We start from the raw sequence: 55,683 nt of genomic DNA on the forward strand, positions 1-55,683 counted from the left end.
GCCAGTCCGGCCAGCGGGCCGCTGGCGATCGCCACGCCGTAGTCGTTGAGGAACTGGCGACCGCGCATCAGCGACAGGTTGGTCACCTTGTCCAGTCCCTCGGCGCCGCAGAAGCGCGCCTGCGCGAACGGCAGGTCGGCCGAGATGCACAGCACCACGGTATTGTCGAGCTTGCCGGCCAGCTCGTTGAAGCGGCGCACCGAGGCGGCGCACACGCCGGTGTCGACGCTGGGGAAGATGTTCAGCACCTTGCGCTTGCCGGCGTAGCCGGACAGCGCCACGTCGGACAGGTCGCCGCCGACCAGGCTGAATGCCGGCGCGGTCGAACCTACCGCGGGAAACTGGCCGTCGACGCTGACCGGCTGGCCCTTGAACGTGACATGGGACATCGTGCACCTCGTGTGTGGATGGATGGCTACAAGTAGAACATGGTCTTGGCCAGGAAGACGATGCCCACCATCAGGCCCAGCACGACGCGATGGGTATGCCGGAACCGGCAGACGTCCATCTTGCCGCTGCGCATCGCCCACATCGCGTTGACGAACACGCCGAGCACGCCGAACGCCAACAGCGCCTTCAGCAGCAGCCAGTTGCCGAAGCGGCTGCCCACGCAGGCCAGGCCATCACAGCGGAGGTCGAACAGCACGAAGCCGCTGGCGAACAGCAGCACCACGATCACCGGCATGAACCGGCGCACCCGCGCCATGATCGCCTGCTCGATGCGCTGCATGACCGCCGCGTCGAAATGCCGGTGCAGCGACTCGACCACCAGCACCTCGAACGTCACCGCACCGACGAACACGATGGCGCAGGCCAGGTGCACCAGCACGATCCACGGATACCAGGCCGCCATGCGGAATCTCCCGAAGCTCTCGCGCAAGTCTGCGCGCGACCGCCACGGGCCGCGCTGACCTGGATCAGGCCGCGGAAGGCGGTCGCCTCAGCCGTGCGGCTGCGCAACCAGCTTGCGGATCGCCTCCACGAACTCGGGATCGAGCTTGCCGATCCGCGCGGTACGCGCGGCGATGCGGCCGTCGGCGTCGAGCAGGATCAGCTCGCTGGAGTGGTTGAACTCGCCGTCGGGCAGTTGCCGGTACTGCAGGCCGAGCACGCCGGACAGCTGGCGCACCTGTGCCGGCTCGGCCCGTGCCAGGGTCCAGATGCGCGGATCCAGCTTGCGCCTCTCCGCATAGCTCTTCAGCGTGGCCACGTCGTCCCTGGCCGGGTCCATGCTCACCGCAAGCAGGTCGATCTGCGCGCGGGTGGCCGGATCCAACGCATTGCGGGTCAGCCGCAGGCTGTCGATGATCATCGGGCAGACCATCTGGCACGAGGTGTAGAACATGGTCACCAGCTGCGGACGGCCGCGCCGATCGGCCAGCGTCTGCTGGCGGCCGTCCTGATCGGTGAGCTGCACCTTGAGGTTGTAGACGGAGTCGCCGGGCAGCGGCGTGGCCGCCCGGGCGCTGCCGAGCAGCAGGAGCATCGCGAACAGGGACAGCAGGCGCTTCATGACGCGTTCCTCATTCGGGCTTCGCGCAACGGAAGCCCATGTTGTTGGTGGTGTCGGCGGCCTTCAGCGCGGAGAGCATGGCGATGCGCATCAGCACCGCGTAGTTCTCCTTCTCCTGCAGGCTGACCGCGCCGGCGCCGCAGAACTTCAGCACGTCGGGATCGTTCTGGTCGCGGCTGTCGCTGGCCACCAGCAGCGCGTTGAAGTCGTCCACCCACTCCCACACCGGCTGGGTGATGTCACGCACTCCATAGGCGTTGGGCGCGCCGCCGACGTCGGGCAGCGGCGCATTGGACGGCCGCGAGTACCAGGCCAGCAGGTTCTCGCGCCAGGCCGGATCGCTGCGCGCGTCGCGGCGGGTGGCATCGGCCGCCGCCGCGTACTCCCACTCGTACCAGCTGGGCAGGCGGGCGCCTTCGCTCTCGCAGTAGGCCTGGGCGGCAAACCAGCTGACCCGGGTCACCGGCTGGCGCGGCAACGCCTCGCTGCCCAGCGTCTCGGCGTCGGCCCAGTGGCTGAGGTAACGCTGGTCGGCGAGGATGCGGGCGACGCGGTCGCGCCGCCATTCGGGGTGAGTCTTCACGAATGCGAGGAACTCGGCATTGGTGACCGGCTCGGTGCGCAGGCGAAACGGCGCGACCTGCGCTGCAGCTGCCTTGCCGTCGGCCGGCAGCACGCTGGTGAAACTGCCTCCCGGCAGGGCGGCGTAGTCCGCCGCCGCTGCCGGCAGTGCCAGCATCAGGCCGAACATGACCAGTGCCAGACCTGCGCGCATGTCAGTGCCCCTGCGACGCCGTGGTCGGTGCCGGTGCAGCGCGCACCTTGGCGGCCTCTTCCTTGCTGATCTGGCCACCCGGGTTGCCCCAGCTGTTCAGCACGTAGGTCAGGATGTTCGCTACCTCGTCGTCGGTCAGCTGGTTCATGGGCGGCATGATCGAGTCGTACTCGTGGCCGTTCACCTTGATCTTGCCCTGCAGGCCATGCAGCACTACCTCGATCGCCCGCTTCGGGTCGGCCGCCAGGTAGTCCGACTTGGCCAGCGGCGGGAACACGTTCGGCAGGCCTTCGCCGTTCGCCTGGTGGCACACCGAGCAGGTGCCGGTGAACAACTGCTTGCCCGCCGCGATCTGCTCGTCCTTGGTCAGCGTGCCGGCCGCATGCGCCTTCGCCGCCGTGCTCACCGCCTGCAGGTTCGGCTCCGAACGGTCGCCCAGGTAGACGTAGTCGACTTCCTTGCCCGAGTAGATCGTCTTGTCCTCCGGACCGTCCACCTTCAGGATGCCCAGCGCGCCCTTGTTGAATGCGCGGAAGATCGAGTGGTCGACCAGCACGTAGCTGCCCGGCACATCGGTGTGGAACTCCACGGTCGCCGCGCCGCCGGCCGGGATCAGCGTGGTCTGCACGTTGTGCTGCGCCACCGTGCCGCCTTCGGGCTGCACCTTGTCGAAGATCTCGCCGATCACGTGGAAGCTCGACACCAGGTTCGGGCCGCCGTTGCCCACGAACAGCCGCACCGTCTCGTTGGTCTTGGCGGTCAGCGCGTTGTCGCCGGTCAGCGCGCCTTCCTTGCCGTTGAACAGCACGTAGGTCGGGTTCTCGTCGATCGCCTTCTCCATGTCGAACGGCTGCAGACCCTTCTGCCGGTACTTGCCGGTGGTGTAGAAGTCGCCCTGCATCACGTAGTACTCGTGATCGACCTTCGGCAACCCCTCCGGCGGCTCGACCAGGATCAGCCCGTACATGCCGTTGGCGATGTGCATGCCCACCGGCGCGGTGGCGCAGTGGTACACGTAGATGCCCTGGTTCAGCGCCTTGAAGGTGAATTGCGAGGCATGGCCCGGCGCGGTGAAGCTGGACGCCGCGCCGCCGCCCGGCCCGGTCACCCCGTGCAGGTCGATGTTGTGCGGCATCTTGCTGTCCGGCGCGTTCTTCAGGTGGAACTCCACCGTGTCGCCCTGGCGCACCCGGATGAAGCTGCCCGGCACGGTACCGCCGAAGGTCCAGAACGTGTAGCTGACGCCTTCGGAGATCGGCATCTCCTTCTCGATCACTTCCAGCTCCACGATCACTTTCGCCGGGTAGTTGCGGTTGACCGGCGGCGGCACGTGCGGCGGGCTGGTCAGCACCGCGTGGATCGGCTCGCCCTGCGGCGGACCGAAGTCGCCGCGGGTGACGTGTTCGGCCGGGGCGTTGGCGGCCGGGGTGGCATCCGTCTTGGCCGCGGCCTGCGGCTTGCCGGAGCAGGCCGCCAGCGTCAGCAACGCAGCGGCAGCGACGACGAGGAGCGGTGAGCGTGACATGGGGCGGTCTCCGTGAGTTCTTGCGCCTCCTAGCCTAGGCGATCGCCCCGCCGCCCTACTGACCTGAGTCAATTTGAAAGACTTTGCCGCCGCGCTGCGTCACCCTGCCGCGGCCGCGCCCTGCCCGCTCAACCGGGCTTGCCGTCCGCCCGCGGAGTCAGGTAGATCCACGCCGAGCGCAGCACCCACGGCAGGAACGCCAGCAGCCAGCCGTAGGCGGCGATCACCAGCCACAGGTAGACGTCGCCGCCCAGCTCGGCACGGATGCGCAGCAAGGCCACTACCTGCAGCAGGGCGAAGCACAGCCAGGCCACCTTGCCCATCTGCAGCGGCCGGCCGGAATGGCCCTGGGTCACCCGGGTCACCATCGCCACCAGCATCGAGCCGAAGAAGCCGATCGCCAGCGCATGCAACGGCGCGCGGCCGAGGACGAGATGCCCGCTGCTCGCGTACACCACGTCCTGTACCGCGTACAGCACGAACGCCACCGGCAGCCACGCGAACGCCAGGTGCAGCACGGCGAGCAGGCCCGGCCGCATCGCCTTCCACGGTTGCCAGGTCAACGCATGCCAGGCGAACACCAGCGCCAGCGGCACGTCCGCCAGCCACAGCCAGCCCAGCGCACCGCGCCATTCCAGCAACAGGTGCGCCAGCAGCAGCACCCACACCACCGGCATGCTCCAGTCCGGTCGGATCACCTCGTAGCCTTTCACCATGTTGCCGGTGAAAAACGGCAGCATGCGGTGCATCACCGAGAAATAGATCGGCAGCAGCAGGCCGTACGTGCCCAGCTTGATCGCCAGTAGCGCGCAATCCGCCGGCGCGCCGAACAGGTAGGCCAGGAACACCACCAACCCCAGACAACCCAGGCTCAATGCTGCCAGGCAGGAACGCGCATGACCCTTGCGTTCGGCCACCGACGCACGCAGTACCCCAGCCAGCGTCCACACGCCGACCAGGTAGCCGGCCAGCATCACGGCCACCCCAAGCTTCAGCACCCATGGCAGGTCGAGCAGGCCCGCGTTCGCCAGCACGTAGCCGCCGAACACGCAGCCGGCCACCGGCAGGTAGCGCGTCTTGGGCAGGTCCGGCCGCCCCAGCCAGCGCGGGAACGTGGTCATCAGGAAGCCGAACATGAACAGCGGGAACAGGCCGTACTGGATCAGCATCGCGTGCGCCCAGCCCGGCGGAACCGACGGCTGCGGCCAGCCGGCCAGCCCGAAGCGCATCCAGGTCAGCTCTACCGCCCACCACGCCATGCTGAGCAGCACCGCAATGGTGCCGGCCAGGAACAGCGGTCGATGCGGCGCGGCGGCGAGCAAACGGGGAAGCCCGGCGAAAGCCGAAGGCACGGGGCCGGTGAATTGCGGTTCGGACATGATGTCGGCAGCCGGAACGAGAACGATTCGCCATGCTGCCACGCCATCGCCGGCGGCAGCCATGACCTGCATCAAACGGGCCACCGGTGCGCTGTCGCCATCCGAATCGGACGCCGGCGCCGGCAGATTCGCGGGCCGCTTCGTGAGCGTATGCTCGCTAGGCTTTGCCGGGTCACGAAGCGCCCAGGGGATACCCATGACCCACATCGTGGGGGCAACCGCCCCGAGGGGAGTCATCATGAAACGCATGAGTGTGTGGCTGGCGCCGGCCGTCGCGGCGCTTTGCCTGGGCAGCGCCCAGGCGGCGGCAAAGGACCAGGCGAACGTCGTCCGTGATTACACCGACACCGTGGCCCCGGCCGACCAGCAGGCCTATGAGGCGGGCATCAAGAGCTACAACCAGTGCCTGGCCCAGCACGGCTTCAAGTATGCGTGGACCAGCTGGGTGCACGAAACCGGCGACGTCTACAGTTATTCCTACGTCACCGAGCCGATGACCTGGGCCAGCTTCGACGCCATGCACGACGCCGGCAAGGCCTGCGACGCCACGTTCAGGACGCAGGTGAATCCGCATCTCAAGGGCGAGACCAGCGTCTTCATGCAGGGCAACCCCGAACTCAGCCACCTGCAGACAGACACGCTCGGCACGCCCGCCCTGATCGAGGTCACCTACTTCAAGCTGAAAGCGGGCCAGCGTCAGGCCTTCATGGATGCGGCCAAGAAGATCTACGCCGCCGCGAAAAAGACCAAATGGGCGGGCTACTCGATGTTGAACGAAGTCGTCGACGGCGGCGAAGGCGCACCGGATTTCCTGCTGGTGAGCCCCGCCAGGAACTGGGCCGATCTCGGCAAGGAGCTGGATCCGACGTTGTGGAAGATGCTCGAAAACGTCTACGGCAAAGCGGATGCGGATGCGCTACGCAAGACGCTGCGCGAAGCCATCCAGGAAAGCCCGTCGCACGTCGACAGCTACAACACGGAGTTGAGCTACCGGCCCGCAGGCAAGTAGGGCCGCGATGAACCTACCGGGCGGCCCGTGGTGCGGGCCGCCCGATGCCGGCGGATCACCGGCCTCACTCCGTCAGCAGTGCCTGCCCGATCTCGCGCAGCTTCTTCGGGTTCAGCAGCTCCAGTTCGCGCCCTTCGATCTCGATCAGCTGTTGGCTGCGGAAACGGCTGAGCACGCGGCTGACGGTTTCCGCGGCCAGGCGCAGATAGTTCGCGATGTCGCCGCGCGACATGCTGAGGTGGAAGCGCGTGCCGGAAAAGCCGCGCACGGCGTAGCGGCCGGCCAGGTCGAGCAGGAATGCGGCGACGCGTTCGTCGGCGCTGTGGTCGCCGGCGAGCAGGCTGGCGGTGCCCAGCTCCTTGCTCAGCATGCGGAACAGGTGCTGCTGCACGGCGGGAATACGCGAGGCGAGCGCACTCATTGCCGGAAACGAGAAGCGGCAGAAGTAGGCGGTATCCAGCGCCACGGCGTCGCAGGGGAAATGCTCCGGGTAGATCGCGTTGAGACCGATCACTTCGCCGGGCAGGTAGAAACCCAGCACCTGCTCGCGGCCTTCCTTGTCGACCATGCGGGTCTTCACGGTGCCCGCGCGCACGGCAAAGATCGCGCGGAACGGATCGCCGGTGCGGAAGATGTGCTCGCCGGCGCGGAACGGCCCCACGTGCTCGACCAGGCATTGCAGCTCGGCCAGCTCCGGCTTGTCGTAGCCGGCGGCGATGCAGGCGCTGGAGAACGCGCAGGTGCCGCAGAAACGGCTCTCGTCGCCGTCGTCGGCAATCGGGCTGGGCGGCTCGGGCAGACGGCCTGCCAGGGGCTTTGAATGCATGATGGTGATGGGCTGCCGGGTCGGGGCTGCGTTGATCAGATCACGCGAGAGTAGCGTGGGGCCTGTGCCGCGTCGTCCAGATAGGCGTCGAAGCACATGGCGATGATACGCAACAGCAACCGCCCCCGCGAGGTGACCTGGATCTCGCGTGGGCTTTCCAGCACCAGTCCGTCCTCGATCAGCGGCTGCAGGCGCTGCCGCTCGCGCGCGAAGTACTCGTCGAACAGCAGCCGGTGGCGCGCGCCGAATGCCTGCTTGTCCACGTTGCCGTGGCACATCAGCTCGTTGATCAGTTCGCGCCGGATCAGGTCGTCCTCGTCCAGCTGCAGGCCACGCATCAGCGGCAGGCGGCCGGCGTCCAGCGCCGCGTAGTAGCCGATCAGGTCGCGCGCGTTCTGGCTGTAACTGTCGCCGATGCGGCCGATCGCGCTGACGCCGAGGCCGACGATGTCGCAATCGCCATGGGTCGAGTAGCCCTGGAAGTTGCGCTGCAGCGTGCCGGCGCGCTGCGCCAGCACCAGCTCGTCGCTGGCCTTGGCGAAATGGTCCATGCCGATGTAGACGTAGCCGGCGGCCGAGAGATGCTCCAGCGCGCGACCGAACAGCGCCAGCCGGGTGGTCGCGTCGGGCAGGTCGGCGGCGTCGATCTGCCGCTGCGCCTTGAACATCTCCGGCAGGTGCGCATAGCCGTACACCGCCACCCGATCCGGGTTCAGCGCCACCACCTGGTCCAGCGTGCGGCTGAAGCCGTCGACGCTCTGGAACGGCAGGCCGTAGATCAGGTCGACGCTGGCCGAGCGGAAACCCGAAGCACGCGCCGCCTCGATCACCTCGCGGGTCTGCTCGAAGCTCTGGATCCGGTTCACCGCCTTCTGCACCGCCGGGTCGAAATCCTGGATGCCCACCGAGATGCGGTTGAAGCCCAGCTCGCCCAGGTTGCGGATGTAGGCGCCGTCGGCGAAGCGCGGATCGATCTCGATGCCGTACTCGCGATCCGTCGCGTGGCTGAAGCTGAAATGCCGCGCCAGCGATTCCAGCAGCTCGCCCATGTGCGCGGTGTCGAGGAAGTTCGGCGTGCCGCCGCCGAAGTGCAGCTGGCGCACCGGCCGGTCGCGGTCGAACAGCGGCGCGATCAGCTCGATCTCGCGGTACAGCCGTTCCAGGTAGCGGTCGGCCTGGGTCACGTCGCGGGTGATCACCCGGTTGCAGCCGCAGTAGAAGCACGGGCTCATGCAGAACGGCACATGCACGTACAGCGACAGCGGACGCGGGATCGGTTCCTCGTTGGAGGCGCGGATCACCCCGCGCAGCGCCACCTCGTCGAAATCGGCCTTGAACTGCGGCGCGGTCGGATAACTGGTGTAGCGCGGTCCGGCCACATCGTAGCGGGCGACCAGCGCAGGATCGAATTCGGGAGGAGTGATGGGAATGGCCATGCTGCCGAGTCTGTCGGCAGACCCGCCGGCGCGCCTTGACCAGGGTCAATTCGCACGCCGGGCGCGGCGACCTGCCGCAGCCGCTCCCGCACCGTTCAGGCTGATCGCAACGCCGCAGGCGCGCAGCCGAAGCCGCGCGCGGTCCGGGCAAGCCTCAGCGCTTCAGCGGCTCGATCTGCTGCTCGATGGCACCGAAGATCGAGGCACCGGCGGCGTCGGTGACGTCGATCTTCAGGCGGTCGCCGAATTTCAGGAACGGCGTGCTCGGCTGGCCGTCGCGCAGGGTTTCCACCGTGCGCTGTTCGGCCAGGCAGGAGGCGCCCTTGCCGGTGTCCTGGTTGGCGATGGTGCCGGAGCCGACGATGGTGCCGGCGGTGAGCGGCCGGGTCTTCGCCACGTGCGCCACCAGCTCGGCGAAGCTGAACTGCATGTCGACGCCGCACTCGGCCTCGCCGAACCACTTGCCGTTGAGCCAGGTGCGCATCGGCAGGTGCAGCTTGTCGCCGGCCCAGGCCGCGCCCAGCTCGTCCGGCGTCACCAGCACCGGCGACAGCGCCGAGCGCGGCTTGGACTGCAGGAAGCCGAAGCCCTTGGCCAGCTCGGCCGGGATCAGGGCTCGCAGACTGACGTCGTTGACCAGGCCGACCAGTTGGATGTGCTGCGAGGCTTGCGCCGGCGTCACCGCCATCGGCACGTCGTCGGTGACCACCACCACCTCGGCCTCCAGGTCGATGCCGTAGTCCTCGCTGGGCACCACCACCGGGTCGCGTGGCCCGAGGAAGCCGGCGCTGGTCGCCTGGTACATCAGCGGGTCGGTATAGAACGAGGCCGGCACCTCGGCGCCGCGCGCCTTGCGCACGCGCTCGACGTGCGGCAGGTAGGCCGAACCGTCGACGAACTCGTAGGCGCGCGGCAGCGGCGAGGCCAGCGCGTGGACGTCCAGCGCAAAGGCACCGACGGCGTGGCCGGCGTTCAACTCATCGGACAGCGCGTTGAGCCGCGGCGCGATATTCGACCAGTCGTCCAGCGCCGCCTGCAGCGTCGACGCGATGCCGGCCGCCTTCACCGCGCGGGAGAGGTCGCGGCTGACCACCACCAGGGTGCCGTCGCGGCCGCCTTCCTTGAGAGATCCGAGTTTCATCGTGCTGCCTTGTGTGAGCTGCGTGGCTTCGCCGTCATGGCGCGAAGTGCTTGCGGATATCCTGCCAGCATCGGTAATAGTCGCGCTGCAGTTGCGGCGCCTCCAGCGCCTGCCGTGTGGGGCGGATCACCTTGCGCGTCTCGAACATGAAGGCCATGGTGCCGTCGATCACGTCCGGCTTCGACAGGTCCGCGGCCGAGGCCTTCTCGAACGTGGCCGCATCCGGCCCGTGCCCGCTCATGCAGTTGTGCAGCGACGCGCCGCCGGGCAGGAAGCCTTCGGCCTTGGCATCGTATACGCCGGTGACCAGGCCCATGAACTCGCTGGCCACGTTGCGGTGGAACCACGGCGGGCGGAAGGTGTGCTCGGCCACCAGCCAGCGCGGCGGGAAGATGGCGAAATCCACGTTCGCCGTGCCGGGCGTGTCGCTGGCCGAGGTCAGCACCGTGAAGATCGACGGGTCGGGGTGGTCGACGCTGATCGAGCCGATGGCGTTGAAGCGGCGCAGGTCGTACTTGTACGGCGCGTAGTTGCCGTGCCAGGCCACCACGTCCAGCGGCGAGTGGCCGATCTTCGCCGTCCACAGGCTGCCCTGGAACTTCGCCACCAGCTCGAAGGCGCCCTCGACGTCCTCGTACGCCGCGTGCGGGGTGAGGAAGTCGCGCGCGTTCGCCAGGCAGTTCGAGCCGATCGGGCCGAGCTCAGGCAGGCGCAGCAGCGCGCCGAAGTTCTCGCACACGTAGCCGCGCGCCTCGCCGTCGGGCAGGTCGACGCGGAAGCGCACGCCACGCGGGATCACCGCGATCTCCTGCGGTTCGATCTCGATCACGCCCAGTTCGGTGGCCAGCCGCAGCCGGCCCTGCTGCGGCACGATCAAGAGCTCGCCGTCGGCGTCGTAGAAGAAGCGCCGCTGCATCGGGCGGTTCGCTGCATAGACGTGGATGCCGATGCCGCCCTGCTCCGCCGGACCGCCGTTGCCGGCCAAGGTGACCAGGCCGTCGAGGAAATCGGTCGGCGTTTCCGGCAGCGGCCACGGATCCCAGCGCAGCTGGTTCGGCGTGGCCGGCGCCTCGTCGAAGCGGTTGTGGAAGCGCGCGTGCGCCAGCGGCGCGAACGGCTCGTGCACCGCCGCCGGGCGGATGCGGTACAGCCAGCTGCGCCGGTTCTGGTGGCGCGGCGCGGTGAACGCGGTGCCCGACAGCTGCTCCGCGTAGAGCCCGTGCGCCACGCGCTGGGGCGAGTTCTGTCCGACCGGCAGCACGCCGGGGATGGCCTCGCTGGCGAATTCGTTGCCGAAGCCGGACTGGTAGCCCTTGCCCACGATCGTTGCCATGCACCGCTCCTTCAGAGGAACCCGCGCTTCATCTGGTCGCGCTCGATCGACTCGAACAGCGCCTGGAAATTGCCCTCGCCGAAGCCCTCGTTGCCCTTGCGCTGGATGATCTCGAAGAAGATCGGGCCGATCGCGTTCTGGGTGAAGATCTGCAGCAGCAGGCGCTTCTTCGTTTCCATGTCGGCGTCGATCAGGATCTTGTTCCTGGCCAGCCGCGGCACGTCCTCGCCATGGTTGGGGATGCGCTGGTCGATCACCTCGAAATAGGTGTCCGGCGTGTCGAGGAATTCCACCCCGGCCGCGCGCATCGCCTCCACCGTGGCGTAGATGTCGTCGGTGAAGCAGGCGATGTGCTGAATGCCTTCGCCGTGGTAGGCGTCGAGGTACTCGTTGATCTGGCTCTTCGGATCGCTCGACTCGTTCAGCGGAATGCGCACGATGCCGTCCGGTGCGGTCATCGCCTTGGAGACCAGCCCGGTCTTGGCGCCCTTGATGTCGAAGTAGCGGATCTCGCGGAAGTTGAACAGCTTCTCGTAGTAGTCCGACCACTTCTGCATGTTGCCGAAGTGCAGGTTGTGGGTGAGGTGGTCGATGAAGGTGAGGCCGAAACCCTTCGGGTTCGGCTCGGCACCCGGGATCGGCGCGTAGTCGGCGGCGTAGGCGTCGCCCTCGCGCGGCACCAGATACAGCATGCAGTCGCCGATGCCCTTGACTACCGGCACCTCCACCGCGCGGCTGGCGGCCTTGTGCGTCACCGCCTCGCCACCGTTGGCCAGTACCGTCGCCGCCACCTCGGCCACCGGCTTGCGGAAGCGGATGGCGAAGCCGCAGGCGCAGGGGCCGTGCTTCGCGGCGAAGTCGGCGGCGAACGAATCCGGGTCCTCGTTGACCAGGAAGTTCACCCCGTTCTGGCGGTACACCGTGATCGGCCGGTGCTTGTGCTTCAGCACCGCGCTGAAACCCATCCGCTTGAACAGCGCGTGCAGCTCGTGCGCGCGGCCGGCCGGGGCGGCGAATTCGACGAACTCGAAGCCGTCGATGCCCATCGGGTTCTCGAAGGTGGTGACCTGCATGCCGAGGTTCGGTTGGGCGTTCATGGCGCTCTCCTCTGAGTCAGTGCACGATGGCCACACGCAAGCGTGCCACCCGCAGATTGGCCCTGCGTTATAGTTTCATTTGAAACCATTTGCAAGGACCACCGCCGCAATGCCCGCCAAGCACAAGCCCGCCGCCGAGCACGCCCCGCTGCAGCTGGAGCACTTCCTGCCGTACCGGCTGTCGATCGTCTCCAACACGGTCAGTCAGGCGATCGCCGACGACTACCAGAGCCGCTTCGACCTCTCGGTGACCGAATGGCGGGTGATGGCGGTGCTGGCGCGCTACCCGGGCCTGTCCGCGCGCGAGGTGGCCGAGCGCACCGCGATGGACAAGGTGGCGGTAAGCCGCGCGCTGGCGCGGCTGGTCGAGGCCGGCCGGGTCGACCGGGCCACCCACGACGACGACAAGCGGCGCTCGGTGCTCCGCCTGACCGAGGCCGGCTGGGCGATCCACGACCAGGTGGCGCCGATGGCACGCAGGCGCGAGCGCGAGCTGCTGGCGAAGCTGGATGCGGAGGAGTGCGGCTGGCTCACGCGCATCCTGGACAAGCTGATGGGGCCGGCCGACGCCGGCCGGTAGCCATCACGAGCCAGAACCGTTGCCCATGTCGCCGGGCTCCTGCCCGGCGGCCACGCATGGACCGTCACTTGACCCCGTGCATCAACCGGTTGATCAATGGCGCGATCAGGAACAACAGCACGCCGGCGCCCAGCAGCGACCAGAAGCCGAAGGTGTAGCCGTCCAGCGCCGAGCCCACGGTCATGCCGCTCTCGCCGCTGACGTGACCGGCGAAGATGCCCGACAGGTTGTTGCCGATGCCGGTGGAGAGGAACCAGCCGCCCATGCCGAAGCCGACCAGCCGCACCGGCGCCAGCTTGGTCACCATCGACAGGCCGATCGGCGACAGGCACAGCTCGCCCACCGACTGGATCACGTAGACCATGAACAGGGTCCAGAACGGGATCTTGCCGGCGTCGTTGACGAGGCTGGACAGGGCGAACATCAAGAGCAGGAAGGCCAGCCCGTTGAAGATCAGGCCCAGGCCGAACTTGCGCGGGATCGACGGGTTGCGGTTCTTCATCGCTACCCAGATCCACGCGATCAGCGGCGCCAGGAAGATGATCGCCAGCGAGTTCACCGACTGGAACCACGCGACGGGGAAGATGAAGCTGCCGAGCTGGCGGTTGACGATCTGGTCGGCGAGGAAGGTGAACGAGCTGCCGGCCTGCTCGAAGAACATCCAGAACAGCACGTTGAACGCGAAGATGATCAGCATGGCGATCACCCGGTCGCGCTGCACCCGGCCCTCGCGGATGCCCTCCACCATCAGCAGCACGGCCAGCGCCACGAACAGGATGCTCAGCACCCACTGCAGGAAGCCCGCGCCCGCGGCGAGCAGCAGGTACACGACGGGGATGCACAGCAGCATGCCCAGCAGCACCCAGCCCGTGCGCGCCAGGCTCTCGCCGCCGGCGGGCGCCTGGCCCACGCCCTGCAGGCCGCGGCGGCCGATCCAGAACCACACCAGGCTGATCAGCATGCCGATGCCCGAGGCGATGAACACGTACTTGTAGCTCGGCATCGTCGCGGTGCCGAACACCGCCTTGGCCAGGTGCTCGGTGATGATCGGCGAGATCAGCGCACCGGCGTTGATGCCCATGTAGAAGATGGTGAAGCCGCTGTCGCGGCGTTCGTCACCGGTCTTGTAGAGACGGCCCACCATGGTGGAGATGTTCGGCTTGAACAGGCCGTTGCCCACGATGATGGTGGCCAGGCCCAGCTCGAACACCTGCTGGCTCGGCACGGCGATCATGAACAGGCCCGCCGCCATCACCGCCGCGCCCACCAGGATCGAGCGCTGGTAGCCCAGCACGCGGTCGGCCACGTAGCCGCCGAAGATCGCCGCGGCGTACACCAGCGCCAGGTAGGCGCCGTAGGTGCGGCTGGCCGGCTGCTGGCCGGCGCCCTCGCCGTCGAAGAACTGCGCCACGATGTACAGCACCAGCGCCCAGCGAATGCCGTAGAACGCGAAGCGCTCCCAGAACTCGGTCATGAACAGCATCCACAGCGGGCGCGGGTGGCCGAGTTGCTGCGGATAGTCGGGCACGACGCGCGGCGTCGTATCGGTGGCGTGGCTCATGGATACTCCCGGGTGATGGCCGGCGCCTCACGCGCGGACCGCAAAATCTTTCGGAAGATGTACATGCTGGGCGCCAGCGGCGTCAAATGCGCCGCAGCACGCGCCACGCGGACGGCTCAGCGCACCCCGTGCATCAGCCGGTTGATCAGCGGCGCCAGCAACAACAGCAGTACGCCTGCACCGAGCAGCACCCCGAAGCTGAAAGTGAAGCCGGACAGCGCCGAGGCCACCGTCATGCCGTGCTCGCCGCTGATCGAGCGCGCCACCAGCCCGGAGAAATCGCCGCCGGCAGCCAGCGACAGGAACCAGCCGCCCATCGCCAGGCCGACGAAGCGCGGCGGCGCCAGCTTGGTCACCATCGACAGGCCGATCGGCGACAGGCACAGCTCGCCCAGTGTCTGCATCACGTAGCACAGCACCAGCGGCCAGAACGGGATCAGCCCGGTGGGCCCCAGCAGTTCCTTCAGCGCATACACCAGCACCACGAAGCCCAGCCCGTTGAAGATCAGCCCGAAGCCGAACTTGCGCGGGATCGACGGCTCCGCATGGCGCCTGGACAATGCGGCCCACACCAGCGCGACCAGCGGCGCGAACAGCAAAATCGCCAGTGGCGTCACCGACTGAAACCAGCCCACCGGGAAAATCCAGCCGCCGGGCATCTGCCGGTCCACCCAGTTCTCGGCGAGGAAGTTGAGCGAGGTGCCGAACTGGAAGTAGAAGGTCCAGAACAGCACGCTGAAGCCGAACACGATCAGCATCGCGATCACGCGTTGCAGCTGCACGCGGTCATGCCGCCGCGCCTCCACGATCAGCACCGCCGCCACGCCGATGAACAGCACGCCCAGCAGCCACTGCAGGCCGTCGGCGCCCACATAGGCCAGCAGTGCCCAGATCAGCGGTACCGCCAGCGCCGCGCCGAGCAATACCCACAGCACGCGCACGCGACCTTCCATGCCCGGCAGTGGCCGACCCACGCCCTTGAGGCCGCGCCGGCCGAACCAGAACCACAGCAGGCTGAGCAGCATGCCCACGCCGGCGGCGGCGAACACCACGCGGTAGTTCTGCTGCATCGGCGTGTCGGTGAAGGTGGCGGCCATCCAGCCGGTGAGCAGCGGCGCGACGAAGGCGCCGGCGTTGATGCCCATGTAGAACAGGGTGAAGCCACGGTCGCGGCGCGGGTCGTCGCGGCCGTAGAGCTGGCCCACCATGGTGGAGATGTTCGGCTTGAACAGACCGTCGCCGGCGATCACCAGCGCCAGGCCCAGCAGCATCAGCGGCTTGCTCGGCACCAGCAGGGTGAACAGGCCGACGGACATCACCGCCGCACCGAGCAGGATCGAGCGCTGGTAGCCGATCACCCGGTCGGCCACGTAACCACCGAAGATGCAGGCGGCATAGATCAGCGCGGTATAGGCGCCGTAGATGCCGGCCGCCCAGCCCTGCCCCGCCGGGTCACCGTGGAAGAACTGCGCCACGATGTACAGCACCAGCGCCCAGCTCACGCTGTAGTAGGCGAAGCGCTCCCAGAACTCGGTCATGAACAGCATCCACAGCGGACGCGGATGGCCGAGCAGCTGCGGATAGGCGGGCGTGGCGCCGGCGTCGGCCCCGGTGATCTGGCTCATGCGTTTCCCTTTCTGGTGGCTGCCGCGACACGCGCAACGCAGCGGATGGTAACGCCAACGTCCCCGTCAGCTGCCCAGCACCGTGCGCACGTCCAGCAGTTCGGGGAAGAACTCCAGGTCCAACGCCTTCTTCAGGAAGCTCACCCCGGACGAGCCGCCGGTGCCGCGGCGGTGGCCGATGATGCGCTCCACCGTCTTCATGTGGCGGAAGCGCCACAGCTGGAAGCTCTCCTCCACGTCCACCAGTTGCTCGCACATGTGGTACTCGGGCCAGAACCGCGCGCGCTGCTCGTAGATGCGCTTCAGCGCCGGCAGCAGCGCCTCGTTGCGGCGGTAGGCCTGGGTCCAGTCGCGCTGCAGCAGCTCCGCCGGCACCGCATGCCCGTGGCGCGCCAGGTAGCGCAGGAATTCGTCGTACAGGCTGGGGGCTTCCAGCACCGCGCGCAGTTCGGCCTGCGCGGCCGGATCGTGCGCGAACACCTTCAGCATGCCGGCGTTCTTGTTGCCCAGCATGAATTCGATGGTGCGGTACTGCAGCGACTGGAAGCCCGACGACGGCCCCAGCACGCCGCGGAACTCCAGGTATTCCGACGGGGTGAGCGTCTCCAGCACCGCCCACTGCTCGAACAGCTGGCGCTGCACCTGCTTCACTCGCGCCAGGATCTTCAGGCAGGCATCGACGTCGTCGCGCTTGAGGTGCGCCAGCGCGGCCTTCAGTTCGTGGATCAGCAGCTTCATCCACAGCTCGGACACATGGTGCTGCACGATGAACAGCATTTCGTCGTGATGCTGCGGATGGCTCAGCGGACGCTGCGCGGACAGCAGGGTGTCCAGGTGCAGGTAGCCGCCGTAGGTCATCTGCCCGTTGAGGTCGGTCCGGATGCCCGCTTCGATATCGCGCTGGTTGTCGCTCATGGTGCTCCGTCACGTCTACCGTAAAAAAACCATGGTAACGGTTGCGGCAACGATCGCACCTGATCCAGGACAGGGCACAGCCTCGATCCCGCGCTCAGGATCGGGTCCCGGGCCACCCTTCCGTACGCCCACGCATGCTGCACCGTACCTTGCAGCGCAACATCCCCGCCTGCTATCAAGCGCGGTCTTGTGCGGTCGTTTTTGTGCCCCGTACGCCGCAGGCACGCCACCGCCAGCCTTCTTCTCACACCCCCGGAGCGAGTCGTGACTGTCGCCGCCAAGTTTGAAATCGAATACCTGCAATACCTCGACGCCGAGGGCAAGCAGGTCCGTGATGACCTGCCCGAGTTCGCCAAGGACCTCGGCCACATGGTCGAGCTGTACAAGCTGATGCTGTCCACCCGCGTGTTCGACGCCAAGTCGATCGCGCTGCAGCGTACCGGCAAGCTCGGCACCTACGCCAGCTGCCTCGGCCACGAGGCAGCCCACGTCGGCATCGGCAGCGCGATGAAGCCGGAAGACGTGCTGGCGCCGAGCTACCGCGAATACGGTGCGCAGCTGTACCGCGGCGTGCAGCCGCGCGAGGTGTACATGTACTGGGGCGGCGACGAGCGCGGCAATGACTACCAGAAGGAACCGGCGCGCCACGACTTCGCCTGGAGCGTGCCGATCGCCACGCAGTGCCTGCACGCGGCCGGCAGTGCGCTGGCGTTCAAGATCCGCGGCGAGAAACGCGTGGCGGTGTGCACCATCGGCGATGGCGGCTCGTCCAAGGGCGACTTCTACGGCGCCATCAACATCGCCGGCGCGCAGAAGCTGCCGCTGGTGGCGGTGATCGTCAACAACCAGTGGGCGATCTCGGTGCCGCGCAAGATCCAGTCCGGCGCCAAGACGCTGGCGCAGAAGGGCATCGCCGCCGGCCTGTACTGCATCCAGGTGGACGGCAACGACATCATCGCCGTGCGCAAGGCAATGGAGGATGCGCTGGAGCGCGCGCGCAGCGGCCAGGGCGGCAGCGTGATCGAGGCGGTCACCTACCGCCTCGGCGACCACACCACCGCCGACGACGCGCGCCGCTACCGCGGCGAGCAGGAAGTGAAGGACGGCTGGCACAAGGAGCCGATGAAGCGCCTGCGCAACTGGCTGGTCGCCAAGGGCGTGTGGGACGACGCGAAGGAGGAAGCCTGGAAGGCCGAGTGCGACGACTGGATGGACAACGAGGTGAACGCCTACCTCGAGACCAGGACCCAGCCGGTCACGGCGATGTTCGACTACACCTTCGCCGAACTCCCTGCCGATCTCGCGAAACAGCGCGACTACGTCCTCTCGCTTGAAAACAAGGCCCACTGAGTCATGGCACAGATCACTCTCATCGAAGCAGTCACCCAGGCGCTCGCCTACGAAATGAAGCACGACGACTCGGTCGTGGTGCTGGGTGAGGACGTGGGCGTCAACGGCGGCGTGTTCCGCGCCACCCAGGGCCTGCAGGAAAAATTCGGCGAGCTGCGCGTGCTCGACACGCCGCTGGACGAGACCACCATCGCCGGCGTCACCGTCGGCCTCGCCGTGCAGGGCATGAAGCCGGTGGCCGAGGCGCAGTTCGAGGGCTTCATCTATCCGATGATGGAGCACATCGCCTGCCACGCCGCACGCATGCGCAACCGCACCCGCGGCCGCCTCACCGTGCCGGCCGTGTGGCGCGCGCCGTGGGGCGGCGGCATCCGCGCGCCGGAACATCATTCCGAGGCGAACGAACACCTGTTCACCAACATCCCCGGCCTGCGCGTGGTGCTGCCTTCCTCGCCCGCGCGTGCCTACGGCCTGCTGCTGGCGGCGATCCGCGATCCGGACCCGGTGATCTTCCTCGAACCCAAGCGCATCTACCGCCAGTACAAGGAAGAGGTGCCGGACGACGGCGAGGCGCTACCGTTGGACGTGTGCTTCGTACTGCGCGACGGCAGCGACGTGACCCTGGTGACCTGGGGCGCGCAGGTGAAGGAAACGCTGGAAGCCGCCGATGCGCTCGCCGCCGAAGGCATCAGCGCCGAGGTCATCGACGTGGCCACGCTGACCCCGTTGGACTTCGACACCATCGCCGAGTCGGTGGCCAAGACCGGCCGCTGCGTGATCGTGCACGAAGCGCCGAAGACCGCCGGCTTCGGCGCCGAGATCGCCGCGCGGGTGGCCGAGGAGTGCCTGTACGACCTGCTCGCCCCGGTCGAGCGCGTCACCGGCCCGGACACGCACATCCCGCTGTTCCGCCTGGAAATGAAATACCTGCCGAGCGTGGAGCGCGTCGTCGACGCGGCCAAGCGCACGCTGGCGGTCAGCTGACGCCCTTGCTCCTCCCCCTGCCTGCAGGGGGAGGCCGGGAGGGGGTCAAGCTCTTGATCTGAAGTCCGAAGCAAAGAGCACCCCACCCAACCCTCCCCCGCCCTGCAGGGGAGGGAGCAAACCGGAAAACTCATACCTGGAAATCTGCTCATGGCCGATATCAAGACATTCCTCCTCCCCGACCTCGGCGAAGGCCTGCCCGACGCGACCGTAGTCGAGTGGCACGTGAAGGAAGGCGACACCATCAAGCTCGACGCCCCGCTGGTGTCGATGGAAACCGCCAAAGCGGTGGTCGACGTGCCCTCGCCCTACACCGGCAAGGTGGTCAAGCTGCACGGTGCCGCCGGCGACGTGATCGAGACCGGCGCCGCGCTGGCCGAGTTCGAGCCCGACCCGAACGCAAAGCAGCGTGCCGAGGCCGAGGCCACCGGCCACCACCACGGCCCGAAAAAGGCGGAAGCTGCTCCTGCTCCTGCTCCTGCTCCTGCGCCGGCAGCCGCCAAGGCCGAGCGCGAGGACGAAGGCACCGTGGTCGGCGCGATGGTCAGCGGCAATACCGTACACGTCGAGCAGGCCGCCAGCATCGGCGGCGTGAAGGCGGTGCCCGCCGTGCGCGCGCTGGCCAGGAAGCTCAAGGTCGACCTGGCCCGCGTGCGCCCCAGCGGCGCCGACGGCGTGGTGACCATGCAGGACGTGAAGGATGCCGCCGCCAACGGCAGCGCCGCACTCGGTGCGGCACCGGCGCGTGCGGTACCCGCCTCGGCCGGCCGCCACCTTGCGCCCGAACTGCCGCAACCGGAGCCGCAGCGCGGCCCGGTCTCGCTGGCCGGCAAGCCGGTACGCACCGCGCCGCCATCGGTTACGGCCAGCGGCCAACCGGAGCAACTGAAAGGCGTGCGCCGCAACATGGCCCGCGTGATGGCCGATGCGCACGCGCAAGTCGTGCCGACCACCCTGGTCGATGACGCCGACCTGCACGCATGGATCGGCAAGCAGGACATCACCGCGCGCCTGATCCGCGCCATCGTCGCCGCCTGCAAGGCGGTGCCGGCGCTGAATGCCTGGTTCGACGGCAAGAGCCTCACCCGCACGCTGCACCCGCAGGTGGACATCGGCATCGCGGTGGACACCGACGACGGCCTGTTCGTGCCGGCCCTGCGCAACGCCGACGTGCTCGATGCGGCCGGCATCCGCGCCGCCATCAAGCGCCTGCGCGCGCAGGTGGAAGACCGCACGATCCCGGCCTCCGAGCTGTCCGGCTACACCATCAGCCTGTCCAACTTCGGCATGTTCGCCGGCCGCTACGCGACGCCGGTGGTGGTGCCGCCGACCGTCGCCATCGTCGGCGCCGGCAAGCTCAGCCACGACGTGGTGGCGGTGATCGGCGGCATCGAAGTGCACCGGCGCATGCCGATCAGCCTGACCTTCGACCACCGCGCCGCCACCGGCGGCGAAGCGGCGAGGTTCCTCAAGGCGCTGCTGGACGACCTGGCGTTGCCGAACTGATCGTATCCACGATCATGCGTTGAACGAACGGGCGCCCAGGCGCCCGTTCGCTTTTCCCGCCCTCGCAGGAGCCCGCTCGCGGGCGATGCTTTTATCGAAACTCGCAAAGGCATCGCCCGCGATGCGGGCTCCTGCAAGACGTCGATCAATAGTCGCGCACATCCAGCAGCAGGAAGCAGCGCGCGACGTAGTCGCCACCGCGCGGCCACGGCACGGCGGTCAGCGCCAGCGTGCCGGCGGTCCACGGCTCGTTGTCGAGCAATGCCTCGCAGCGCGAATCGCCCGCCGCGGCATGGCTGTGCACCAGCCGCAGCCAGTGCAGCTCGGGGCTCAGCGCCTCGTGCTTCAGCGCCGCCTCGATCGACGCCAACGCTTCGGCCGGCATGTCCGAGGGAGCCGCGCCGCGCACGCTGAACGGACCGATGAAGACGTCCCAGCGGCGCACGCCGATGTCCCACGTGGCAATCCGCATGCGGCGCTCGTCGGTGACGTACCAGCACGCCGCCAGCAGCACATGGAACGCGTTCTGCTCGAACGTGCGCAGCGCGTCGCGGCAACCGGCCTCGCCACCGCCGCTGCCGGCGAAACTCTCCTCGATGTAGCGCTCCTCGCTCAGCACCACGTCGAGGTCGAGCCGGCCGGGCTCGCCAGCCGGCCCTTCCTGCCAGCTGGCGCGCACCGCCGGGAAATCGCCATCGGTGACCAGCCAGCCGTCCTCGTCCACCTCCAGCTCGACATCGTGGCGCTCGAACAGCCGCAGCAGGTACCTCTGCAGCGCGGCGCCGTCCATCGTCAGGCCTGCACGCCGGCGACGCCGGTTGCGGGCAACTCGCGCCAGGTCAGATACACGCGCAGGTCGAACTCCCGCTGGTGGTAATCCGGCAGCATGTGCGTGCACAGCTGGTAGAACGCCTTGTTGTGCTCGCTTTCCTTCAGGTGCGCCAGCTCGTGCACCACGATCATCTGCAGGAACTCCGGCGCGGCGGCCTTGAACAGGCTGGCCACGCGGATCTCCTTCTTTGCCCTGAGTCGGCCGCCCTGCACGCGCGAGATCGCCGTGTGCAGGCCCAGCGCACGCTGCACCACATCGAGTTTGCTGTCGTACAGCACCTTGTCGATGTTCGGCGCGTTCTTCAGGTACTGCTGCCTCAGCGACGCCACGTAGGCATACAGCGCCTTGTCGCTCTGCACCTCATGGCGACCCGGATAACGCTGCGCCAGATGCTCGCCCAGGCGCTGCTGCGCGATCAGCTCGCGCACCTTGTCCTGCAAGGCGGCGGGGTAGGCCTGGAGGTACCTGAGCGGAATCATGCGGGTATTCTCGCACTGCATCGCTGCACGCGTATCGACCTGCCGACGGAGGCGTCCCATGCATCACAGCCGACTGTGCACCATCGTCATCGACTGCCGCGTCGACGAGCTCGCGCCCGTCGCCGATTTCTGGAGCCAGGCGCTGGGCAAGCCGGTCGCCAGCCTGGACCAGGACGGCGACGGCAAGTACGCGGAGCTGCAGACCGCCGCAGACGAACCGATCATCCTGCTGCAGAAGGTGGACCACGCCAGCCGCGTGCACCTGGACATCGAGACCGACGACCTCGACGCCGAGGTGGCGCGACTGGAACGCCTCGGCGCGCGCCGCATCGCGTTCGTGCGCGAACGCTGGTGGGTGCTGGAGGCGCCCAGCGGGCATCGCTTCTGCGTGGTGCGGCCGCAGCGCAAGGCGTTCGGACCGCACCTCAACCGCTGGGATTGACGCTCCATCGCCAGCACCGCGGCACGCAGCGGACGAATCAACCAAGCCACCAGCCCAGCCAGGTGGCCGCCAGCACCAGGGCCAGGCCCAGCAGCACCGGTCGCGCATAGTCGCGATCGCCGTTCGTTCGGGCGATCACCGCCTTGGACAGGCTGTTGCTGCTCAGCGCGACCAGGATCGGCAGCGCCGTGGCCGCGGGCTCGATCCTGCCCGCGGCAGCCAGCGCCGCCACCGATATCGCCGCCGCATGGGTGTCGGCAAAGCCGGCGATGCCGGTGGCGATAGCCAGCCCGCGGTCGCCCAGCCAGGCCCGCATCGCGGCGGAGACCAGCAGCACCATGGCGATCATCAAGCCCAGCCACAGCGACGCCCTGACGCTGAAAACGACGCTGCCCTGCACCGGATCGGGCGTGTTCAGGCGCAGGCCTTTCCACGTCCACAACGCGCCATACCCTGCTGCAGCCAGCCCGCCGCAGGCCAGCGGTACGGCAAGCGCGCGCAGCGTCGCCAGGTCGGTGACGGCGAGCACCGCCGCCATCTGCACGAAGGTGGCCACGGTCGACAGTACCGCTGCCGCGATCGCTGGCCGTCGCCGCGCCGGCTGCTCGCGGGCCTGCGCAGCCATCACGCCGATGGTGGCCACGCTGGACACGAAGCCGGAGAGCAGCCCGGCCAGCGGCAGGCCGACGCGGCTGCCCACCAGCCGCAGCAGCGCATGGGCGGCCGCGCCGATCGACATGATCAGGATCACGACCAGCCACAGCGCACGCGGATTGATCGCGTCGAACGGGCCGAGTGGCCGGTCCGGCACCAGCGGCAGCACCAGCAGCGTGGCCGCGGCCAGCACCAGCAGGTTGTTCAGTTCCTCGGCGGTCAGCACGCCGCGCACGAAGTGATGCATCGGCTCGCGCGCCGCCAGCAGGATCGTCACCGCCACCGCCAGAGCGGCGGCCAGCGGCGCCTGGTGGATGGCCATCGCGCCCAGCAGCAGGCACAGCAGCAGGCTGGCCTCGGTGGTCAGGCCGCGGTCGCTGTCGGTGTCGCGCGCATAGGCGATCGCCAGCAGTGCCGCCACCGCGGCCAGCGCCAGCAGCAGCACGATGACGCCGAAGCTCGCGCCGACCGCGCCCAGCAGCGCCACCACGGCGAACGTGCGGATCCCGGCGACCGCCTGGCCGTCGCCGCCCTTGCGCCGCTCGCGCTCGGCGCCGATGAGCAGGCCGATACCCAGCGCGACCACGAAACCGACCCAGGAAAAGGCGACATCCATGAAACCGCACCCGCCACACGCCACGACCGCATTCCGGCCACGGCGCGATCATGCCGGAGCATTCACGGAAAGTCGCGCCGGCGCGACCGCCGGCCTGAACGCGCGGCAGCCTGCCGTCAGATGTCGAAGCGGTAGCTCAGCTTGACCAGCAGCTGCTCGTCGTCGCGCAGCGCGAAACTGCGGTCGAAGACGTCGCTGGTGCGGCGCGCATGGCCATCCATCGCGTAGCCGCCGCGGCCGTAGACCACGTACAGGTACGACAGCGGCGCCAGTTCGTAGCGGTAGCGGATCTGCAGGCCGAGGTTGCGCACGCTGAAGTCGTCGAGCGGTTCGTCGCTGGCGACGGCGCGGCCGTTGACGCCGACGCGGTAGCCGCCGCGCAGGCGCGCATCCAGCCCGATCGCCTGCAGCTTCACGCGCAATTCCTGGCGGCTGTCGATGGCCCAGTCGAAACCGGCGTCGAGTTGCAGCGTGTGTTCATCGTAGCGACCGAACAGGTTGTCGCGCTGCCACACCAGCCAGTCCGGCAGGTGCTCGTAGTACGGGCCGGCATAGACGCTGAAGGCATCGTTGACGAAATAGGTCGGGATGAACTTGACGTCGTAGCCGAGCTGCCGGTTGCCGCCGAGCCCGCCGCTGATGACCTCCGCGTCCAGCTTGAACGCCCAGTCGCCATGGCGCGGACTGATCCGTTCGTAGACCAGGTCCAGCGACGGCGGCAGGAACAGCGCGCCGTTGCCGCGGGTGAGCAGATCGTCCCAGCCGGCACTATTGAGGTTGAGCTGCGCCACTTCGGTGGCGCCGTTGCGCAGGTTGCTGTTGCGGCTGATGCGCAGCTGGCGGCGCAGGCGCAGGCCATGATCGTTGTCCACCCCGTCGATGCGGAAACGCCACTCGTGCGAGCTGTAGGCCGAGTCGGCCGGCAGTACGGTGTTGCGCTTGCGCACTTCCCAGTGACCGTAGTTCAAGTCGTTGCGCTCCAGGTAGCCGAAGTCGTTGACCTGCAACCGGTCGCCGAAGTGCATGCCCAGCCACTGCTGGCGCCAGCCGTTGCCCATCTCCAGGTCGGCGATAAGCGTGCCGCCGCTGTCGCGCGTGTGCGTGCCCGACTGCCGGATATCGCTGCCGACCACGTTGGTGGCGATGGTCAGCTGCGGCGTGGGCCGCCAGTGGTGATCGACGCCGAGCACGCTGGCCTCGCGATCCAGCCACGGGCGATCGACCCGGGTCAGCAGCATGCCCAGGCTCTGCTCGCCGAAATCGTGGGTCACCCGCGCGGCGCCGAAGAAGCGTCCCGCCTCGCCGCCCTCGTCGGCGGCCAGCACGCCGTAGCTGGTGGTGCCGAAGCTGCCGTTGAGCTTCACCGCCGCGTCGATGTCGGCCGCGCCGTGGCCGTCGTCGGACGGCCCGCCGACTCGCCGCGTATAGACCAGCTGGCTGTTGTCGTCGAGCAGGCTGAAGTCGAAGATGCCCTGGTTCTCGGTGAAGAACGGCCGCTTGTCGCTGACGTAGGTCTCGGTAGCGCTGAAATTCACCACCAGGTCGTCGCTTTCGACCTGGCCGAAATCCGGGTTCAGCGCCGCGGTCAGCTGGAACTGGCCGCTCGGCTTCCAGAGGATGTCGGCGCCCTGCTGGAAATGGCTGCGGCCGCGCACGTTGTCGTACAGGCCGGACGCGTACGGTGTCACCGCCAGCAACGACTGGCTGTATGACGGCACCTCGATCGGGCTGAAGTCGGACAGGAAGCGCGGACGCGTGAAGCTGGCGACCGGCCACGACGCGCGCTCGCCGGTCGAGCCGGTCACGCGGTCGAGATAGACGCCGAGCGTGCGCTTGCCGTCGCGCGCCGTGTGCATCGGCGCGATGTACCAGGGAATCAGGATCTCGACCGTCCAGCCTTCGGCGTCCTCGCTCACCGCATGCCGCCAGCTGCCGTCCCAGTCCTTGTTGAACTGGTTCTCGTTGGTGAGCACGGCGTCGTTGACGCCGCCGGTCGAGCTGACCACGAAGTCATAGCCGGTACGCCCGTCGCCGTTGAAATCGACCATCACGTTGACCCGGTCGACCTGGTCCTCGAAATCGCGTTGCACGCGCTGGCGCGTGCGCGGCACGCCAGGCGGCTGCACACAGCGGAACGCCACCGCCAGGCCTTTCGGCGTAGCCAGGATCCAGGCCTCGGTGGGCAGCGAGCCCGGCTTGCCGGTGAGCGGCTGGGTCTGACGGAAATCGGTGACGTGCCGCGCATCTTTCCACTCATCGGCACCGAGGTGGCCGTCGATGTCGACGGCCAGCGCCGGTGCCGACAGCGCGGCGAAAGTCAGCAACAGCAGGCATGCCAGGCGCATGTTGAAAAATTTCCACGGAGAGGCGGCGCGGGGTTGCGCCGCAGAGGCGACGGATTCACCACGTCGGATCAGATGCGCAGTTTGCCGCTTGCGTTTAGCCGTCTCGACCGCCACAAGTCATGCAGTGACTCGTGGCAGGCAATCGCCGCGGCCGGTCAAGAGCGCCGACGGCGTCCCCACAGCGCATGCCGCAGCAGCATCGCCAGCACCAGCACCGCGGCGAACGCACCATAGCCGTACAGCGCCGGCAGCACCTGCTGCCAGATCGCGCCGCTGGCGCGACCGAAACCGTCGACCGTGGGCAATTCGACCGTGTCGAAGCCGAGCAGCGCGCACTGTGCCGCGGCGATCAACGCCAGCAGCAGCGCGGCAACATCGAAGATGCGCCGGCCGGACGTGCGCGGCAGGCTCTTCGGGTACGCCCAGTAGCCCCAGCACAGGATCAGCAGCAGGGGTGCGAGCAGCAGGATGGCGAGGTAACGCATCGATCGATCACCCGGAAAGTCTGCCGCCGCGCATCAATCCTGCGCGGCGAGTTGGTCCAGCGCTGCACGCAGCTGCGCCAGCGCTTCGTCACGAGCCGGCCCGTCGCGGTAGTCGGGCGTGCTGGCGACCTCCTCGCCATCCAGTTCCAGGCCCACGCTCAGCGGCCGGACCTGCAGCGCGACCGCCGCAGCGCCCGATGTTCCGAGCCGCTTCTGCAACGCGCCAGCCAACTTCGGCTCGGCAAACGGCTTCGACAGCAGCAGCTCCTGGCCATCGGCGGAAAACAGCCGGAAGCGGAAGCGGCCATCGGTATCGCGAAAGCTGGCGAAGCGCGGCAGTTTGCCCGGCTTCGGCGCGACCTTCGGCCCCCCGGCGCGGGCCGGCGCAGTGGTCATCGCACGCAGGCCGAGCACTTCGCGCAGCGCGGCGACCTTCGGCGTGGCGATCGCGCGCGCCTTCTGCGCGCCCTGCCGCAGGATCGCCTCGATCGCGGCCGGGTCGGCGATCAAGGCCTCATAGCGTTCGCGCATCGGCGCCACCTCGGCTTCGATGCGCTCGTACAGCGCCTGCTTCGCCTCGCCCCAGCCCAGGCCTTCGAGCAAGGCCTGGCGGAACGCCGCGGTCTCGGCCTCGCCGGCGAACGCGCGAAAGATGGTGAACAGCGCGCTGTCGTCCGGATCCTTCGGCTCGCCGGGCGCGCGCGAGTCGGTGACGATGCGCAGGATCGCCTCGCGCAGCTGCTTCGCGCCGCCGGCGAACAGCGGGATGGTATTGTCATAGCTCTTCGACATCTTGCGGCCGTCGAGCCCCGGCAGAGTGGCCACCTGCTCCTCGATCAGCGCCTCCGGCAGCACGAAGAATTCATTGCCGTGCAGATGGTTGAAGCGCTGGCCCAGGTCGCGCGCCATCTCGATGTGCTGGATCTGGTCGCGCCCCACCGGCACCTGGTGCGCGTCGAACGCCAGGATGTCGGCCGCCATCAGCACCGGGTACATGTACAGGCCGGCGCTGACGCCGGCGTCCGGGTCCTCGCCTGCCGCGATGTTCTTGTCCACCGCCGCCTTGTACGCGTGCGCGCGGTTGAGCATGCCCTTGGAGGCGATGCAAGTGAGGAACCAGGTCAGCTCGGGAATCTCCGGGATGTCCGACTGGCGGTAGAAGGTGACCCGCTGCGGGTCCAAGCCGGCGGCCAGCCAGGTGGCGGCGATCTCCAGCCGCGAGCGCTCGATGCGCGCCGCATCGTCGCTCTTGATCAGCGCGTGGTAGTCGGCGAGGAAGAAGAACGCATCCACGTCGCCGCGCCGGCTGGCCGCGACGGCCGGGCGGATCGCGCCGACGTAATTGCCCAGGTGCGGGGTACCGGTGGTGGTGATGCCGGTGAGGACTCGGGTATTCATGCTGCGTGGCGCAAGGAAAACGCCAGTCTACGACATCCGGCCAAACGGCTCGACCGGCGACCGCCGTCGCCACGGGAATCATGCGGGCCAGTCGAGGTTCTGCCGACCCCGACCGCGGCAAGGAGATCAGGCTGACGAGCGGCAAGTTCACCGTTTCCACCGGCAAGAACGGCAAAACTTGTTTCAGCCCCAACGCCGTCATCGCCTCGATGATGGCGCAGGCGCCGAACGCCAAGCCGGTCAGGGAATGAGCGATCCTCCGGCGGAGCGCGCCGGAGCCCTGTCGGACCGCTTCAGCGGATCAGCGTGGACTTGCCGAACAGCGACTCGACCAGGTCCACCGCCAGCTTCGCGGTCTGGTTGCGCTTGTCGAAGGCCGGGTTCAGCTCGACGATGTCCAGCGACGCCAGGTGCCCGGTGTCGGCGATCATTTCCATGCACAGCTGCGCCTCGCGGTAGTCCGGCCCGCCGCGCACGGTGGTGCCTACGCCCGGCGCGATGCTGGGGTCGAGGAAGTCGACGTCGAAGCTGACGTGCAGGTGGGTGTTGCCGTCGATGCCGGCCAACGCCTCTTCCATCACGCGCTTCATGCCGATCTCGTCGATGTGGCGCATGTCGTGCACCTGCATGTTCACCTCGCGCACCAGCCGCTTCTCGCCCTCATCGACCGAACGGATGCCGACGTAGCGGAACGCCTCGGGCGCGACCGCCGGCACCTCGCCGGCCAGGCCGGTGAGCGCGGCCGGGCCGTTGCCGCACAGGCAGGCCACCGGCATGCCATGGATATTGCCGCTGGGTGTGATTTGCGCCGTGTTGAAGTCGGTGTGCGCATCCAGCCACAGCACGCGCAACCGCCTGCCGGTGTCACGGCAGTGGCTGGCCACCGCCGAGATCGAGCCGATCGCCAGACAGTGATCACCGCCGAGCATGATCGGCAGGCGGCCGGCCTGCAGCTCCTGATGGACCGCCGCATAGACGGCCGTATTCCAGGCCACCACCTCGTCCAGGTGGCGGTAGCCCTGCTCGGGCGGCAGCCATGGGTTGAGCGGCCCCTGCAGGTTGCCGCGGTCGATCACGCGCAGCCCGCGGCGCTCCAGTTTCGCAGCCAGGCCGGCCACCCGCAGCGCCTCCGGGCCCATCGAGGCACCACGATGGCCGGCACCGATATCGGTCGGCACGCCGATCAATGAAACGGTCTGTTTGTCCATAATCCGTATCTGTCAGGAACGCGTGGCGGCGATTGCCTGCCCGGCCCGTAGCCCGTCGCTGCGGCGAGCCGACGGCGGCTGCGCACTGCCGCGAATCACCCGGAGTTTACCGGAACGCCCCGCCCACGCCGAGGCGCGCACCGCGGGAGCGGCGCGGCGCGGCGCGAATTGTCTCCGCCTCACATGCAAGCGCATGCGGCACCGGCGCGACAGGCCGCCGCGACTCGCATCGCCGCGGTCGCGCCAGCCACACGCGGGAGAAACCGGTTCTTAAGGCGTGTCGGCCCCGGTCAGCCGACTTCGCGCCAACTCGTCCTCCCGGCGCGAATGCGCGCCCGGCAGCCACGACACCAGTTCGGTGCCACGGACGATTTCGCCGGATTTCGCGCCTTGCGCAGATTTTCTGTAAAGCATCCCTGCAAACAGCAACACTCCACGCCAGAAGGCGGAATGCGCGAGCAACGTTTGCATGTAGATCACCCCGAGCTGCCCCCGTGCAGCCACGATGTCGATCCTAGCAAGCTTTCACGCCACGTGCACATATTGCCGATGATCCGGCGCGGCCTGCTTGCCGGTGAACTGGCCAGGGCAACTCCCCGGCGGAAACCTCAGGCCGCGACGCAGCGCGACGGAGCCGTTCCGGCGTGCTGCACGAGGGTGATGGTGAACTCCGCGCAGGTCATCTGGACGCTGCAGGCGCGCCCCGAGCTGTCATGCTCTTCGCGCGCCAGCCCGCGGGCCAGGCGGATCGCGTGCGCAAAGCGCAGCCCGTCATACAGCACCGCCTCTCCGCTGCAGATGCACCACAGACCGTGCCTGCTTTCCCTGATCATCAAGACAACGCGCATGCTCGTGCTCCCGGACAAGGACAACGCCTGGGACATCCATCGCGCCTCCCCTAGGACGGATGACTGCGTACCCGGCGTTCGCCAAGTGTGCCGAGCGACCATGGGCTCGTATGTCGGTGCCTGCCTACAACAGTTGTGCGCCGCCACCGCCACGCCGGGGCGTCGCAAGCGGCCGTGCCGAGCCGTCAGTGCATCCGCAGGCTCTGCTGCTCCGGATGCGGCACGTGACCGTAGCTGGCGAGGATGACCGGCTCCGAGTACTCGCCGCGATCGACGTCCGCCGCCTGGGCGTAGATCAGTACGCCATCGAGCCGGTCGGCCAGCAGTTGGCCGCGCGTCAGCGCCAATTGTTCCCAGCCGTGCAGGATCGGCTTCTCGGCGACCATGTCGCCGTCTTTCTCACGAAAGCCCTGCACCACGTACAGCATGCCCATCGGACGAATCCTCCGCCCCCCGCGGATGCCAGCCTGCGGAGGCGGGAGTCGAGGAATCGCGATGGTCGCGTTAAGAGTCTGCGGATTTGTTCAGCGGCAAACGCGGCCGGACAGCAGCTTCCCGGTGCCCGCACCCGACCACGCGTCCGGCGCCATGGCCTGCGAATGGCCGGTTCCCGCAGTTTCCTGGTGCCGGCAGCAGGAATCGAACCCGCGACCTACTGATTACAAATCAGTTGCTCTACCAACTGAGCTATGCCGGCGAAGGCGAGGGATTCTAGCAGGCCGCCTCGTGACGCGTGTTCAGAAGCAACCAGTGCCGTGCGAACCGATGCCCGCGGCACGCACGCGGCTGCGCCAGTCGAAGCTGCCGCCGTCGGCGACCATCAGGTCCAGCCAGTACTCGGGCACGCTCTCGCTGCGCTCGGTCATGCGGGCAGGGAAGCCCGCCGCGACGACCTCGTCGCGGCGCTTGCGCGCATTCGCCGGATCCTTGAACAGGCCCAGCGAAATGGTATTGGGCTGGTCGCCGGAGCTGACCACGAAGTAGTCGTCGATGCCGCGCGCCGCCAGCTGGCGCGCCACCGCCAGCGCCTGCGTGCGACTGCCGGCGGCCGGCAGGTAGACCCACCAGCCGCTGGTCTGGCTGGCCTGCTCCTGGCGCGAGCGCATCCGCGTGGCCTGGGCAGACAGCGCCTGGCGCGCGTTGCGCAGGTCCTGCGGTGTGGCGAACGGACCGAGCGCAAGGCAGCTGTAGCTGAGGTTGCGCGGCGGCGTCACCGCTGCAGGCGCGGGCACGGTCGCCGCCGGGCCGGGGGCCGGCAATTCCGACAGCAGGCGCAGCTCCGCCACGCCGGGATCGCTGGGCGTGCCGCCGCGGGCATACGGCTGGCCCAGCAGCAGCCAGGCGCCTACCGCGATATTCAGCGCGGTCAACAGCACGAACAGCAGACGCAGAAACATCGAACCCCCATCAAGCGGCGGCAGCGGCCGTCATTCTAACGGGCGGCACCGGCGTCACTGCGCATCGGCCCACACGGCGAGGCCGCGCAGCACGCCGTCCTGGCCCAGCCGCGCCGGCAGCGACAGCAGCGGCAACAGCGAGACGGCGTCACCGCCGCCGAGGATCAATTGCGGCGTCGCGCCGAGCGGCGCCGCCGCATGCGTGGCGAAGCGCTCGACCAGCGCGGCGGCTGCATGCCAGCAGCCGGAAGCCACCGCGTCGGCTGTGTTGTCGGCCAGCTCCACGATCGCGCCGGGCCGCTCCGGCCGCACCCGCACCGTGGCGCCCAGCAGCGACTGCTGCATCAGCTGCGGGCCCGGCGCGATCAGGCCGCCCAGGTGCCGGCCATCGGCCGCCAGGGCATCCAGCGTGAGCGCGGTGCCGACGCCGGCGAGCACGCATGGCGCGTGACCGTCGGCACGTGCCGCCACCATTGCCAAGAACCGGTCCACGCCGAGTCGCTGCGGTTCGGCATACGCGTTGCGCACGCCGCAGGCATGCGCCGGCGTGCGCAGCCAGGTCGGCGCTTGAGCGAACAGGCGCTGTGCCACGGCCGCCACCTGTGCCTCGCGCGCGGGGTCGACGACCGACGCCGCGATCACCTGCGCCGGTTGCGGCAAACCCGCCCAGGCCGATGCCAGCGCGGTCGCCGCATCCTGCCGCCAGTCCACCGCGCCGCGCGCCAGCCAACCGGCCGGCTGCGCCTGCAGCGCCCATTTCAGCCGCGTGTTGCCGAGGTCGAGCAAGAGCCTGCTCATGCGCGGCGCACCGTGACGTCCGCGCTGTCGACCCGGCGCACGCTGCCGTCGGCCATGCGCACCTGCAGCGCGCCGTGCGCATCCACCCCGGCACCGACGCCGTCGAACACGCCCAGCGCCCCGTTCAGCTGCAGCGGTCGGCCGCGCAGCAGGTCGTGGCGCGCGTAGTCGGCGCTGAACGCGGCGAAGCCGGCGCGCTCGAACTGCTGCAAACCCTCGACCAGCGCCGCGATCAGCGCCGCCGCCGCGCGGTTGCGGTCCGGCGGCACGCCACCGGTCAGACCGGCCAGGTCGCAGGCCGGCTGGCCGGCCTGCTTGCGCAGCGCCGGGGTCAGTCGCAGGTTGAGGCCGATGCCGATGATCGCCGCGCACGGCCCCTGGTATTCGCCGCTCAGCTCGACCAGGATGCCGCCCAGCTTGCCGTCGGCTCGGCCGTCACCGATGGCGAGCACGTCGTTCGGCCACTTCAGCGCGGCTCCGGCGATGCCCAGGCTCTCCAGCGCGCGCAGCACGATCACGCCGACCGCCAGCGACAGTCCGCTCAGCGCGGCGAACCCCGACTCGAAACGCTTGAGGCAGGACAGGTACAGGTTGAGCCCCGGCGGCGACAGCCACGCGCGGCCGCGCCGGCCGCGGCCGGCGTGCTGGGTCTCGGCCAGCACGATGCTGAAGTCCTTCGCGGCCGAGCCGCGGCGCTGCAGTTCGCTGGAAGTGGAATCGAGTTCCCAATGCACCTCCAGCGCCCCCAGCGAGCGCGCCAGCGCCGCCGGCAGGGCGGCACGGATCTGCTTGGCATCCAGCATCTGCAGCGGCCACGGCAGGCGGTAGCCGGCCGCGCCGCGCGCTTCGACCGGCACGCCGCGGGCGCGCAGCGCCTCGATCTGCTTCCAGATCGCCGCACGGGTCACCCCGGTCCGCGCGGCAAGACCGGCGCCGGACAGCGGTTCGCCTTCGGCCAGCAGGGCCAGCAATTGCGCCAGCTCCATCAGCAGACTCCGGAGGCGCCGGCGGGCCGGCGGCGGCAAAGCGGGAAATGGCGAGGCAGATCGGGCATCGGCGGATTCTAGCCCGGCCGGCCAGCCCCGCGGCCGCCCGTCGCGGCACGGCAGCACTGGTACGGCGCCGGTGTTTCTGCGACGATCAAGGTCTTCGCTTGCGGGTCAGGGAGTTCGATTGCCATGCGTGTCACCCATTGGCTTATCGGTTGCGCCTTGTGCCTTGCCGGAGTCGGCGGTGCCGCGGCGGCAAGCCTCGACGCCACCCAGGACCTGGACAGCTCCTCGCATGCCGCCCTCGATGGCGCCGGTTCCCGTGACGGCAACAGCAACAGCGGCGGTGACGCGCTGGGGCTGAACCGCGACTGCCCAGCGGCCGACAGCAGCGACGGTTCCGGCAGCAGTTCCGGTAATGGCAGCAGTCGCTCCGGCGGCGCTTCCTCCGCTCCGGCGCCGTCCCGCCGGCCGCATCTGGGCTGGCAATCGCTGCTGCCTGGTTCGATCCAGTAAGCGCTCGGCGTCATGCCGGGTCCATGGTGGCAATCGCTGCGGGCGCGTTTCGAACCGGCGCCGATCGCCGACCCGCTGTGGCGACGCGCGCTGGCCGGTTGTCCGCTGGCGCGCCGGCTCGACCCCGAGCGACAACAGCAGCTGCGTCGGCTGTCCGCCCTGTTCCTGGCCCGCAAGCGCTTCCATGCGTTGGCCGGTGCCGTGCTGGACGACTACTGGCGTCTGCTGATCGCCATGCAGGCCTGCCTGCCGGCGCTGCGGCAAGGAGCGGCCAGCCTGCGCGGCTGGCGCGAGGTGCTGATCTACCCGGGCGAGTTCAAGGTGCGCCGCAGCCACCACGACGACCGCACCGGGGTGGTCACCGAGGGCGATGAGATCCGCATCGGCGAGGCATGGGAACGCGGCCCGCTGGTGCTGTCCCTGGCCGACGTGCAACTGGACCTGGAACAGCCGTGGGACGGCTACAACGTGGTCGTGCACGAAATGGCGCACAAGCTGGACATGCTCGACGGCCCGCCCGACGGCGTGCCGCCGCTGGTGGACATTCCGCGGCGGCGCTGGATCCAGCAGTTCCAGCAGGCCTACGACCGCCTGGTCGCGATGCCGCCGGACAGCTGCGACAGCCCGATCGACCCTTACGCCACCGAAAGCGCCGCCGAGTACTTCGCCGTGGTCAGCGAGCTGCACTACTCGCAGCCGGCGCTTCTGCGCGAGGCCGAGCCGGCGATCGCCGAGCTGCTGGAGGCCTATTACGGCCACTCGCCCGCCGAAGGCCGCGAACCGGTCGGCTTCTGCCGCGCGCGCTGAGCCTTCGCTCAGCTCGCCGCCAGCCTCACGCTGAAGCGCGCGCCGCCGAATTCCGGCGAGCGGTCCACCACCAGTTCGCCCTGATAGGCATGCACGATGTCCTGCACGATCGACAGGCCGATGCCGTGCCCCTGCACCCGCTCGTCGCCGCGCACGCCACGCTGCAGCACCTTCTCGATCTTGTCCTCGGCGATGCCCGGGCCGTCGTCTTCCACGCTCAGCCACAGGCCGGGACGCTGGCGGCCGGCCTGCGGCTGCATCTTCACCACCAGCAGCACGCGGTGGCCGGCCCACTTGAACGCGTTCTCCAGCAGGTTGCCCATCAGCTCCAGCAGGTCGCCCTGCTCGCCGTAGAACACCGCGCCGTCCTCGATGTCGAACTCGCACAGCACGTTCTTGTCCGCGTAGACCTTCTCCAGGCCCTGCACGATGTCCTCGGCATGGCCGGCGATCGGCACGGCGCTGGCGAAGGTCTGCCGGCCGGAGGTGGCCGCGCGCGACAGCTGGTAGGCGACCAGTTCGTTCATCCGCCGCACTTGGTCGAGCACGCTGGCGCGGCGCGCGGCCTCGTCGCCCGCCGTCGGCGATTCCAGCTGCGAGCGGATCACCGCCAACGGCGTCTTCAGGCTGTGCGCCAGGTCGGCCAGGGTATGCCGGTAGCGCGTGCGCTGTTCGCGCTCGTTGGTGATGAACGCGTTGATGCGCTCGGTCAGCCCGGTCAGCTCCAGCGGATACTGGCTGTCCAGCTGTTCGCTGTCGCCGCGCTCGACCCGGCTCATGTCGCTGGCCACCTTGCGCAGCGGGGTGAGGCTCCAGCGCAGCAGCAGCAGCTGCAGCACGATCAGCATCACGCCGAGGATCGACAGCCAGATCACCAGGGTATGGCGGAACACCGCATTCTCGCCTTCGAGCTGATCCTCGGTCTGCGCCACCATCACGGTGAGCCGCACCGATTTCTTCTCCACCGTGTCCAGCGCCACACCGTAGCTGTAGTAGTACAGGCGGCCCATGCGGGTGTCGATCGGTCCGACGAACTGGCTCTGACCCGGTTCCAGCGGCTTCAGGAAGGAGAAGTCGCGGCCGATCGCCGACGACGATTCCCAATGGTAGCCGTGGTCGCCCAGCGCCACCGCGTACAGGCCGGAACCCGGCCGCGAGAAGTTCGGGTTCGGCGACGTCTCCGGCGGCAGCAGCCTGCCGTACCGGTTGACGTCGGTACTGGTGATGTAGGCGATCGCGAAATTCTCGAGCCGATCATGCAGCGTGCGCAGCGCGCGGGCCTTGTTGGTCTGGGTCAGGGTCAGCCCGACCAGGCCGAGGAAGCCGGCCAGCACGAGTGTGGTGGCGATCGCCGCGCGCGCCGCCAGCGACAGCGGACGGCGCGTCGGCGTCACCTCACTCGTCGTCGCCGTCGGTGCGCGGGATGGCAAAGCGGTATCCGCGTCCACGTACCGTCTCGATGGGCTTCAGGCTGCCTTCCGGATCGAGCTTGCGCCGCAGGCGGCCGATGAACACTTCCAGCACGTTGGAGTCGCGGTCGAAATCCTGCTGGTAGATGTGCTCGGTGAGGTCGGCCTTGGAGACCAGCTCGCCGGCGTGCAGCATCAGGTATTCCAGCACCTTGTACTCGTAACTGGTGAGGTCGACCGGCTTGCCTTCCACCGTCACCGTCTGTGCGGTGGTGTCCAGCTTGATCACGCCGCAGGCCAGGATCGGTTTCGACCAGCCGCTGGCGCGACGCACCAGCGCGTTGATGCGCGCCAGCAGTTCCTCGACGTGGAACGGCTTGACCAGGTAGTCGTCGGCGCCGTGCTTGAGTCCCTCGACCTTGTCCTGCCAGCTGCCGCGCGCGGTGAGGATCAGGATCGGGTAGCGCTGGCCGGCCTCGCGCAGTGCCTTGACCAGGTCCATGCCGGACATCTTCGGCAGCCCCAGGTCGATGATCGCCAGGTCGAACGGCACTTCGCGGCCGAGGTAGATGCCTTCCTCGCCGTCCTGCGCCGCATCGACGGCGAAGCCGTCCCGTTTCAGGCGTGCGGCCAGCGTCTCGCGCAGCGGCGCTTCGTCCTCCACCAACAGGATGCGCATATCAGCGTTTCTCCTTGCGGCCCGCGTTCTTGGCGGGCGGGTTCTTGGTTGACTGGGTCGATGACGGATTCTTGCCCGATTCGGAGGAGACCACCATCACCTTGACGTGACCGTCCGGGGTGAGCACCTTGATGCGGTACTCCTGCCGGCGCCCGACTCCCCGCTGCTCGGCCGACAGGACCCTGCCGCCGGTATCCTGCTGCACTTGCAGCACCGCCTGGTCGAGAGTCACCGTCGATCCGGCCGACTGCGCCAAGGCCTCCGTGCACACGCCGGCAAGCAGCGATATGAGCAGAGCCGGAATGAAGTTTTTGTGCGTTGTCATGCGTGAAATTCCCGCCCGGCAACCAGCTGGCCGTCCAGCCTAGACAATCCGGCCTGAATACTGACCGGACGGACAGCAGCTGTCACGCCGCCGCCGCGCAGGGCGCCATCGCCTGTTCCAGCAGCGCCCAGCCGGCGCCCGGCAGATGCGCGCCTTCGCTGAGCGTGCGGCGGAACGCGCGTGCGCCCGGCTCGCCCTGGTACAGCCCCAGCAGATGCCGGCTGATGTGCTTCAGCGCGGTGCCCCGCGCCAGTTCGGCTTCGACGTACGGCCGCAGGCGCTGCAGCACGCTTTCACGGGTGGGTAGCGGCTCGCCGTACAGCGCATGCTCGACCTGCGCCAGCAGGTACGGGTCGTGGTACGCGGCGCGGCCCAGCATCACGCCGTCCAGCCGCGCCAGGTGGGCGCGCACCTGTTCCACCGTGGTGATGCCGCCGTTGATCACGACGATCAACTGCGGAAACTCGCGCTTGAGCCGGTACACCCGCTCGTAGTCCAGCGGCGGAATCTCGCGGTTCTCCTTCGGGCTGAGACCTTTCAGCCAGGCCTTGCGCGCGTGCACCACCAGCACGCCGACGCCGGCTTCCAGCATCAGCTCGGTGAACTGCTGCAGGCCGGCGTAGTCGTCCTGGTCGTCCACGCCGATGCGGCACTTCACCGTCACCGGGACGTCGACCGCGTCGCGCATCGCCTTCACGCAGTCGGCCACCAGCGCCGGCTCGCGCATCAGGCAGGCGCCGAAGCGGCCCGACTGCACGCGGTCGGAAGGGCAGCCCACGTTGAGGTTGATCTCGTCGTAGCCGGCCTCGGCGCCGAAGCGCGCCGCCTGCGCCAGCTCGTGCGGCTCGCTGCCGCCGAGCTGCAAGGCCAGCGGATGCTCCTGCTGGCTGTGCTCGAGCAGGCGCAGCTGCTTGCCACGCACCAGCGCGGCACTGGTCACCATCTCGGTGTACAGCCGCGCCCGCGGCGACAGCAGCCGGTGGAAGTAGCGGCAGTGCCGATCGGTCCAGTCCATCATCGGCGCCACCGAAAGCTGCCAGGGCGAGGCGCGGTGGTGGTTTTCGGTCATCTCGGAACATCTCGGGGGAGGCTTGCAGGGGGAATGCTACGTCACCCCGGCGTTTGCTCCTATGCCCGCGCGTTCCGCCACCTACCCGTTCGCCTTCGCGGCCTTCTTCGCCGGCTGGGCCCGTGTCTTCTTCACCGTGCCCGGCGCCGCCACGGCGGCGCCCGACGCCAGCACCGCGCCGGCCCCGGCCGGCTGGCGACGCTTCGCCTGCAGCCGCTGGCACAGCGAGTCGAACCGGCAGCAGCACTCGTCGTAGCCGCCCTCGCCGCTGATGCCGAGCACCGCGTGGTGGTGCCGTCCACGTGGCGGCAGTGCGGCGGGCGCACCGTTCGCCGACGGCCAGTCGAGCTGACCGCTGCCGGCCACGCGGGCGGGAATCAGCCAGTAGTCGCCGGTGGCGTAGACGCCGCCGGGCGAGAAGGTGATCTGGATACCGTCCTCGAGTGTGATCGGCGCGCCCTCGGCCACAGTCAGCACGCCTTGCGCATTCACCGCCTCGCGCTGGTCCCAGCGGCGCAGCAGCGGATGCCGCTGCGGGGCGTCGTCCAGCGGCCACGGCGTGGTGTTCTTCGGCACGTTCAGGGTGACGCTGGCGTTCGCCGGGTCGATCGCGAGCACCTGCAGCAGCGGGTACGCGCGCTGGCCCAGCGTGTAGCGGTCGTCGACCAGTTCAACCCAGTCGTTTGCCGCCAGCCCGAGCCGCGTGTCGCGGCCGGTCCCGGCCAGCGTCACCGTGAGCGGCGCGCTGCCGTCGTCCGCCGCCGCGCCGAGCTCGCTGTGGGTGACCGCGAACACCACCGAACCGTTCTCGCGCGACCACTTGAAGCTGGCTGTGCCGGCCGGGCCGCCCTGGTGGATCTCGACCCGGTACAGCTGGTTTTCCATGCCGCGGTAGCGCGCGTCGGCGGCGATCACGCAGGGGTCGTCGTCGGTCTCGTGCGGCCCCAGCTCGGCGCGCAGCCGCGGCAGCGCATACGTGGCGCGCGCATCGAGCAGCTGGCGCACGGTCTCGCAGGGCGAGGCATTGGCCGGGTCGCCGCCGTCGAGGCGCTTGCGCAGCGTGGCCACCTCGGCCAGCTGCTGCTTGATTGCGGCGGCGTCGGCCGGGTTGTCGGCAGCTTGCTGGCGCGTCTTCAACGCCGTGGTGACCTCGTCGAGCTGCTGCTGCGCCCGCGGCTGGTCGAGCAGGCGCAACTGCCACACGACCTGCGCGCGCGTGGCGGTGTCGACGCCGTCCAGCGCCGCGTCGGCGATGCCCGGCGCCTCCAGCGCGCACAGGTGCCGCTCCCACACGTCCAGCCACAGCGCATAGCCCTTCGGCGGATTCTCGAAGCCGCTCTTGCCGTCGGCCACGCCGTAGTCGGGCGTGGGCGCATGCGGCTGCTGCGCCAGCGTGCACGCCGTCTCGTTCACGCACAGGATGCCGTCGACGTAGAAGTGCCCCGGCGCCAGTTGCCAGTCGGTCAGCGGCAGCGGCTTGTTGCTGCCGTCCGCGTTGGTGGTGCTGCTGGCGATGGCGAAGCCGCTGCCGGCGGCCCAGCACGGGCCAACCAGGTCGCGCACCAGGGTGCGCAGCAGGTGCAGCTGGATCTGCGCCTGTTCGTTCCAGTCCGCCTCCAGCAACACGCGCCCTTGCTGCTGGAACACCTGGCTGTAATGCAGGGTCGGGTCGAAGCTGACGCGTGCGAAGTCGCCTTTCATGTCGATCTCCTAACTCGCAAAGAGGATGCCGGCGTCCGTGCCCGCCGGAACGTATTCGGCCAGCCGCGCCGCGAGGTTCGCCTCGCGCTGCGGTTCGTACAAGTCGTGCCAGACACCCAGCGCCGAGCGGTCCGACGCGCCGCGGCGGATTTCCGCACAGCAGTCGTCGGCCAGGCGCAGGTAATGCGGCGAGCCATAGCGCCGGCTGCGGAACAGCGGCACCACGCGCAGCCGCTCGTGCGCACGCTGCGTCGCATCGACCGCGGCCAGCGCCAGATCCGGCTGGCAGTGAAAGCGCCGCGGCGTGCGCGAGCCGTCGGCCACGTAGCAGAAGCGCACGCAGCCCTGCTGCCGGCGCAGCACGCGCAGCGGGCTGGCGAAGATCGAGTCCTCGGCCAGCGCGATGCCATGCGCCTGCACCGCGCCGATCACCGTGCAGCGGCGGAAGCTGGCCTCGACGTAGGCCACCGCCTCGTCCGGTGCGCCCAGCGCCACGCGCTCGGCGCCGGTGGCGTCGAGGATGCTGTCGCACAGCTCCAGCGCCGGCGGCTCGCCGCGATGCTCGGGGCTGATCACCGCGATGGCGCCGAGGATGCTGTGCTCGACGCGCAGCGCGGCACGGGTGCCGTCGAGGGTGATGCTGGGCTCGCCGGGACGCTTCGGGTCGCAGTCGCATTGCAGCGCCCAGCCTGGCACCAGGGTGCAGTGGCGGATCAGCAGCTCGCACAGGTCGCCGTCCGCGGCGGCCTCGTCGTCCGGCCCGTGCACCTCGATGCCGCGGCCCACGATCAGCAGGCCGTCCAGCAGCACGCGGCTGCCGGCGCGGCCACCGATACCGAGCGCGTCCGGCTGGCTGGCGCGCACGTCGAGCAGGCGCAGCACCGGCCGCGTGCGTTCGGCCGCACGCAGCTGGATCGCCTCGCCGGCGTCGAGCTGCAGTTCGATGCTGCCTTCGTAGACACCACTCTCGGCCAGCTCGATCACCAGCGCGCGCAACGCCGGCGTGGCCGCTTTGGCTGCGGCCCACGCCGCCAGCGCGTCGGCGATGCTGCCGAAGTGGCCGGCCGGCCAGCCAGCGTTCGCCGCGCGATCGGGCCGCGCGGCGTGCACCACGTAGCGCGTGGCGCCGGCCAGCTCCGGCGTGACTCGCGCGTATTCGCCGCCGCCAAGATCGCCAACGAAACCGTACTGGTAGCTCACCCATACGCCGCGCTTCGGCCGCTGGTTGGCAGGAAACAGCAGGCGGCCGCGTTCGGGATCGATCGCCACGCGCCCGCGCTTCACCTGCCCGCGCCAGCCGGACAGGTCGGCCGGAATCAGTGCCTCGCGCGGCACCGGCAGGCCCTGGCCTTTCGCCGGCCAGTCCGGCGCCCACACTTCCACGCTGCGACCGTCGCCATAGAGTTCGGCCGACACGCTGGCGTAATCGGCCAGCGACCCGCGTTCGGCGAACCGCCAGCGGCGCAGCGGCAGCGGCAGGTTGCGCTCGTCGGCGATATGGGTGGGCTCGCTTTCCGCGACCGGGCGCTGGAACAGCGGCGTGTCGTTGCCCAGCACGCTGAAGCTGAAACACTGCGGGCCGCGTTCCTCGATGCAGTACGCCGGCGTGCACGTCACCGGATAGCTGCGCAGGCGGCAGGCGAACACGCCCACCGCGGGGATGTGGTGGCGGCCGCGCCGCTGCGCGCTGCCCAGGCGCCGCACGTCCACGCTGTGCGCGAACGGATCGAACGCGCCGTCGGCCCAGCCGATGCGTTGCAGCCGCCCCGGATCGCGCAGGTCGGCGGTGCCACCGCGGCGCCGGTGTTGGTGATCCAGATGCTGCATCCAGCCGAGCCGGCGGTAGAACTCCACCGCGCGCGCCGGCCAGCCGGCGGCGTCGCGGGACAGGTCCTCCAGCAGCGACAGCGTGCCCTTGCGCCGGCGCGCGTCGATGGTGTTGGCTACGTCGGCGCGCGGCGCCAGCACGCGGCCGAGGCGGGCGTCGCGGCGGCCGTCCTCACCCAGCGTGGCCGCTTCCGGCAGCAACGTATAACCGAGCAGGTCGCCGATGTACGGCACCACCCAGTCGTCGCAGGTCTCGATGAAGGCGTTGTCGTACAGCCGCGCGATGTCCTGCTCGATGACCTCGACCTGGCTTGCCAGCACGCGCAGGAAGTCGCGCAGCGGGTAACCCTGCGCCGCGTCGCGCAGGCGGTAGACCACCGGCAGCAGGTCGTACAGGCGATCGGGACGCGCGCTCATGGCGTGGCCTCCTGCAGCAGCAAGGTGTCGGGAACGTTCGGCGGCAGATAGGCGAGTTGTGCCGGGCGCAACGTGCCGTGCTGGTCGTAGCGGGCCGGCCGCACCGGCACGCGCGGCGGCACCGCCGCCACGTCCGCGGCGGCCGCGTGGCTCATCAACACGGCGCCATCACCCTGCTTGTCGCCGTCCGCGCCGAAGCCGGCCAGCAGGGTGGCCTCGTCGAGGCTGCCGAACGCGTCCACGTCGACCCAGGCCACGCCGCGCACCGCCTGCACGCAGGCGATCAGTTCGCTGAGGTACACGCTCTGCGCCAGCGCGCGACGCTCGAAGCCGAACGCATCCAGCAGCGTCGCGCGCACGGTCGGCTCGACCGACTCCCAGGCGAAGTCCGGCAGCAGCCCCACCTTCGCGCTCACGGTCAGCGCCAGCAGCTCGCGCACGTCCAGCCGCACCGGCAGCGATGGATCGCCGTAGCGCCGCAGCGCCTGCAGCAGGTTGCGGTAGAGGTCGGAGGTGGCATCGATCGGCGCATCGGCGGCGCCGGCGATGGTCACCTGCACCAGGCCGCCCAGCTTGACCGCCACCGCCTTGCCGACGCCGCCGAAGCTGCGCGCGAAGTCGGCGTAGTCGGCCACCGAGACCAGCCGGTCCAGCGCCAGCACCGCCAGCGGCACGTTGCGGCGCGCCTGGTCGCGCGTCTCCGCGTCGGCCCCGCCGGAGGCGCGCAGCGGGTTGACTACTTCCTTGACGCCCAGCGGCCGCGTCGCCAGCAAGCTGACCTGCCCCGCGCGCACGTTGCCCGGCGTGCCGATGCCGTTGCGGTACGTTGCCATGACGTTCTCCACGCCGGTGGGCAGGCGCGCGCCGTGCACGCCGTCGCCGAACTGCACGGTGGTCCGGCCGTCGTCGTCGGTGGCGGTGACGAAGTGGCGGTCGCTCGCGCCGACGAAGGCGAGGTTGCGCGTCTCGTGCCATTGCAGGTCGTTGACGCGCAGCGTGAGCGTGCTCTGCACGCCATCCACGGTGGATGCGGAAACCCAGGTCAGCGGCGGCTGCTTCAGCACGAAGGCCTGCATCGACGCCGCGCCGCTGCCGCTGCCCAGCACCTCGCGGCGGCTCTCGCCGTGGGTGGCGCGCACCACGTTGGCGCGCACCGTCACGCTGTCACGCACGTAGCGATAGGCCAGCCCCGCGTTGGCGAACACCAGGGTGCTGTGCACGGTGTCGCCGGGCAGGTTCGCGTCCACGCCCTGCTCCACCGCGGACAGCATCACCAGCTCGGCGGCACTCACCGCGTCGGTGCCCGGCACGTCGCTGCGCCGGCCTTCCACGATCACCCAGCGGCCGGCCTTGAGGCCATCCACCGCGCCATCGAGAGTGAGCCGGGTGGCGCTGTCGCCGGTGCTGCGCGGGCTGCCGTCGGCGGCGAGCGCGCCGACTTCGTCACCGATCACCAGCTCGGCCAGCGGCAATGATTCGCTTTGTGCGTGGACCTGCGTGGCACGCAGGGTCGACATGCTCGGCGCCTGCCACACGGCCGTGTCCGCATCCGGCGTGACCAATTCGATCCCGGTGGTCTTGCCGCTGATGCCGTAGGCACTGCGCGGATGCACCTGCACGCGCCTGGCCTGCGCGACGACCGGCGGCCCGTAGCGCCCCGACTGGATCAGCAGGAAGCTGCCCGCCTGCACGCCGTCGTAGGCGTTGTCGAGCTGCACGAGGTCGTCCTCCTCGCCGCCGTCCGCGATGGCATCCCAGTCGCCGTCGGGCCTGGAGACGTAGGGCACGGTGCCCTTGGTGGCGGGGTCGTCATTCAATCCCAGCCCCATGATGCGCGGCGCGTTGTAGCCGAACAGCGGCGCGACCAGGCGCAGCGCGTACACGCCGTTCAGCGCCGGCGAAGGCTCGCCCTGCGGCACGCTGGCCCAGGCGCGGTAGAAGGTGTCATGCAGCTGCGGCGCGAATTTCAGCAGCAGTTGCGGCCGCGCATCGCTGGCCTTGCCGAGTGCCGCGGCGACGCTTCGTTGCAGGCGCAAGCTGTTGGCCGGCTGCAGCGTGGCTGGCCGCGTCAACGCGCCGAACAGCGCACCGAAGCCGCTCGCCGGCGGCGGGCTGACGGCGCCTTCGCCGCCAAACGCCTTCACCACGGCCAGCAGGAACGCCTGCGCCGGCGCCGGGCCACCGGCAAGATTACCCACCTCCAGGCCGAAGCCCCCCAGCAGACGGTTGACGCTGCCGGCGTCGCCGCCGCCGAGCAGCAAGCCGCGGTAGAGCCTTTCGATCCGGTCGCGCAATGGCGTGCCGCCGGACAACGCGGCGATCGCCACTTTCGCCGCCGCGACGATCAGTCCCTGCAATGCGCCGAACGGCTGCAGCAGCAGCCTGCTGCGCCCGCTCCGCGGCTGCACCTCGATCGACTGCACCTGACGAACCACCGGCACGCCGTCGGGCAGTTCGCCGAACACGAACAGCAGCCGATCGTTCGGCTTCAGGCCGGTGGCCGTGCTGGCCACCCACAGCGCGTCGAGCGTGGCGACGTTGTCCAGCGTGATGTCCTGCGGCCGCGTCAGCCGCGGCCTGAGCGCGTTCCATTCGTAGCGCGCATCCAGCGGCTCGGCGGTCTCGAAGGTCTGCATCTGCTCGCCGGGCGCGGGCACCGACTGCGCGCGCGCGCCGGCAGGGATGGTCACCGGCGGCGAATCCTTTTCCACCGTATAGGCGAGGTACACGCTGGCGGCCACGCCCGGGCGCAGCCGGTAGTCCACCAGGCGCGCCAGTTCCAGCACCGAACGGCGCTCGGTAGCGGTGCGCAGGTAGGCCTCGTTGGCGATGCGCTCGGTGTAGAAGCTCAGCACGTCGGCGCCCACCGCCCAGGCGTCGAGCAGGGCCATCGCCGGATCGTCCGCTTCGCGCGTGCGCAGTCCGGCCAATGCCGGCAGCGCCGCGTCGCTGAGAGCGGCCTGCATGGTGGCGCGGAAATCGGCGTAGCGGCCGACGCGGTAATCCAGCGCCGCCAGCCCCGGCCGGTTGGCCAGCGGCAACGGCGTGCCGGCGATCGCGCCGCAACCGCAGGCGCAGGCGTGCTTGCCACAGGCGCTGCAACAGCTCATCGGCCACCTCCCAGCGTGAAGCGGATGCTGCCGTGATCGGGATGGTCCGGGTCGTTGTCGACGCGCGCGATGTCGCGCGCGGCCAGGTGCAGCACGCCGTCGGCGGGCACGCCGTCGGCCGGGTCGTCGGCGCGCACCAGGCACGACACTTCGACGTGGGCCACGCCGGTGATCGCCTGCGCCTCGGCCAGCAGCGCGCTGACGAACACCGGCGCACCCAGCTTCAGCCGGTCCGGATGGAAGAAACCGGGCGTACCGTCGCGGCGCAGGCCGGCGCCGAAGCGGTCGCGCAGCTCGGCCTCGACATGGGCGACGAGAAAGTCCGGCCGCACGCAGACGTTCAGCGCGATGCGCAGCGGCACGTAGCCGGCGGCATGCACCTCGACGTCGTGGCCGATGCGGCGGTAGCGCTCCAGTTGCGCCCTGATCCGCCGCGCCAGGCCCTCCGGCAGGTCTTCGCGGCCCAGTGGATCGACCGCCACGTCGGCGGCGTACCAGCTGCCGCTCCATTCCAGCGCGGCGGCGGCGCCCTGCAGCTCCGGCGCGCGCGCGGCGAACCTCGCGTAGTCGTCGGCGACGATCGCGCGCAGCGGCTTCGCGCGGAACGCGCCGGGCGCATACAGCTTCACCTCGGCCAGGCTTTCCGGCGCGGTGCCGCCGCTGGCCGGCAGCGGATTGCGCGGCACCAGGTCGGCCGACAACACGCCCGACTTCAGCGCCAGCCACACGATGCTGTCGCGCCCGACGTTGCCGGCCGGGCCGTTGCCGATGCGCGAGGCGGCGCGGAAGAAGTCGCCGGCCTGCGGCTGCGCGCCGAGCACGCCGTCGCCGAAGCGCAGGTGCGCGGCGCCGTCGTCGTCGATCTCGACCACGAAATGGCGATCGTCCGGGCCGCTTTCCAGCAGGTCGTAGCGCGGCTGCCAGCGCCAGCGCGGGTCGGGCGTACCGGCCACCAGCACGTCGGCCAGCGCGCCGCCGTGCACGGCGAGCTGCGGCAGCGCCTGGCGTGGGTCGCGCGCCAGCAGCCGACACACCGGCGCGTGTGGCGGCAGCGGCTCGGCCCAGGTCAGCGGCACGTCCGGCAGCACGTGGCCGGTGGCGGACGGCGGACGGCGCACGTCCGGCACCGCGCCGTCGCAACGGCAGCAGCCGTACTGCGTGTCGCCCGGCACCAGCCAGCAATCCTCGGCCAGCGTGCCGCAGCGCGCGCAGGCATCCGGCATCGCGGCGAGCGCGGCGGCGAGGCCGGGGTAGTCGCCATCGCTGCCGCTCGGCGTGCAGATGGCGCTGGAGGTGCACTGCCCGCGCACGTGTTCGCCGTGGTCGACCAGCAGCACGTTGCCGCGCGCGAGGCTGACGTCGTGCAGCCACGCGCAGTCGGGCGAGGGCGTGCGCACCGACAGGCACAGGTCGAACGGCAGCGCGTCGCAGGGGTCCCACGCCACCTCCAGCAGCAGCGTGCCGTCCAGCGGATCGACGGACGTCTGGACGGCCGTGAGGCGAACCGCATGGCGATGTGCGGGATCGGCATCGGCCGGATTGCCGGTCTGCGGGCCCAGCACTTCCTCGAAGATCAGCAGGTCACCGACGGCCAGTTTCAGCGCGCGCGCCGGCGTGACGGCCGCATCCGTGGTCGCCAGCAGCACAACGGGCGCCTCCGGCGCCAGCGGCGGCGTGTCGACCAGGGTGGCGCGCGTGCTGCCGCGCGGCAGGCAGCACAGCTCGTCGCCCCAGCTGTGCAGGCGTATCGCGCTGTGCGCGGCGACCACGTCGAAGCGGGTCATGCCATCCAGCGGCATCGGCTCGTAGATCAGCGCGCCCGCCGCCCGCGCCGCCGCGAGCTGGTCCGCGTCGATGATGCCGGGCGGCGGCTGCGTCGGCCCCGGCGGCGGCACCAGCAACAGCAGGTTGGCGAGGTCCAGACTCAGGTCGTTGCTCGAGGCCAGCGTGACGAAGGCGCGCGCGTTGCAGCCCTCGTGCATGCGGTAATCCACCAGCCGCGCATGCCGGCGCACCGAGATGCGCTTGCGCGCGGTGCCGAGGTAGGCCTCGGTGGCGACCGCGTCCTGGTAGTAGCTGAGCTGGTCGGCGGTATACGCCAGCGCCTCCACCAGCGCGATGCCGATGTCCGGCACGTGGCGCTCGGTCCACGCCGGCATGTCCAGCGCGAGGCGGTCGAGGAACAGCTGGCGGAAGCTGGCGTAGTCCTTCGCCAGGTAGTTGATCTCCGGCGCTGGCGACGGTGGCCGCACGCATGGCGCCTCGTCAGCGCAGTCCAGCGTCTTCGCGCAGTCGAGGCGGAAGTGCAGCGTGGCGCACGCGTAGCGCGGATCGAAGCCGGGATACGCGCGCCAGCTCGCCGGATCGTTGCCGGAGGTCGCCTCCACCAGGCACAGGCAGTACGCCGTGTGGTCGCCTTCGCGATCCAGCAGCACGCGCAGGCAGGCATCGTCGTGCCGCTCCGGCTCCAGCTCGGGATTCACGCCGAGCACGCGCAGGCCGGTGATGCGCTCGCCGCCGCTGATGCGCACGTTCGCCACGCCCAGCCCCTGCGGGACGTCGCCGAACAGGTGCACGCACAGGCTGGTGCCGTCATCGCCGACCTCGACGTAGTCGATGCCGTTGAGCGTGCCGGCCCGGCGCAGCTTGTCGCGCCGCGCGGGCACGCTGCAGGCCGGCAGCGGCGCGCAGCCGATGGTGCCGAGGCTCGCCGTTTCGTGCGCGGTGTTCATGGCAGGCTCCGCACGAAGCTGTCGCTGCGCGCATCGCCGCTGGCGCGCACGGTGTAGCTGAGGTCGACGCGCAAGCTGGCGTCCTCGCTGCTCACTTCCAGGCCGCCCACCTCGATCACGTCGCCCAGCCAGCGCTGCAGCGCCGCCTGCAGGGTGAACTGCAGCGCGGCGGCCAGTTCCGGGCTGTTCGGCGCGAACACCAGCTGCAGCAGGCCGCTGCCGAAGTCGGGGCGGTTCACCCGCTCGCCGGGGCTGGTGAACAGCAGCTGCTCGATCAGGTCGCGCACGTGCTCGTCGTCGCCGGTCTCCGCGGTGCGGCCGCGCGGATCGAAATGGAACGGGTAGTCGATGTTCATGGCGTCCTCACATCGCGGTGACGCGCGTCTGGCTGGCGACGATCGCCAGCGGCGTGCCGGTCGGCGCGCAGATCGCCTGGCTGTCGATGAGCAGCAGCGGCTGGCCGTTGGAAGTGACACGGGTGGCGGCGGTGACGAACTGCGCGCTGATGCACGGCCCGTTCGCGGCCGTGGGCGGCGGCAGCGTGCAGCCGGCGACCAGCCACGGCGCGGCGATGGTCACCGTGGGCTGGCCGCTCACGCTGACGCGCGGGTTCGGTGCGGTGGCCTGCGCCTGGCCGCCGTGCGAGCAGAGCACGCTGGCGCCGACATGGATGAGGAAGCCCGGCATCGCATGCCTCCTAGGTGACCACCAGCGCGCCGTTGTTCACCGTCACCGTCGGCCCCGCGAGCACGATGGTGGCGCCCTGGCCGTTGGAGATCGTGATGCCGACCTCGTTGACCATGATCATCGCGCCAGTGACGCTCTTGATCAGGATGCCGCCGGCCGGCCCCGGCACGTCGCTGATCGAGATGGTGTTCTGCAGCCCCGATTGCAGCACCACGCTGGGGCTGGCCGGGTTGCCCGCCAGCGCCAGCGCCGGCACTTCCGCCGCGCTGCCCCAGAAGCCGCCGACCCAGATCGGGTAATCCGGATCGCCCTGCTCGAACTCGATCCACACGCCGGCACCGATCTGCGGCACCACGTACACGCCGCTCTGCTTGCCGGCGATCGGCACGCACGGCATTGCCCAGCTCGACGGGATCAGCCCGGACACGTCCGGCACCATCACCTGGAGGCGCCCGCGCTGCTCCGGGTCCACGTTCTGGACCACCGTGCCGCGATACTTGCCGAAGAACTTGTTCATGGCGGCACCAGCGGCACGGTGGAGAGCAGGCCCTTGCGCGACAGCTGGAAGCTCTGCCGGTACTCGCCGCGCTTGATCGTGTGGCGCACCTGGCTGACGTAGTGCAGGCCGTCGAACGCGGGCCCCACGCCGCGCACGCCGACCAGCTGGCGCGGCTTCAGCACGCGGCCATAGCGCACCACGTCGAGGCTGCCGCGGCCGGTGACGGTATCGGCCGACTTCGCCGCCTCGGCCATGCCCAGCAGCAGCGCGCGCTGCGGCGAATACTTGGCGGTCTCGGGCAGCGGGCGGAACTGCTGCGGCGGCGGATCGAGCAGGCCCAGCGGCGGATTCAGCGGACCGATGTCCGGAATCGGCAGCGGCAGCGGCAGCTTGGTCTGCTCGTTCTGGATGTAGACCACCGGCAGCTGGCGCGCGTTGCCGTCGTAGCTGAAGCTGAGCTCGTCGACGTTGCTGGCCGCGTCCATGTCCGCGTTCAGCGCCGGCTGCGGCACGCCCACCTTGATCTTCGGCCCCCAGTACGCGGTGCTCGTGCCGGGCAGCGGACCGGGCTCGAGATAGAACACGTAGCCGACGCGCTCGGCCAGCAGGCGGATGTATTCCAGGTCGTTGCCCTGCTGGGTGGGAATGCGCTGGGTCGGGATCGGCACGTCGATGGCGATGCTCGGGATCACCAGCGGCACGATGCCGAGGAAGGCGTACTTGGCCAGCAGCAGCGCCACGATGGCCTCGGCCGGCATCGCTGGGTACGGCACCCCGGGCAGGCCGGAGAATTCGAGCTTGGTCATCACCGTGGTGAGGTCGTCACCGGTAACCTGCAGCGTGGTGTGGCGCTGGTCGGCGCCGGGCAGCACTTCGGTGCGGGTCACCACGCCGTCGATCAGCACCTGCGGCATGCCGTTCACGGTGGCCACCACGATCACCCGCAGCAGCGGCACCACGCCGCCGCCGGAGAGCAGGAACAGCGTGTGCAGCGGCGAGCGCACGCTCAACGTGAACTGCAAAGTGAACGCGCCCGCGCCCTCGTCCGGCGCATTCACCTCGACCTGGGTGAGCGCATCCAGCACGAGCTGCGGCACCGGCACCGGCACCACCGGGCCGACCAGCAAGGTCAGGTGCACGCCCTCAAGCACTTGGCACCCCCGGGATGCCCTCGGGCAAGGTGATGCGCAGCTTCCGGCCGATCGTGTCGGTCAGCTCCTGCGGCCGCAGCGCGCGGTTCGCGTCGCACAGGCGCCAGAACTGCTCGGGATCGCCCAGGTACTGCGCCGCGATGTTGTCCAGCCGCTCGCCCTGCACCACGCGGTGCCACTGCAGCAGCGCGAAGTTCTCCGGCGCCGGCACGAAGCGGCGCTTCAGGTAGGTCACCATGCTGCCGTCGGCGCGCACCAGGCTGGTGGTGGGGGTCAGCGCGTAGCGGCTGGTGGGCGGGAAGTTCGAGGTCATGGGCATCTCCGTGGCGGCGTGTCGATCGCTGCGCTGGCGTCAGGCGTACACCGCCTCGCCGCGATCCTTGCGCGAGCGCAGTTCGGCCAGCATCTGTTGCTCGCTCTCGTCGGCCGCCCAGGCGGGCCGCAACTGGAAATGCGGCTGGTCGACGATGGTCTTCCAGTTGCCGCCCCACTCCAGGCCCAGGTCCATGCCCAGCGCGCCGACGGCCTTGTACTTGGGGGAGTCCGGCAGGTAGCGGTTGCCCTCGAACACACCCACGTCGAACGCGATGCCGAAGTTGTGGTTGGAGTAGCCGGCGCGGGCGTTGGTCACCTTGTTGCCGGGCGCCGTGCGCCCCTGCGCATACAGCGCCGCCTGCTCCTCGTAGCTGCGCAGGCCGCTGATCACGCGGATGGTGATGCCGGCGGCCGCGGCTTTCTGCACCAGGGCGCGCGCGATCGGGCGCACTGGCGGCAACAGCGTGGCGATCACCTGCTCGCTGCGCGCGTCCACCGGCGAAATGGCCGCAGACGGTTCCATCCGGTCGATCTGCTTGCCGACCAATCGCGCGTAGATCGCACCCCAGGTCTGCGGGCCGGCCTTGCCGTCCACCTCCACGCCGAGGGCCTGCTGGACGGCGGCAATCATTTCCTCGATACGCATGTCGTTCTCCGTTTCGTGCGATGCCCGGCTTTCACGGGCGCAAGTACGATTTCCGCGCCCCGCTCACGGCACGCCGCTCAGGCCGAGCGCAGCCAGCTGGCCGCCGGCGCCGCCGGCCAGGCGCTCCTTCTGTTGCAGGTAGCTCATGAACAGGCTGGCGGCCTTGTGCCCACTCGGCACGTCGTTCACCGACAGCACGCGCAGGCCCAGGCTGACCTTGGCGCGGATCGGGTTCAGCGCGGTGTCGAACGCTTCCTCGGTGATGCCGAACTCGGTGACGCGCACCGGCAGGATGCGCGAGCGGCTCCACACGAACAGCGCCAGCGGCGTCTCCATCGGCACGATCTCCAGCGTGCCGATCTGCGCCAGCGCGTCGTTCGCGCGCAGCTGGCCGCTGCTCGGGTAGACCATGGTTTCCAGCGCCGCCAGCTGGGCGAAGATGCCGGACCGGGTGACGCCGCCGTTCTGCTCCGGGAACTCCAGCTGGTCGGTGGCGTCGATCTCCGCCTCCAGCTTCAGCGTCTCCACCGGCGGACCCTTCAGCCGCAGCGCTTCCGAACGGTCGCCGCCATCCGCACTCATTCCCTGCACCTGCAGCGAGCGCGTGAGCGAATCGGGGTTGTACTGCAGCGCGATCACCCGCCGCACCGCCGAGCTGGCCGCATCGATCAGCACGATGCCGCCCTTGAGGATGCGCGGGGAACCGGGGAAGGCGCTCATGGGTGGTCGCCTGTCCTGGCCGCGCGCAGCACGCTGGGGTTGATCCGGATGGCCGGGTCGATGCGGCGGGCCGCCTCGACGTTCGCCTGCGCTTTCTGCGGCTGGCCCAGCACCACGTAGGCCTTGGCCAGCGCCGCATGCGACGCGGCAGGCAGCGCCGCGTCGGTCGACTGCAGCTGCCGGGCGATCTCGGCAATCTGATGCTGGCGCGCGCTGTCCGCCGGCGTGGGCGCCGGGACGGCGGCGGTACCGACGGGGGCCGTTGTCGCCACCGCGGTGCTCGCGGCCGTGGACGGCACGCTGACAGCGGGAGGCGGCGCCGCGATCGGCGCGTTCGCCTGCACCTGGTTCAACTTCGCGGTGAGCACCGGCACCAGGGTGGCCTGCACCTGCGCCGACGGCTTCTCGCGCAGCACCAACCTGGCCAGGTCGTAGGCCTTGTCCACCTCGCCGATCGCGCGATAGCCGTCCGACACCTGCGCCTGCAGCTGCGGGTTGTCGGCCGCGCGGCGTTCCAGATCGGCCAGCACCTGCTGCGCCTGCTGCTTCTGCGCCGGATCGGTCGGTGCCTGCGGCTGCGTGCGGATGCGGTCCAGCTCCACCGTGTCCTGGCTGAACTTCACCGCCTGGATGCCGGGGAAGCCCATCAGCACGATCGCGAACACGATCAACCCCATCGCCATCTTGAAGTCGCGCCGCTGCACGATCATCACCGTGATCGCCGCCAGCGCGAACACGAACAGGATGAAGCCGCACACCAGCATCAGTTTTTCGTAGCCGTAGAGGCCGTCGAAGATGTTCATTCGCCCTCCCTCATCGTCGGCGCCTGCGGCGTGCGTTCGCGCAAGTTGCCAACGGCGCGGGTGCACATCCGCAGGAACGTGGAGTTCGACAGGCGGTTCCAGTAAGGGATCGGCGGGTTCGCCGAAACGTAGTCGTCGCCCTGCTTGACGATGACCTCGACCTGCGGCCAGCTCCCCGGCTTCGGCCCCTTGAAGAGGTAGTCGAGCACCTGGTCCCTTGGCACCGGCGGCCCGCCGTAGTAGCCCCAGGTGGCGTTGGCCGCCTGGACCTCGCCGAGCACCTTCTGCTTGTCGTCGTCGGAAAGCGCGTCATAGGCACGCCGGCTTTCCACCCCGAACGTCACCGTGGTCGCCAGCGGCTTGCAGCCTTCGCCCAGCCCCGCGGCGGTCGGTGCCTTGCCGCCACGCGCCAGGTTGTCGGCAATCGTCTGCTCGAAGGCCGCCGTCACCTGGCAGCCGTAGAGCACGACGCGATTCGGACCGAACTGGTCGCGCCATCCGACGAATGCGCTGTCGCCGCCGAACAGGGCCTTGATGGCGGCATCGTCGTAGAAGACCGCGTTCTTCTGCCAGTCCGGCGGCGCCTGCGCACCGAGCCGGTTCTGCGAGGCGTGGATCGCCAGAACCAGCGTCCAGGGCTTGTCGATCGTGCGCCGCATCAGCGTGGCCTTTGCTGCGGCTAGATCAGGCACCAGCACGCCGCCTCCCAGGTCGAGCCCGCGGTCGCGTACCACGATGTGGAAATAGGCCGTGGCGGGATCCGGGGTCACCGGCGCAGGTTGCTGCCTGGCCGCATCGTCTTTCGCCTTGTCCTTCTTCCCGTCGCGCTGCAAGGACAGGCGACCCGCAGCGCCCTGCTGCACCACATGGGTCAGCTCGTGCGCGAGCAATCGCGCCCCACTGGCACTGCCGGGGTCGAACTGCCCGGCTCCGAACACCACGTGGTTGCCGACCGTGTACGCGTGGGCATCCACTTCGTGCGCCGAGCGCGCCGCGAGTGGGTCCGCGTGCACGCGCACGCCGCTGAAGTCGTGACCGAAACGCTGCTCCATGTCCTGGCGCAAGGCACCATCCAGCGGCCGCCCACCGCCGGCCAGTGCCTCGTCGACGCTGGCCGGCGTCGCCATGGCGGCGTCGCCGGTGACGCCTGACCCGGAAGGCCGCACATAGGCACGTGCACGCCCTACCGTCACCTGCTCGGCAACGCGGTCGGCTTCGCGCTCCTGCGGATCGCTGCTGGCGCCGATGCTGAGCTGGCGCTGCAGGGTGTGGCGCCTCGCGGAGCATTCCGCACACTCGGCATCGCCATGGCTGTGCGTGCCGCACGCGCATTTTCGCTGCAGCCGGCCTGGCGGCCGCGTGGTGGCAAGAGCGACACCAGGCGCCGCTCTTCCCGGCCTGCGGTCGCTTACCGGGCCGATCATGACTTGGCCCCCTTTCTGACCGCCTGCTTGAGCGAGGGGGCGCAACCTTCAGTCGAATGATGCGGGTACCAATGAATATCGAATGGGTCACCCGCGTATGCCGACGGGCACATCGGCTTGCAGTTGTTCCTGTCGCCGGACGGCGGCGACCCGCCCGAGGGCCAACCGTCGTAACCGGCATAGGCCCAGGCAAGTGCCGGCTTGAAATTCGCCGAAGGCGTGGCAAGACCGGAAACGCCGGAACCCTTGTACAGGTCGATCAAGGTCTTCATGTCCGAGCGCGTGAAACCGAAATGAGGGTCGGGGTTCTCGCGCGCACAGAGGTTGAACATCGTTCCGTAGATCACGTAGTTCGGTGAACCGGCGTAGTAGCACTCGCCACCGACCTGCACGGATTCGCCGCATTCCTGGCCCTTGGGCGCACCGGTTGTCGCGCAATGCCTGGGCTGGTAGTCGCTGCTGATCCAGCGGTCGTTGTGCAGCTGGACGATGTCCCAGGAGCAGTAGCCCACACGCACGCCGACCAGTGCGCCGCAGGCGTCCTCGCGCTGCTCCCTGGTCCAGCCGGCGAACAGGCTGCGGGCCAGGCCCACCGCGCGGGCGACCTGCGCGGTCACGTCGGGACCGCAGACGAACTTCGGCGCGGTTCCCTCGACCGGCTTCTCTTCGGACGGATCGACATCCACGCTGCGGCCGACCTGCTCGATCACGACGGCCCGGTTCAGCGTGCGATCGAGCTTGCGCTGGTTGCCGGCGATGCAGTCGGTGAGCGCCGCGCCGTCGACCGAAACGATCTGCTTGCGCGCCTCGGGCGGCAACGCCGCATACAAGGCTTGTGCGCGCGCCTTGCGCAAACCCAGGTTCCGATCGGGTTTTCCGGAACAATCGGACAGGCCGTGCAGGCTCCACTGCGTGTTGGAGGTAGCCATGAGGTTCACCAGCGCCTTCCATTTCGCCGCGCCCTTCAGGTTGCTTTTCACCACGCTGCTGTCGATGCCGAAACCGACCACGGCGAACCCGTTGATCGTCCTGCCTTCGTCGGAAAGCTGTGCGTAATCGTGCACGGTCATCGGGTCCGCATGCGATTCGGCGACTTCGCCCTTCTCGCGTGGAGGACACGTCTCGAGGGACAGCGACGCCTGCTCGCAGGCCACGAAGCGCTGCACCCGTCTTGCAGCGGGGCTCGGCGCGGGCAGCGCACCTGCTGCGCCGTTGGTCGCCGCCAGCGACGCTGGCGACGTCTGTTGCACGACGTGGGTCAGCTCGTGCGCCAGCAGGCGCCGGCCCAATGGCGCCTGCAGCGCAGGCGCGTCCGCACCGAGCACGATGTGATGGCCCGCGGTATAGGCGCTGGCGGCGACATCGCGCGCCGACCGTGCCGCCGCCTCGCCGGTGTGCAGGCGAACCGCGCTGAAGTCATGGCCGAAGCGCGCCTCCATCTCGTGGCGCAGCCCGGCCGGCAACGGCTCGCCCGATGCGGCAAGCGCTTCGTCGACACTGTCCGGCACCATCGTTCCCGTCGCCGCCCCTCCGCTGCCGGCGCGCTGGATCTGCGGTCGGGCCGTGCCGATTCCGGGGGGCGTCGAACTGGCCATCACCTGATCGGCCACGCGCTCCGCCTCGGCTTCGAGCGGGTCGTTGCTCGCGCCGATCGCAAGCTTGCGCTGCAGCTTGCCTTGCTTGCTTGCGCACTCCGCGCATGTGGCGTGACCGTGGCTGTGCGCGCCGCAGGCGCACTTGCGCTGCAGCAGCAGTCCCGCGGCATGCGGCGCCGCCGGCTTGGTCACGACGCTGGCGCTG

54 protein-coding genes and 1 tRNA gene (2 of these 55 running past the window's edge) are annotated in these 55,683 nt (G+C 69.5%); 9 read left to right on the top strand and 46 right to left on the bottom strand.

The genetic code is table 11. The annotated features are described in order from the left end of the window. From tpx to R5H19_RS14520, 6 genes are all read right to left on the bottom strand, one after another. Positions 1–389, bottom strand: partial view of a thiol peroxidase gene (gene tpx, locus R5H19_RS14495; RefSeq protein ID WP_318159742.1) — the 5' portion only. It extends 112 nt beyond the left edge of the window; only the first 389 of its 501 coding nucleotides appear in the window; its start codon is at positions 387–389; its stop codon lies off the left edge, out of view. 26 nt (positions 390–415) lie between these two features. Continuing rightward, positions 416–853, bottom strand: coding sequence for a hypothetical protein (locus R5H19_RS14500; protein ID WP_318159743.1), 438 nt, complete (start codon positions 851–853; stop codon positions 416–418). Between the two features lie 87 nt (positions 854–940). Then, entirely contained in the window at positions 941–1,513 is a 573-nt protein-coding gene (locus tag R5H19_RS14505; RefSeq protein WP_318159744.1) for an SCO family protein, read from the bottom strand. Positions 1,514–1,523: 10 nt separating this feature from the next. Next, on the bottom strand, positions 1,524–2,288 hold the full coding sequence (locus R5H19_RS14510; protein ID WP_318159745.1) for a formylglycine-generating enzyme family protein: 765 nt from the start codon (positions 2,286–2,288) through the stop codon (positions 1,524–1,526). Between the two features lies 1 nt (position 2,289). After that, positions 2,290–3,813 (bottom strand): copper-containing nitrite reductase, encoded by a 1,524-nt coding sequence (gene nirK / locus R5H19_RS14515; RefSeq protein ID WP_318159746.1) that lies wholly within the window; start codon positions 3,811–3,813, stop codon positions 2,290–2,292. A 128-nt stretch (positions 3,814–3,941) separates the two neighbouring features. Next, complete coding sequence (locus tag R5H19_RS14520; protein ID WP_318159747.1) at positions 3,942–5,192, bottom strand: NnrS family protein; 1,251 nt, start codon at positions 5,190–5,192, stop codon at positions 3,942–3,944. A gap of 238 nt (positions 5,193–5,430) precedes the next feature. Between R5H19_RS14520 and R5H19_RS14525 the strand changes: the two genes are divergently transcribed. Beyond that, positions 5,431–6,201, top strand: a complete 771-nt coding sequence (locus R5H19_RS14525; RefSeq protein WP_318159748.1) for a hypothetical protein — start codon at positions 5,431–5,433, stop codon at positions 6,199–6,201. Positions 6,202–6,265: 64 nt separating this feature from the next. Here R5H19_RS14525 and R5H19_RS14530 read toward each other — a convergent pair whose 3' ends face one another. From R5H19_RS14530 to hppD, 5 genes are all read right to left on the bottom strand, one after another. Next, on the bottom strand, positions 6,266–7,027 hold the full coding sequence (locus R5H19_RS14530; RefSeq protein ID WP_318159749.1) for a helix-turn-helix domain-containing protein: 762 nt from the start codon (positions 7,025–7,027) through the stop codon (positions 6,266–6,268). Positions 7,028–7,062: 35 nt separating this feature from the next. Continuing rightward, positions 7,063–8,463, bottom strand: a complete 1,401-nt coding sequence (gene hemN / locus R5H19_RS14535) for an oxygen-independent coproporphyrinogen III oxidase (RefSeq protein WP_318159750.1) — start codon at positions 8,461–8,463, stop codon at positions 7,063–7,065. A 154-nt stretch (positions 8,464–8,617) separates the two neighbouring features. Then, complete coding sequence (locus tag R5H19_RS14540; RefSeq protein WP_318159751.1) at positions 8,618–9,604, bottom strand: fumarylacetoacetate hydrolase family protein; 987 nt, start codon at positions 9,602–9,604, stop codon at positions 8,618–8,620. A 34-nt stretch (positions 9,605–9,638) separates the two neighbouring features. After that, positions 9,639–10,937, bottom strand: coding sequence for a homogentisate 1,2-dioxygenase (gene hmgA, locus R5H19_RS14545; protein ID WP_318159752.1), 1,299 nt, complete (start codon positions 10,935–10,937; stop codon positions 9,639–9,641). 11 nt (positions 10,938–10,948) lie between these two features. Next, positions 10,949–12,034, bottom strand: a complete 1,086-nt coding sequence (hppD, locus tag R5H19_RS14550) for a 4-hydroxyphenylpyruvate dioxygenase (RefSeq protein ID WP_318159753.1) — start codon at positions 12,032–12,034, stop codon at positions 10,949–10,951. A gap of 109 nt (positions 12,035–12,143) precedes the next feature. On the opposite strand from hppD, the gene R5H19_RS14555 reads away from it, so the two are divergent. After that, entirely contained in the window at positions 12,144–12,614 is a 471-nt protein-coding gene (locus tag R5H19_RS14555) for a MarR family transcriptional regulator (protein ID WP_318159754.1), read from the top strand. A gap of 64 nt (positions 12,615–12,678) precedes the next feature. Here the strand turns inward: R5H19_RS14555 and R5H19_RS14560 are convergent, their stop codons facing one another. The 3 genes from R5H19_RS14560 to R5H19_RS14570 all read right to left on the bottom strand — a co-directional run bounded on the left by R5H19_RS14560 (position 12,679) and on the right by R5H19_RS14570 (position 16,715). Beyond that, complete coding sequence (locus R5H19_RS14560) at positions 12,679–14,175, bottom strand: oligopeptide:H+ symporter (protein ID WP_318159755.1); 1,497 nt, start codon at positions 14,173–14,175, stop codon at positions 12,679–12,681. Positions 14,176–14,291: 116 nt separating this feature from the next. Next, entirely contained in the window at positions 14,292–15,800 is a 1,509-nt protein-coding gene (locus R5H19_RS14565; RefSeq protein WP_318159756.1) for an oligopeptide:H+ symporter, read from the bottom strand. A gap of 66 nt (positions 15,801–15,866) precedes the next feature. Beyond that, positions 15,867–16,715, bottom strand: a complete 849-nt coding sequence (locus R5H19_RS14570; protein WP_318159757.1) for a tryptophan 2,3-dioxygenase family protein — start codon at positions 16,713–16,715, stop codon at positions 15,867–15,869. A 264-nt stretch (positions 16,716–16,979) separates the two neighbouring features. Here R5H19_RS14570 and pdhA point away from each other — a divergent pair, with 264 nt between their 5' ends. The 3 genes from pdhA (at position 16,980) to R5H19_RS14585 (ending at position 20,555) form a co-directional block, all read left to right on the top strand. Next, positions 16,980–18,065, top strand: a complete 1,086-nt coding sequence (pdhA, locus tag R5H19_RS14575; protein ID WP_318159758.1) for a pyruvate dehydrogenase (acetyl-transferring) E1 component subunit alpha — start codon at positions 16,980–16,982, stop codon at positions 18,063–18,065. Positions 18,066–18,068: 3 nt separating this feature from the next. Continuing rightward, complete coding sequence (locus R5H19_RS14580) at positions 18,069–19,049, top strand: alpha-ketoacid dehydrogenase subunit beta (protein ID WP_318159759.1); 981 nt, start codon at positions 18,069–18,071, stop codon at positions 19,047–19,049. A 150-nt stretch (positions 19,050–19,199) separates the two neighbouring features. Continuing rightward, positions 19,200–20,555 (top strand): dihydrolipoamide acetyltransferase family protein, encoded by a 1,356-nt coding sequence (locus R5H19_RS14585; RefSeq protein ID WP_318159760.1) that lies wholly within the window; start codon positions 19,200–19,202, stop codon positions 20,553–20,555. A gap of 145 nt (positions 20,556–20,700) precedes the next feature. Here R5H19_RS14585 and R5H19_RS14590 read toward each other — a convergent pair whose 3' ends face one another. Both R5H19_RS14590 and R5H19_RS14595 read right to left on the bottom strand, forming a co-directional pair. Continuing rightward, the gene (locus R5H19_RS14590; RefSeq protein ID WP_318159761.1) at positions 20,701–21,345 is read right to left on the bottom strand and encodes a DUF6348 family protein; all 645 of its coding nucleotides are present in this window, start codon (positions 21,343–21,345) and stop codon (positions 20,701–20,703) included. Between the two features lie 2 nt (positions 21,346–21,347). Further along, on the bottom strand, positions 21,348–21,866 hold the full coding sequence (locus tag R5H19_RS14595) for a M48 family metallopeptidase (protein WP_318159762.1): 519 nt from the start codon (positions 21,864–21,866) through the stop codon (positions 21,348–21,350). A gap of 58 nt (positions 21,867–21,924) precedes the next feature. On the opposite strand from R5H19_RS14595, the gene R5H19_RS14600 reads away from it, so the two are divergent. Next, positions 21,925–22,308, top strand: coding sequence for a VOC family protein (locus R5H19_RS14600; protein WP_318159763.1), 384 nt, complete (start codon positions 21,925–21,927; stop codon positions 22,306–22,308). Positions 22,309–22,345: 37 nt separating this feature from the next. Here R5H19_RS14600 and R5H19_RS14605 read toward each other — a convergent pair whose 3' ends face one another. The 4 genes from R5H19_RS14605 to R5H19_RS14620 all read right to left on the bottom strand — a co-directional run bounded on the left by R5H19_RS14605 (position 22,346) and on the right by R5H19_RS14620 (position 27,806). After that, positions 22,346–23,578, bottom strand: a complete 1,233-nt coding sequence (locus R5H19_RS14605; RefSeq protein WP_318159764.1) for an MgtC/SapB family protein — start codon at positions 23,576–23,578, stop codon at positions 22,346–22,348. 116 nt (positions 23,579–23,694) lie between these two features. Next, the gene (locus R5H19_RS14610) at positions 23,695–25,923 is read right to left on the bottom strand and encodes a DUF5916 domain-containing protein (RefSeq protein ID WP_318159765.1); all 2,229 of its coding nucleotides are present in this window, start codon (positions 25,921–25,923) and stop codon (positions 23,695–23,697) included. A 155-nt stretch (positions 25,924–26,078) separates the two neighbouring features. After that, entirely contained in the window at positions 26,079–26,408 is a 330-nt protein-coding gene (locus tag R5H19_RS14615) for a hypothetical protein (RefSeq protein ID WP_318159766.1), read from the bottom strand. A 33-nt stretch (positions 26,409–26,441) separates the two neighbouring features. Further along, positions 26,442–27,806, bottom strand: a complete 1,365-nt coding sequence (locus R5H19_RS14620; protein WP_318159767.1) for a tryptophan--tRNA ligase — start codon at positions 27,804–27,806, stop codon at positions 26,442–26,444. A 5-nt stretch (positions 27,807–27,811) separates the two neighbouring features. Here R5H19_RS14620 and R5H19_RS14625 point away from each other — a divergent pair, with 5 nt between their 5' ends. After that, a complete protein-coding gene (locus tag R5H19_RS14625; protein WP_318159768.1) occupies positions 27,812–28,057 on the top strand; it encodes a hypothetical protein in 246 nt (81 codons plus the stop codon). Positions 28,058–28,099: 42 nt separating this feature from the next. Here R5H19_RS14625 and rocF read toward each other — a convergent pair whose 3' ends face one another. From rocF to R5H19_RS14665, 8 genes are all read right to left on the bottom strand, one after another. Beyond that, positions 28,100–29,014 (bottom strand): arginase, encoded by a 915-nt coding sequence (gene rocF, locus R5H19_RS14630; protein ID WP_318159769.1) that lies wholly within the window; start codon positions 29,012–29,014, stop codon positions 28,100–28,102. Between the two features lie 270 nt (positions 29,015–29,284). Next, complete coding sequence (locus tag R5H19_RS14635; protein WP_318159770.1) at positions 29,285–29,485, bottom strand: hypothetical protein; 201 nt, start codon at positions 29,483–29,485, stop codon at positions 29,285–29,287. A 137-nt stretch (positions 29,486–29,622) separates the two neighbouring features. Further along, a complete protein-coding gene (locus R5H19_RS14640) occupies positions 29,623–29,862 on the bottom strand; it encodes a hypothetical protein (RefSeq protein ID WP_318159771.1) in 240 nt (79 codons plus the stop codon). A 185-nt stretch (positions 29,863–30,047) separates the two neighbouring features. Then, complete coding sequence (locus R5H19_RS14645; RefSeq protein WP_318159772.1) at positions 30,048–30,296, bottom strand: hypothetical protein; 249 nt, start codon at positions 30,294–30,296, stop codon at positions 30,048–30,050. Between the two features lie 187 nt (positions 30,297–30,483). After that, positions 30,484–30,559 (bottom strand) — tRNA-Thr (locus R5H19_RS14650). A gap of 40 nt (positions 30,560–30,599) precedes the next feature. Further along, complete coding sequence (locus R5H19_RS14655; protein ID WP_318159773.1) at positions 30,600–31,259, bottom strand: SPOR domain-containing protein; 660 nt, start codon at positions 31,257–31,259, stop codon at positions 30,600–30,602. Between the two features lie 54 nt (positions 31,260–31,313). Beyond that, entirely contained in the window at positions 31,314–32,057 is a 744-nt protein-coding gene (locus R5H19_RS14660) for a type III pantothenate kinase (RefSeq protein ID WP_318159774.1), read from the bottom strand. Then, a complete protein-coding gene (locus tag R5H19_RS14665) occupies positions 32,054–33,043 on the bottom strand; it encodes a biotin--[acetyl-CoA-carboxylase] ligase (protein WP_318159775.1) in 990 nt (329 codons plus the stop codon). Before R5H19_RS14665 ends, R5H19_RS14660 begins: the two co-directional genes overlap by 4 nt. A gap of 192 nt (positions 33,044–33,235) precedes the next feature. On the opposite strand from R5H19_RS14665, the gene R5H19_RS14670 reads away from it, so the two are divergent. Together R5H19_RS14670 and R5H19_RS14675 are read left to right on the top strand one after the other, a co-directional pair. Then, on the top strand, positions 33,236–33,562 hold the full coding sequence (locus tag R5H19_RS14670; RefSeq protein ID WP_318159777.1) for a hypothetical protein: 327 nt from the start codon (positions 33,236–33,238) through the stop codon (positions 33,560–33,562). Between the two features lie 12 nt (positions 33,563–33,574). Further along, positions 33,575–34,369, top strand: a complete 795-nt coding sequence (locus R5H19_RS14675) for a zinc-dependent peptidase (protein WP_318159778.1) — start codon at positions 33,575–33,577, stop codon at positions 34,367–34,369. An 8-nt stretch (positions 34,370–34,377) separates the two neighbouring features. Here the strand turns inward: R5H19_RS14675 and R5H19_RS14680 are convergent, their stop codons facing one another. From R5H19_RS14680 to R5H19_RS14765, 18 genes are all read right to left on the bottom strand, one after another. Further along, on the bottom strand, positions 34,378–35,799 hold the full coding sequence (locus tag R5H19_RS14680; protein ID WP_318159779.1) for an ATP-binding protein: 1,422 nt from the start codon (positions 35,797–35,799) through the stop codon (positions 34,378–34,380). Continuing rightward, the gene (locus tag R5H19_RS14685) at positions 35,765–36,457 is read right to left on the bottom strand and encodes a response regulator transcription factor (RefSeq protein WP_318159780.1); all 693 of its coding nucleotides are present in this window, start codon (positions 36,455–36,457) and stop codon (positions 35,765–35,767) included. Before R5H19_RS14685 ends, R5H19_RS14680 begins: the two co-directional genes overlap by 35 nt. Position 36,458: 1 nt before the next feature. After that, entirely contained in the window at positions 36,459–36,782 is a 324-nt protein-coding gene (locus R5H19_RS14690) for a hypothetical protein (protein WP_318159782.1), read from the bottom strand. Positions 36,783–36,864: 82 nt separating this feature from the next. Further along, positions 36,865–37,851, bottom strand: coding sequence for a tRNA dihydrouridine(20/20a) synthase DusA (gene dusA / locus R5H19_RS14695; protein WP_318159783.1), 987 nt, complete (start codon positions 37,849–37,851; stop codon positions 36,865–36,867). An 81-nt stretch (positions 37,852–37,932) separates the two neighbouring features. Further along, entirely contained in the window at positions 37,933–39,552 is a 1,620-nt protein-coding gene (locus R5H19_RS14700) for a DUF6519 domain-containing protein (protein ID WP_318159784.1), read from the bottom strand. Positions 39,553–39,561: 9 nt separating this feature from the next. Next, complete coding sequence (locus R5H19_RS14705; protein WP_318159785.1) at positions 39,562–41,796, bottom strand: hypothetical protein; 2,235 nt, start codon at positions 41,794–41,796, stop codon at positions 39,562–39,564. Then, positions 41,793–44,906 carry a putative baseplate assembly protein gene (locus tag R5H19_RS14710; RefSeq protein ID WP_318159786.1) on the bottom strand — a complete coding sequence of 1,038 codons (3,114 nt, stop codon included), beginning with the start codon at positions 44,904–44,906 and terminating at the stop codon, positions 41,793–41,795. The genes R5H19_RS14705 and R5H19_RS14710 overlap by 4 nt, the downstream gene beginning before the upstream one ends. Then, on the bottom strand, positions 44,903–47,638 hold the full coding sequence (locus tag R5H19_RS14715) for a putative baseplate assembly protein (RefSeq protein ID WP_318159787.1): 2,736 nt from the start codon (positions 47,636–47,638) through the stop codon (positions 44,903–44,905). The genes R5H19_RS14710 and R5H19_RS14715 overlap by 4 nt, the downstream gene beginning before the upstream one ends. Further along, on the bottom strand, positions 47,635–47,994 hold the full coding sequence (locus tag R5H19_RS14720) for a GPW/gp25 family protein (RefSeq protein ID WP_318159788.1): 360 nt from the start codon (positions 47,992–47,994) through the stop codon (positions 47,635–47,637). The genes R5H19_RS14715 and R5H19_RS14720 overlap by 4 nt, the downstream gene beginning before the upstream one ends. A 7-nt stretch (positions 47,995–48,001) precedes the next feature. Further along, entirely contained in the window at positions 48,002–48,325 is a 324-nt protein-coding gene (locus R5H19_RS14725) for a hypothetical protein (protein WP_318159789.1), read from the bottom strand. A 10-nt stretch (positions 48,326–48,335) separates the two neighbouring features. Beyond that, positions 48,336–48,842 carry a phage baseplate assembly protein V gene (locus R5H19_RS14730; protein ID WP_318159790.1) on the bottom strand — a complete coding sequence of 169 codons (507 nt, stop codon included), beginning with the start codon at positions 48,840–48,842 and terminating at the stop codon, positions 48,336–48,338. Further along, positions 48,839–49,963, bottom strand: a complete 1,125-nt coding sequence (locus tag R5H19_RS14735) for a hypothetical protein (RefSeq protein WP_318159791.1) — start codon at positions 49,961–49,963, stop codon at positions 48,839–48,841. The genes R5H19_RS14730 and R5H19_RS14735 overlap by 4 nt, the downstream gene beginning before the upstream one ends. Before the next feature lie 4 nt (positions 49,964–49,967). Further along, on the bottom strand, positions 49,968–50,288 hold the full coding sequence (locus R5H19_RS14740; RefSeq protein ID WP_318159792.1) for a LysM domain-containing protein: 321 nt from the start codon (positions 50,286–50,288) through the stop codon (positions 49,968–49,970). A 39-nt stretch (positions 50,289–50,327) separates the two neighbouring features. Then, positions 50,328–50,936, bottom strand: a complete 609-nt coding sequence (locus R5H19_RS14745) for a M15 family metallopeptidase (RefSeq protein ID WP_318159793.1) — start codon at positions 50,934–50,936, stop codon at positions 50,328–50,330. A gap of 63 nt (positions 50,937–50,999) precedes the next feature. Then, entirely contained in the window at positions 51,000–51,656 is a 657-nt protein-coding gene (locus R5H19_RS14750) for a hypothetical protein (RefSeq protein ID WP_318159794.1), read from the bottom strand. Beyond that, a complete protein-coding gene (locus R5H19_RS14755) occupies positions 51,653–52,459 on the bottom strand; it encodes a hypothetical protein (protein WP_318159795.1) in 807 nt (268 codons plus the stop codon). The genes R5H19_RS14750 and R5H19_RS14755 overlap by 4 nt, the downstream gene beginning before the upstream one ends. Further along, positions 52,456–53,883, bottom strand: coding sequence for a DUF4157 domain-containing protein (locus R5H19_RS14760; RefSeq protein ID WP_318159796.1), 1,428 nt, complete (start codon positions 53,881–53,883; stop codon positions 52,456–52,458). The genes R5H19_RS14755 and R5H19_RS14760 overlap by 4 nt, the downstream gene beginning before the upstream one ends. Next, positions 53,880–55,683, bottom strand: the 3' portion of a protein-coding gene (locus R5H19_RS14765) for a DUF4157 domain-containing protein (protein ID WP_318159797.1). The gene runs 11 nt beyond the window's last position; only the last 1,804 of its 1,815 coding nucleotides appear in the window; its start codon lies beyond the right edge, outside the window; its stop codon occupies positions 53,880–53,882. The genes R5H19_RS14760 and R5H19_RS14765 overlap by 4 nt, the downstream gene beginning before the upstream one ends.

It is taken from the genome of Rhodanobacter sp. KK11 (assembly GCF_033345435.1).
Classification (GTDB): Bacteria; Pseudomonadota; Gammaproteobacteria; order Xanthomonadales; family Rhodanobacteraceae; genus Rhodanobacter.

Coding starts and splice junctions, on each gene's coding strand:
- R5H19_RS14565 (WP_318159756.1), bottom strand. CDS start 15,800: ATGAGCCAGATCACCGGGGCCGACGCCGGCGCCACGCCCGCCTATCCG.
- R5H19_RS14610 (WP_318159765.1), bottom strand. CDS start 25,923: ATGCGCCTGGCATGCCTGCTGTTGCTGACTTTCGCCGCGCTGTCGGCA.
- R5H19_RS14655 (WP_318159773.1), bottom strand. CDS start 31,259: ATGTTTCTGCGTCTGCTGTTCGTGCTGTTGACCGCGCTGAATATCGCG.
- R5H19_RS14500 (WP_318159743.1), bottom strand. CDS start 853: ATGGCGGCCTGGTATCCGTGGATCGTGCTGGTGCACCTGGCCTGCGCC.
- R5H19_RS14645 (WP_318159772.1), bottom strand. CDS start 30,296: ATGGGCATGCTGTACGTGGTGCAGGGCTTTCGTGAGAAAGACGGCGAC.
- R5H19_RS14710 (WP_318159786.1), bottom strand. CDS start 44,906: ATGAGCTGTTGCAGCGCCTGTGGCAAGCACGCCTGCGCCTGCGGTTGC.
- R5H19_RS14755 (WP_318159795.1), bottom strand. CDS start 52,459: ATGAACATCTTCGACGGCCTCTACGGCTACGAAAAACTGATGCTGGTG.
- R5H19_RS14720 (WP_318159788.1), bottom strand. CDS start 47,994: ATGAACATCGACTACCCGTTCCATTTCGATCCGCGCGGCCGCACCGCG.
- R5H19_RS14660 (WP_318159774.1), bottom strand. CDS start 32,057: ATGAGCAGGCTCTTGCTCGACCTCGGCAACACGCGGCTGAAATGGGCG.
- R5H19_RS14585 (WP_318159760.1), top strand. CDS start 19,200: ATGGCCGATATCAAGACATTCCTCCTCCCCGACCTCGGCGAAGGCCTG.
- rocF (WP_318159769.1), bottom strand. CDS start 29,014: ATGGACAAACAGACCGTTTCATTGATCGGCGTGCCGACCGATATCGGT.
- R5H19_RS14580 (WP_318159759.1), top strand. CDS start 18,069: ATGGCACAGATCACTCTCATCGAAGCAGTCACCCAGGCGCTCGCCTAC.
- R5H19_RS14540 (WP_318159751.1), bottom strand. CDS start 9,604: ATGAAACTCGGATCTCTCAAGGAAGGCGGCCGCGACGGCACCCTGGTG.
- R5H19_RS14620 (WP_318159767.1), bottom strand. CDS start 27,806: ATGAATACCCGAGTCCTCACCGGCATCACCACCACCGGTACCCCGCAC.
- R5H19_RS14635 (WP_318159770.1), bottom strand. CDS start 29,485: ATGCAAACGTTGCTCGCGCATTCCGCCTTCTGGCGTGGAGTGTTGCTG.
- R5H19_RS14685 (WP_318159780.1), bottom strand. CDS start 36,457: ATGCGCATCCTGTTGGTGGAGGACGAAGCGCCGCTGCGCGAGACGCTG.
- R5H19_RS14675 (WP_318159778.1), top strand. CDS start 33,575: ATGCCGGGTCCATGGTGGCAATCGCTGCGGGCGCGTTTCGAACCGGCG.
- R5H19_RS14705 (WP_318159785.1), bottom strand. CDS start 41,796: ATGAGCGCGCGTCCCGATCGCCTGTACGACCTGCTGCCGGTGGTCTAC.
- R5H19_RS14750 (WP_318159794.1), bottom strand. CDS start 51,656: ATGAGCGCCTTCCCCGGTTCCCCGCGCATCCTCAAGGGCGGCATCGTG.
- hmgA (WP_318159752.1), bottom strand. CDS start 10,937: ATGGCAACGATCGTGGGCAAGGGCTACCAGTCCGGCTTCGGCAACGAA.
- R5H19_RS14525 (WP_318159748.1), top strand. CDS start 5,431: ATGAAACGCATGAGTGTGTGGCTGGCGCCGGCCGTCGCGGCGCTTTGC.
- hemN (WP_318159750.1), bottom strand. CDS start 8,463: ATGGCCATTCCCATCACTCCTCCCGAATTCGATCCTGCGCTGGTCGCC.
- R5H19_RS14560 (WP_318159755.1), bottom strand. CDS start 14,175: ATGAGCCACGCCACCGATACGACGCCGCGCGTCGTGCCCGACTATCCG.
- R5H19_RS14530 (WP_318159749.1), bottom strand. CDS start 7,027: ATGCATTCAAAGCCCCTGGCAGGCCGTCTGCCCGAGCCGCCCAGCCCG.
- R5H19_RS14595 (WP_318159762.1), bottom strand. CDS start 21,866: ATGATTCCGCTCAGGTACCTCCAGGCCTACCCCGCCGCCTTGCAGGAC.
- R5H19_RS14640 (WP_318159771.1), bottom strand. CDS start 29,862: ATGCGCGTTGTCTTGATGATCAGGGAAAGCAGGCACGGTCTGTGGTGC.
- hppD (WP_318159753.1), bottom strand. CDS start 12,034: ATGAACGCCCAACCGAACCTCGGCATGCAGGTCACCACCTTCGAGAAC.
- R5H19_RS14670 (WP_318159777.1), top strand. CDS start 33,236: ATGCGTGTCACCCATTGGCTTATCGGTTGCGCCTTGTGCCTTGCCGGA.
- R5H19_RS14715 (WP_318159787.1), bottom strand. CDS start 47,638: ATGAACACCGCGCACGAAACGGCGAGCCTCGGCACCATCGGCTGCGCG.
- R5H19_RS14590 (WP_318159761.1), bottom strand. CDS start 21,345: ATGGACGGCGCCGCGCTGCAGAGGTACCTGCTGCGGCTGTTCGAGCGC.
- R5H19_RS14725 (WP_318159789.1), bottom strand. CDS start 48,325: ATGCCGGGCTTCCTCATCCATGTCGGCGCCAGCGTGCTCTGCTCGCAC.
- R5H19_RS14740 (WP_318159792.1), bottom strand. CDS start 50,288: ATGACCTCGAACTTCCCGCCCACCAGCCGCTACGCGCTGACCCCCACC.
- R5H19_RS14510 (WP_318159745.1), bottom strand. CDS start 2,288: ATGCGCGCAGGTCTGGCACTGGTCATGTTCGGCCTGATGCTGGCACTG.
- R5H19_RS14570 (WP_318159757.1), bottom strand. CDS start 16,715: ATGAGCGACAACCAGCGCGATATCGAAGCGGGCATCCGGACCGACCTC.
- R5H19_RS14505 (WP_318159744.1), bottom strand. CDS start 1,513: ATGAAGCGCCTGCTGTCCCTGTTCGCGATGCTCCTGCTGCTCGGCAGC.
- R5H19_RS14700 (WP_318159784.1), bottom strand. CDS start 39,552: ATGAAAGGCGACTTCGCACGCGTCAGCTTCGACCCGACCCTGCATTAC.
- R5H19_RS14690 (WP_318159782.1), bottom strand. CDS start 36,782: ATGACAACGCACAAAAACTTCATTCCGGCTCTGCTCATATCGCTGCTT.
- nirK (WP_318159746.1), bottom strand. CDS start 3,813: ATGTCACGCTCACCGCTCCTCGTCGTCGCTGCCGCTGCGTTGCTGACG.
- R5H19_RS14615 (WP_318159766.1), bottom strand. CDS start 26,408: ATGCGTTACCTCGCCATCCTGCTGCTCGCACCCCTGCTGCTGATCCTG.
- R5H19_RS14730 (WP_318159790.1), bottom strand. CDS start 48,842: ATGAACAAGTTCTTCGGCAAGTATCGCGGCACGGTGGTCCAGAACGTG.
- R5H19_RS14745 (WP_318159793.1), bottom strand. CDS start 50,936: ATGCGTATCGAGGAAATGATTGCCGCCGTCCAGCAGGCCCTCGGCGTG.
- R5H19_RS14760 (WP_318159796.1), bottom strand. CDS start 53,883: ATGATCGGCCCGGTAAGCGACCGCAGGCCGGGAAGAGCGGCGCCTGGT.
- R5H19_RS14555 (WP_318159754.1), top strand. CDS start 12,144: ATGCCCGCCAAGCACAAGCCCGCCGCCGAGCACGCCCCGCTGCAGCTG.
- dusA (WP_318159783.1), bottom strand. CDS start 37,851: ATGACCGAAAACCACCACCGCGCCTCGCCCTGGCAGCTTTCGGTGGCG.
- R5H19_RS14605 (WP_318159764.1), bottom strand. CDS start 23,578: ATGGATGTCGCCTTTTCCTGGGTCGGTTTCGTGGTCGCGCTGGGTATC.
- R5H19_RS14665 (WP_318159775.1), bottom strand. CDS start 33,043: ATGGAGCTGGCGCAATTGCTGGCCCTGCTGGCCGAAGGCGAACCGCTG.
- R5H19_RS14520 (WP_318159747.1), bottom strand. CDS start 5,192: ATGTCCGAACCGCAATTCACCGGCCCCGTGCCTTCGGCTTTCGCCGGG.
- R5H19_RS14600 (WP_318159763.1), top strand. CDS start 21,925: ATGCATCACAGCCGACTGTGCACCATCGTCATCGACTGCCGCGTCGAC.